At 43.9% G+C, this 57,671-nt stretch carries 54 protein-coding genes (1 of these 54 running past the window's edge); 37 read left to right on the top strand and 17 right to left on the bottom strand.

Annotation, left to right across the window (positions count from 1 at the left end):
- The 12 genes from R8N28_RS12775 to R8N28_RS12720 form a co-directional block, all read left to right on the top strand.
- A protein-coding gene (locus tag R8N28_RS12775; RefSeq protein ID WP_065274669.1) for a heme lyase CcmF/NrfE family subunit crosses the window boundary here: on the top strand, positions 1 to 116 show its 3' end. Its footprint begins 1,792 nt before the window's first position; the window shows 116 of its 1,908 coding nt (coding positions 1,793-1,908); its start codon lies beyond the left edge, outside the window; it ends in the stop codon at positions 114 to 116.
- Complete coding sequence (locus tag R8N28_RS12770) at positions 94 to 627, top strand: DsbE family thiol:disulfide interchange protein (protein ID WP_065274668.1); 534 nt, start codon at positions 94 to 96, stop codon at positions 625 to 627. The genes R8N28_RS12775 and R8N28_RS12770 overlap by 23 nt, the downstream gene beginning before the upstream one ends.
- The gene (gene nrfF, locus R8N28_RS12765; protein WP_025767282.1) at positions 614 to 1,024 is read left to right on the top strand and encodes a heme lyase NrfEFG subunit NrfF; all 411 of its coding nucleotides are present in this window, start codon (positions 614 to 616) and stop codon (positions 1,022 to 1,024) included. Before R8N28_RS12770 ends, nrfF begins: the two co-directional genes overlap by 14 nt.
- Positions 1,025 to 1,170: 146 nt before the next feature.
- Positions 1,171 to 1,347 carry a hypothetical protein gene (locus R8N28_RS12760; RefSeq protein WP_020480909.1) on the top strand — a complete coding sequence of 59 codons (177 nt, stop codon included), beginning with the start codon at positions 1,171 to 1,173 and terminating at the stop codon, positions 1,345 to 1,347.
- Between the two features lie 271 nt (positions 1,348 to 1,618).
- Entirely contained in the window at positions 1,619 to 2,215 is a 597-nt protein-coding gene (locus tag R8N28_RS12755; RefSeq protein ID WP_025767283.1) for a GTP cyclohydrolase II, read from the top strand.
- Positions 2,216 to 2,389: 174 nt separating this feature from the next.
- Positions 2,390 to 3,652, top strand: coding sequence for an imelysin family protein (locus R8N28_RS12750; protein ID WP_047103250.1), 1,263 nt, complete (start codon positions 2,390 to 2,392; stop codon positions 3,650 to 3,652).
- 92 nt (positions 3,653 to 3,744) lie between these two features.
- Positions 3,745 to 5,127, top strand: a complete 1,383-nt coding sequence (locus R8N28_RS12745) for a di-heme oxidoredictase family protein (RefSeq protein WP_065274667.1) — start codon at positions 3,745 to 3,747, stop codon at positions 5,125 to 5,127.
- 10 nt (positions 5,128 to 5,137) lie between these two features.
- The gene (locus tag R8N28_RS12740; protein WP_005376849.1) at positions 5,138 to 6,175 is read left to right on the top strand and encodes an imelysin family protein; all 1,038 of its coding nucleotides are present in this window, start codon (positions 5,138 to 5,140) and stop codon (positions 6,173 to 6,175) included.
- The gene (locus tag R8N28_RS12735) at positions 6,156 to 7,238 is read left to right on the top strand and encodes a DUF1513 domain-containing protein (protein WP_005376850.1); all 1,083 of its coding nucleotides are present in this window, start codon (positions 6,156 to 6,158) and stop codon (positions 7,236 to 7,238) included. Before R8N28_RS12740 ends, R8N28_RS12735 begins: the two co-directional genes overlap by 20 nt.
- 153 nt (positions 7,239 to 7,391) lie before the next feature.
- Positions 7,392 to 8,933 (top strand): L,D-transpeptidase family protein, encoded by a 1,542-nt coding sequence (locus tag R8N28_RS12730; RefSeq protein WP_005376852.1) that lies wholly within the window; start codon positions 7,392 to 7,394, stop codon positions 8,931 to 8,933.
- 166 nt (positions 8,934 to 9,099) lie between these two features.
- Entirely contained in the window at positions 9,100 to 9,648 is a 549-nt protein-coding gene (locus R8N28_RS12725; protein ID WP_031778936.1) for a DUF882 domain-containing protein, read from the top strand.
- 129 nt (positions 9,649 to 9,777) lie between these two features.
- Complete coding sequence (locus R8N28_RS12720) at positions 9,778 to 10,434, top strand: MBL fold metallo-hydrolase (RefSeq protein WP_065274666.1); 657 nt, start codon at positions 9,778 to 9,780, stop codon at positions 10,432 to 10,434.
- An 18-nt stretch (positions 10,435 to 10,452) separates the two neighbouring features.
- Here R8N28_RS12720 and R8N28_RS12715 read toward each other — a convergent pair whose 3' ends face one another.
- Positions 10,453 to 11,118 carry a DUF2982 domain-containing protein gene (locus R8N28_RS12715; protein WP_065274665.1) on the bottom strand — a complete coding sequence of 222 codons (666 nt, stop codon included), beginning with the start codon at positions 11,116 to 11,118 and terminating at the stop codon, positions 10,453 to 10,455.
- 273 nt (positions 11,119 to 11,391) lie between these two features.
- Here R8N28_RS12715 and R8N28_RS12710 point away from each other — a divergent pair, with 273 nt between their 5' ends.
- The 6 genes from R8N28_RS12710 (at position 11,392) to R8N28_RS12685 (ending at position 17,394) form a co-directional block, all read left to right on the top strand.
- Complete coding sequence (locus R8N28_RS12710; protein WP_005376863.1) at positions 11,392 to 11,796, top strand: hypothetical protein; 405 nt, start codon at positions 11,392 to 11,394, stop codon at positions 11,794 to 11,796.
- 414 nt (positions 11,797 to 12,210) lie between these two features.
- Positions 12,211 to 13,302 carry a TRAP transporter substrate-binding protein gene (locus R8N28_RS12705; RefSeq protein WP_017636112.1) on the top strand — a complete coding sequence of 364 codons (1,092 nt, stop codon included), beginning with the start codon at positions 12,211 to 12,213 and terminating at the stop codon, positions 13,300 to 13,302.
- A 115-nt stretch (positions 13,303 to 13,417) separates the two neighbouring features.
- Positions 13,418 to 13,957, top strand: a complete 540-nt coding sequence (locus tag R8N28_RS12700; protein WP_053306570.1) for a TRAP transporter small permease subunit — start codon at positions 13,418 to 13,420, stop codon at positions 13,955 to 13,957.
- 12 nt (positions 13,958 to 13,969) lie between these two features.
- The gene (locus R8N28_RS12695) at positions 13,970 to 15,256 is read left to right on the top strand and encodes a TRAP transporter large permease (protein WP_005376871.1); all 1,287 of its coding nucleotides are present in this window, start codon (positions 13,970 to 13,972) and stop codon (positions 15,254 to 15,256) included.
- 151 nt (positions 15,257 to 15,407) lie between these two features.
- On the top strand, positions 15,408 to 16,763 hold the full coding sequence (locus R8N28_RS12690) for a cache domain-containing protein (RefSeq protein WP_005376873.1): 1,356 nt from the start codon (positions 15,408 to 15,410) through the stop codon (positions 16,761 to 16,763).
- Complete coding sequence (locus R8N28_RS12685) at positions 16,756 to 17,394, top strand: response regulator (RefSeq protein ID WP_017636110.1); 639 nt, start codon at positions 16,756 to 16,758, stop codon at positions 17,392 to 17,394. The genes R8N28_RS12690 and R8N28_RS12685 overlap by 8 nt, the downstream gene beginning before the upstream one ends.
- 40 nt (positions 17,395 to 17,434) lie before the next feature.
- Here R8N28_RS12685 and R8N28_RS12680 read toward each other — a convergent pair whose 3' ends face one another.
- Positions 17,435 to 17,911, bottom strand: coding sequence for a MarR family winged helix-turn-helix transcriptional regulator (locus R8N28_RS12680; protein WP_005376877.1), 477 nt, complete (start codon positions 17,909 to 17,911; stop codon positions 17,435 to 17,437).
- A 387-nt stretch (positions 17,912 to 18,298) separates the two neighbouring features.
- Between R8N28_RS12680 and R8N28_RS12675 the strand changes: the two genes are divergently transcribed.
- The gene (locus R8N28_RS12675; protein ID WP_005376879.1) at positions 18,299 to 19,870 is read left to right on the top strand and encodes a BCCT family transporter; all 1,572 of its coding nucleotides are present in this window, start codon (positions 18,299 to 18,301) and stop codon (positions 19,868 to 19,870) included.
- 231 nt (positions 19,871 to 20,101) lie between these two features.
- Complete coding sequence (locus R8N28_RS12670; RefSeq protein ID WP_005376880.1) at positions 20,102 to 21,985, top strand: methyl-accepting chemotaxis protein; 1,884 nt, start codon at positions 20,102 to 20,104, stop codon at positions 21,983 to 21,985.
- 71 nt (positions 21,986 to 22,056) lie between these two features.
- Here R8N28_RS12670 and R8N28_RS12665 read toward each other — a convergent pair whose 3' ends face one another.
- Both R8N28_RS12665 and R8N28_RS12660 read right to left on the bottom strand, forming a co-directional pair.
- Positions 22,057 to 22,776 carry a 3'-5' exonuclease gene (locus tag R8N28_RS12665; RefSeq protein ID WP_005376881.1) on the bottom strand — a complete coding sequence of 240 codons (720 nt, stop codon included), beginning with the start codon at positions 22,774 to 22,776 and terminating at the stop codon, positions 22,057 to 22,059.
- A gap of 8 nt (positions 22,777 to 22,784) precedes the next feature.
- On the bottom strand, positions 22,785 to 24,674 hold the full coding sequence (locus R8N28_RS12660; RefSeq protein WP_005376882.1) for a DUF294 nucleotidyltransferase-like domain-containing protein: 1,890 nt from the start codon (positions 24,672 to 24,674) through the stop codon (positions 22,785 to 22,787).
- Positions 24,675 to 24,988: 314 nt separating this feature from the next.
- On the opposite strand from R8N28_RS12660, the gene R8N28_RS12655 reads away from it, so the two are divergent.
- Positions 24,989 to 25,630 carry an outer membrane beta-barrel protein gene (locus R8N28_RS12655; RefSeq protein WP_065274664.1) on the top strand — a complete coding sequence of 214 codons (642 nt, stop codon included), beginning with the start codon at positions 24,989 to 24,991 and terminating at the stop codon, positions 25,628 to 25,630.
- 89 nt (positions 25,631 to 25,719) lie between these two features.
- Here the strand turns inward: R8N28_RS12655 and R8N28_RS12650 are convergent, their stop codons facing one another.
- From R8N28_RS12650 to R8N28_RS12640, 3 genes are all read right to left on the bottom strand, one after another.
- Positions 25,720 to 26,910, bottom strand: coding sequence for an amino acid aminotransferase (locus R8N28_RS12650; RefSeq protein ID WP_005376884.1), 1,191 nt, complete (start codon positions 26,908 to 26,910; stop codon positions 25,720 to 25,722).
- A 332-nt stretch (positions 26,911 to 27,242) separates the two neighbouring features.
- Complete coding sequence (locus R8N28_RS12645; RefSeq protein ID WP_005376885.1) at positions 27,243 to 27,542, bottom strand: hypothetical protein; 300 nt, start codon at positions 27,540 to 27,542, stop codon at positions 27,243 to 27,245.
- 245 nt (positions 27,543 to 27,787) lie between these two features.
- Positions 27,788 to 28,018, bottom strand: a complete 231-nt coding sequence (locus R8N28_RS12640; RefSeq protein ID WP_065274663.1) for a hypothetical protein — start codon at positions 28,016 to 28,018, stop codon at positions 27,788 to 27,790.
- Between the two features lie 259 nt (positions 28,019 to 28,277).
- On the opposite strand from R8N28_RS12640, the gene R8N28_RS12635 reads away from it, so the two are divergent.
- Positions 28,278 to 29,669 (top strand): PLP-dependent aminotransferase family protein, encoded by a 1,392-nt coding sequence (locus R8N28_RS12635; RefSeq protein WP_033905636.1) that lies wholly within the window; start codon positions 28,278 to 28,280, stop codon positions 29,667 to 29,669.
- 98 nt (positions 29,670 to 29,767) lie between these two features.
- A complete protein-coding gene (locus R8N28_RS12630) occupies positions 29,768 to 29,992 on the top strand; it encodes a hypothetical protein (protein ID WP_033905633.1) in 225 nt (74 codons plus the stop codon).
- 91 nt (positions 29,993 to 30,083) lie between these two features.
- Here R8N28_RS12630 and asnS read toward each other — a convergent pair whose 3' ends face one another.
- Together asnS and R8N28_RS12620 are read right to left on the bottom strand one after the other, a co-directional pair.
- Positions 30,084 to 31,484 carry an asparagine--tRNA ligase gene (gene asnS / locus R8N28_RS12625; protein WP_054577700.1) on the bottom strand — a complete coding sequence of 467 codons (1,401 nt, stop codon included), beginning with the start codon at positions 31,482 to 31,484 and terminating at the stop codon, positions 30,084 to 30,086.
- Positions 31,485 to 31,673: 189 nt separating this feature from the next.
- Positions 31,674 to 33,299, bottom strand: a complete 1,626-nt coding sequence (locus R8N28_RS12620) for a methyl-accepting chemotaxis protein (protein WP_042522778.1) — start codon at positions 33,297 to 33,299, stop codon at positions 31,674 to 31,676.
- 293 nt (positions 33,300 to 33,592) lie between these two features.
- Here R8N28_RS12620 and queD point away from each other — a divergent pair, with 293 nt between their 5' ends.
- Positions 33,593 to 33,955 carry a 6-carboxytetrahydropterin synthase QueD gene (gene queD / locus R8N28_RS12615; RefSeq protein WP_005376896.1) on the top strand — a complete coding sequence of 121 codons (363 nt, stop codon included), beginning with the start codon at positions 33,593 to 33,595 and terminating at the stop codon, positions 33,953 to 33,955.
- Positions 33,956 to 34,044: 89 nt separating this feature from the next.
- On the opposite strand, the gene R8N28_RS12610 is transcribed toward queD, so the two are convergent.
- From R8N28_RS12610 to R8N28_RS12590, 5 genes are all read right to left on the bottom strand, one after another.
- A complete protein-coding gene (locus tag R8N28_RS12610) occupies positions 34,045 to 34,512 on the bottom strand; it encodes a GNAT family N-acetyltransferase (RefSeq protein WP_025767296.1) in 468 nt (155 codons plus the stop codon).
- A 94-nt stretch (positions 34,513 to 34,606) separates the two neighbouring features.
- Positions 34,607 to 36,322: an EAL domain-containing protein gene (locus tag R8N28_RS12605; protein ID WP_005389236.1), complete on the bottom strand. Its 1,716-nt coding sequence runs from the start codon at positions 36,320 to 36,322 to the stop codon at positions 34,607 to 34,609.
- A gap of 211 nt (positions 36,323 to 36,533) precedes the next feature.
- Positions 36,534 to 37,895 carry an L-serine ammonia-lyase gene (locus R8N28_RS12600; protein ID WP_005376899.1) on the bottom strand — a complete coding sequence of 454 codons (1,362 nt, stop codon included), beginning with the start codon at positions 37,893 to 37,895 and terminating at the stop codon, positions 36,534 to 36,536.
- Between the two features lie 97 nt (positions 37,896 to 37,992).
- On the bottom strand, positions 37,993 to 39,246 hold the full coding sequence (locus R8N28_RS12595; protein WP_005388284.1) for an aromatic amino acid transport family protein: 1,254 nt from the start codon (positions 39,244 to 39,246) through the stop codon (positions 37,993 to 37,995).
- 345 nt (positions 39,247 to 39,591) lie between these two features.
- Complete coding sequence (locus tag R8N28_RS12590) at positions 39,592 to 40,191, bottom strand: CoA pyrophosphatase (RefSeq protein ID WP_005376901.1); 600 nt, start codon at positions 40,189 to 40,191, stop codon at positions 39,592 to 39,594.
- Positions 40,192 to 40,422: 231 nt separating this feature from the next.
- On the opposite strand from R8N28_RS12590, the gene R8N28_RS12585 reads away from it, so the two are divergent.
- Both R8N28_RS12585 and R8N28_RS12580 read left to right on the top strand, forming a co-directional pair.
- A complete protein-coding gene (locus R8N28_RS12585) occupies positions 40,423 to 40,962 on the top strand; it encodes a heme NO-binding domain-containing protein (protein ID WP_005388282.1) in 540 nt (179 codons plus the stop codon).
- A 7-nt stretch (positions 40,963 to 40,969) separates the two neighbouring features.
- On the top strand, positions 40,970 to 42,670 hold the full coding sequence (locus R8N28_RS12580) for an ATP-binding protein (RefSeq protein WP_005376903.1): 1,701 nt from the start codon (positions 40,970 to 40,972) through the stop codon (positions 42,668 to 42,670).
- A gap of 360 nt (positions 42,671 to 43,030) precedes the next feature.
- Here the strand turns inward: R8N28_RS12580 and pabB are convergent, their stop codons facing one another.
- Positions 43,031 to 44,395 carry an aminodeoxychorismate synthase component 1 gene (pabB, locus tag R8N28_RS12575; RefSeq protein WP_065274662.1) on the bottom strand — a complete coding sequence of 455 codons (1,365 nt, stop codon included), beginning with the start codon at positions 44,393 to 44,395 and terminating at the stop codon, positions 43,031 to 43,033.
- Positions 44,396 to 44,665: 270 nt separating this feature from the next.
- Between pabB and R8N28_RS12570 the strand changes: the two genes are divergently transcribed.
- The 8 genes from R8N28_RS12570 (at position 44,666) to R8N28_RS12535 (ending at position 52,555) form a co-directional block, all read left to right on the top strand.
- Positions 44,666 to 46,183 (top strand): fumarate hydratase, encoded by a 1,518-nt coding sequence (locus R8N28_RS12570; RefSeq protein WP_005376905.1) that lies wholly within the window; start codon positions 44,666 to 44,668, stop codon positions 46,181 to 46,183.
- Positions 46,184 to 46,357: 174 nt separating this feature from the next.
- A complete protein-coding gene (locus tag R8N28_RS12565; RefSeq protein ID WP_005376906.1) occupies positions 46,358 to 46,543 on the top strand; it encodes a hypothetical protein in 186 nt (61 codons plus the stop codon).
- Positions 46,544 to 46,799: 256 nt separating this feature from the next.
- The gene (locus R8N28_RS12560; RefSeq protein ID WP_065274661.1) at positions 46,800 to 48,176 is read left to right on the top strand and encodes a YcjX family protein; all 1,377 of its coding nucleotides are present in this window, start codon (positions 46,800 to 46,802) and stop codon (positions 48,174 to 48,176) included.
- Positions 48,173 to 49,213 (top strand): YcjF family protein, encoded by a 1,041-nt coding sequence (locus R8N28_RS12555; protein WP_065274660.1) that lies wholly within the window; start codon positions 48,173 to 48,175, stop codon positions 49,211 to 49,213. Before R8N28_RS12560 ends, R8N28_RS12555 begins: the two co-directional genes overlap by 4 nt.
- A gap of 100 nt (positions 49,214 to 49,313) precedes the next feature.
- The gene (gene tyrR, locus R8N28_RS12550) at positions 49,314 to 50,858 is read left to right on the top strand and encodes a transcriptional regulator TyrR (RefSeq protein ID WP_017820442.1); all 1,545 of its coding nucleotides are present in this window, start codon (positions 49,314 to 49,316) and stop codon (positions 50,856 to 50,858) included.
- A gap of 36 nt (positions 50,859 to 50,894) precedes the next feature.
- On the top strand, positions 50,895 to 51,479 hold the full coding sequence (rimJ, locus tag R8N28_RS12545) for a ribosomal protein S5-alanine N-acetyltransferase (RefSeq protein ID WP_005388271.1): 585 nt from the start codon (positions 50,895 to 50,897) through the stop codon (positions 51,477 to 51,479).
- 1 nt (position 51,480) lies between these two features.
- On the top strand, positions 51,481 to 52,068 hold the full coding sequence (locus R8N28_RS12540; RefSeq protein WP_005376917.1) for an HD domain-containing protein: 588 nt from the start codon (positions 51,481 to 51,483) through the stop codon (positions 52,066 to 52,068).
- Between the two features lie 13 nt (positions 52,069 to 52,081).
- Positions 52,082 to 52,555, top strand: coding sequence for a DUF2947 domain-containing protein (locus R8N28_RS12535; RefSeq protein WP_017636094.1), 474 nt, complete (start codon positions 52,082 to 52,084; stop codon positions 52,553 to 52,555).
- A gap of 43 nt (positions 52,556 to 52,598) precedes the next feature.
- Here R8N28_RS12535 and R8N28_RS12530 read toward each other — a convergent pair whose 3' ends face one another.
- Positions 52,599 to 53,561: an integron integrase gene (locus R8N28_RS12530; protein ID WP_054577706.1), complete on the bottom strand. Its 963-nt coding sequence runs from the start codon at positions 53,559 to 53,561 to the stop codon at positions 52,599 to 52,601.
- Positions 53,562 to 53,797: 236 nt separating this feature from the next.
- On the opposite strand from R8N28_RS12530, the gene R8N28_RS12525 reads away from it, so the two are divergent.
- From R8N28_RS12525 to R8N28_RS12510, 3 genes are all read left to right on the top strand, one after another.
- Positions 53,798 to 54,448, top strand: a complete 651-nt coding sequence (locus tag R8N28_RS12525; RefSeq protein ID WP_029804518.1) for a hypothetical protein — start codon at positions 53,798 to 53,800, stop codon at positions 54,446 to 54,448.
- Between the two features lie 147 nt (positions 54,449 to 54,595).
- Positions 54,596 to 55,315: a hypothetical protein gene (locus tag R8N28_RS12520; protein WP_065274609.1), complete on the top strand. Its 720-nt coding sequence runs from the start codon at positions 54,596 to 54,598 to the stop codon at positions 55,313 to 55,315.
- Between the two features lie 1,238 nt (positions 55,316 to 56,553).
- Positions 56,554 to 56,766 carry a hypothetical protein gene (locus R8N28_RS12510; RefSeq protein ID WP_025553613.1) on the top strand — a complete coding sequence of 71 codons (213 nt, stop codon included), beginning with the start codon at positions 56,554 to 56,556 and terminating at the stop codon, positions 56,764 to 56,766.
- A gap of 752 nt (positions 56,767 to 57,518) precedes the next feature.
- Here R8N28_RS12510 and R8N28_RS12505 read toward each other — a convergent pair.
- Positions 57,519 to 57,671, bottom strand: a 153-nt coding sequence (locus tag R8N28_RS12505) for a type II toxin-antitoxin system RelE/ParE family toxin (protein WP_139374640.1), incomplete at its 5' end; no start/stop codon positions are given.

The raw sequence follows: 57,671 nt of genomic DNA, 5'->3' as shown, positions 1-57,671 counted from the left end.
ACCGCGCAGGTATTTGGTGGATATGGTCTGGCGGGCTACTAGCTGTGTTTGGTGCGCTATTAACAGGCTTAAAGAAAAGGAGAGAGGCTATCAATGCGATCGAGAAATACGCTTAAACTCGCAGGTCTCGTTGTGGCTGTTGCCGTGTTTGCTGTAGTAACTGCGGTGGCTTTGTCTGAGCGACCACATGTTGAATTGTCCCCACAACGAAATTTAGAGACACCTAATTTTCGCTCTACTTCTCTGATCTCTGATGACATGGTTTCTGAGCAGCTGTTCAAAAGCGACGGATATAAATTATTGAATGTTTGGGCATCTTGGTGCGGAGCATGCAAACGAGAGCATGAAGAGTTATTGCAGTTAGCAGAACTCGGTGTGCCTATTATTGGGCTGAATTATAGAGATCAAAAACAAGCCGCTCGTGAATATTTGAGCTCTAAACGAAATCCATATATTGAAGTAATTAGTGACCCTAATGGAAAGCTTGCTGTGGAGCTAGGTGTTATCGGAACGCCGGAAACTTACTTGATTGATCAAAATGGTCGTATATTGATCAAATATCGTGGGGAGCTAACGGCAGATAAATGGAACGATATATTTTCAGGATACTTGAATGTTTCGATTTAATAATCTTCTCCTCACTTTAATCCTATTTATACTATTTTCTCCTTTCACGAGAAGTGCGGATATAGAACAGAATGTTGATCTGTTTGAATTTCATTCTGTTGAAGTGCAACAGCGTGCAACCTCGTTAGCCAAGACCTTACGCTGCCCGCAGTGTCAAAACCAAAACCTTGTCGAGTCTAATGCACAAGCGGCTAAAGACCTGAGGTTGAAAGTGTATACGATGGCCAATGAAGGCAGCTCAGATCAAGAAATAAAGGACTATCTAGTTGCTCGTTATGGGAATATTGTTCTGTATCAACCACCATTAAATTATTCCACGGCGCTGTTGTGGATCTTTCCTGTGCTATTTTTGATCTTTTTTGTCTTATATTCGATCCGAATGGTGAAGCGTAATTAATGTGACCGTTATTCCACTATTAAAAATAAATTGTGCACTTAACAAGCAGAATGTTATCATTTTTCCGAATTTATGAAGTTTCCAGTATAAAGAAAATAAAAATTTTGAGCTGGATAAGTAATAAAAGAACGAAATAGGTGCACGCAGTGGATTCAGTTATATTACAACTTAAAAAAGACTTCTATTCGCAGATTCGTGCATTGCAATCACCGAACCTGCCTCAAGTTACTTCAACGCTCGCCGTGTTGACCGACGAGGAAATCCAAGAACTCGAAGCAGTTTGGATTGAACTCGCCGTTTGGAAGCGCAGTCAGACCCATTAAAAGATAGACCAAACGACCTTCTTGAAACCCCAGACAAAATTTGTCTGGGGTTTTTTATTGTAGTTTTTTTAAATTGTTATAATATAACAATTGTTCAGTTGGAGAGTGTTTCTCTTTTGCTGTCTTGAGTGGATAACTGCCCTCAATTGTGATCTCTATATTGCAAAATGCGGTATCAGTCCCCATAGTTGAAGAGCAACGAGTAAATCCCATGAATGCAATAACGAAAACGCACCAAGCGCATCAAGCAATAAATCGAGTGAGTATAGATATGGCGGAAGTACGTGCCAGAGTAGATTTTAAAGTCGGGGCAAAAAGTAACATTGATGCCGAAATTCTGTCTTTCCATGGTCTGAAGACAGACAAAGAGCATGTTGCTATTATCTTTAAACAAGCGGACCAAACTCAGGACATGCCTTTAGTTCGTATGCACTCTGAGTGTTTGACAGGCGATGTGTTCCACTCTTCACGCTGTGACTGTGGTGAGCAACTAGAAGAGACGATCAATCGCATGGGCGAGTCCGGTGGTATCATCTTGTATCTCCGTCAGGAAGGTCGTGGTATTGGTTTGTACAATAAGATCGATGCATACCGCTTACAAAGCCAGGGCATGAACACGTACGAAGCTAACAACCATTTGGGCTTTGATGATGACCTGCGTGATTTCACAGAAGCAGCACAAATGCTAGAAGCTTTAGGCGTGAATAAGATCCGCCTTGTGACGAACAACCCTAAGAAAATCCGTGAGTTATCTGAGTACGGAATTGAAATTGGCGAGGTTGTCAATACCTCTGCACATATCAAAGATGGCAACGAAAATTATCTGAAGGCAAAAGTCTCTCACGGAAAACATGACCTAAAGGTTTAATCCTAAAGATAAAACTGACAATAAAGTCTGTGAAAAACCTCATTTTTATGAGGTTTTTTTGTATCTGGAGTTGCAAATAAATTGTAAATTTGTATTATCTCGAGACTAAAGTGCAAATAAGAATAATTAGCACTACCAATACGATAATTGAAAAGCTCAACAAGGATGCTTCAGATGAATGCAAAAAAAGTTTTAGTCCAATCTATTGCTGCATCACTCCTCATTGCCAGTGGTTCTACCGTTGCTGCCACTGTAACTAAACAACAAGTAGTCGAACATTACGCGGACGTTGCCCATGCTGTGTTTGCTGATTCAGTAACAACAGCGAAGGCGCTTGACGTAAAAATCGACGAATTTCTAAAATCACCATCAGCGAAAAAGCTTGAAGAAGTAAAACAAGCTTGGCTAGATTCTCGCGTGCCTTACCAACAGTCTGAAGTTTTCCGTTTTGGTAACGCGATTGTTGACGATTGGGAAGGTCAGCTGAACGCATGGCCACTTGATGAAGGTCTGATTGACTACGTAGCAGCTGATTACCAATACGAATTGGGTAACGAGGGCGCGGCTGCCAACATCATCGCAAACACAAGTCTGCAGATTGGCGCTTCTAAACTGGACGTTTCAAAAATTACGCCAGAATTACTAGCAGATTTAAACGAAGTAGGCGGTTCTGAGGCAAACGTTGCATCAGGTTACCACGCGATTGAATTCTTGCTTTGGGGTCAAGACCTAAACGGCACTAACGCGGGTGCAGGTCAACGTGCTTACACTGATTTCGTTGTCGGTTCTGAGTGTACGAATGGTCATTGTGACCGTCGTGGTGAGTACCTAAAAGCAGCCGCTGATCTACTGGTTCAAGACCTTGAGTGGATGGAAAAGCAGTGGTCTGCTGAAGTGAAAGGTAACTACCGTGAAGAGCTACTAAACGAATCTGCTGATAATGGTCTTCGTAAGATGCTATTCGGCATGGGTTCTCTTTCTCTAGGTGAGCTAGCGGGTGAGCGCATGAAGGTGGCACTAGAAGCGAACTCAACTGAAGACGAGCACGATTGTTTCTCAGACAACACGCATAATTCTCACTACTACAATGAGCAAGGCATCTACAACGTTTACACAGGTACATACAAAGGTGTAAACGGCAAAGAGTTATCTGGTCCAAGTATTGCTGATCTTGTTGCTCAAAAAGATAAGAAAGCGGCGAGCGAAATTCAAAAACAGTTTGATACAACACTTAGCCAAGTTGGTGAGCTAGTGACTTCTGCAGAGAAGAACAACCAGCACTTTGACCAACTTATTGCAGCGGGTAACGCACAGGGCAACGCGCTAGTAAACGACACCATCATGTCGTTGGTAGCACAAACCGGTGCGATTGAGCGCGCGGCAAGCATTGTCGGCATCGATAGCCTAAGCCCTGATACTGCTGACCACGAGTTTTAATAAGAAAACCATAATAAATAAGGGCTCTTTGTGAGCCCTTTTGCCGTTTGAGCTCGTTGTTATCACCCTTGTTGTCTATGTAGAGCAATGATATGAAGCCATACCTAATTTCTGCGCTAGCCGCGATCCTTTCTTCTTCTGCCATGGCTTACGATGTTAAGTCCGGTGGCAAAACCAGTGTTAAAAAAGACGGCGCGAATGCCTATTCTCTTCCTGCTGCTAACTTGCCAATGAGCAAACGCCTCGACTTTAGCGTAGGTAACAGCTTTTTCCGTAACCCTTGGGTACAAGCGCCAGCGTCAACGGACGCTCGTGATGGCTTAGGCCCGCTTTTTAACACCAATGGTTGTCAGAATTGTCACATCAAAGACGGTCGTGGTCATCCGCCAGAGAAAGATGATTTACATGCCGTGTCTATGTTAGTGCGCTTAAGCATTCCTGCGATGACGCCAGAACAAAAGAAAGCTTACATCAAAGATGGCGGCATACCTGAGCCGACTTATGGTGGCCAGCTTCAAGATTTCGCTCTGCAAGATCAAACGCCAGAAGGCAAAATCGAAATCACTTACACCGATGTCCCAGTGAAATTTAAAGACGGTACGACGGTGACGCTAAGAAAACCTCATTTGAACATTACCGATCTGGGTTACGGCGATATGCACCCAGATACCGAGTTCTCAGCACGCGTGGCACCACCAATGATCGGCCTTGGTTTGTTGGAGAGTATTCCCGACGAAACGCTACTTGCTTGGGCTGATGAACAAGATGCCGACAAAGACGGTATCTCAGGCAAAGTCAATAAGGTGTGGGATATTGAAAAGGACGACTTCTCGATTGGTCGTTTTGGCTGGAAAGCAGGACAACCGACGCTAATGCAGCAAAATGCAGCAGCATTTAATGGTGATGTGGGTCTTACGAGCCATTTATTCCCAAATGAAAACTGTACCTCGAAACAAAGCATTTGTGACGACATGCCAAATGGCGGCAAACCTGAAGTGAGTGAAAATATTCTCGACTTCGTAGAGTTTTACAGCCAACACTTAGCCGTACCTATTCGCCGTAACATCAATGAGCCTAGCGTGAAACTTGGTCAGCAAATCTTTGCTGCGTCTGGTTGTGAAAGCTGCCATAAAACCAGTGTTAAAACGGCGAAGCGACCAGAGTTACCAGCGCTTTCTGAGCAGCTTATCCATCCATACACCGACATGCTTCTGCACGACATGGGTGAAGGCTTAGCCGATAACCGTCCGGAATACTTAGCAAACGGCCGTGAATGGCGAACGGCACCGTTGTGGGGTATTGGTTATACCGAAGAAGTAAACGGACACACGTACTTTCTACATGATGGCCGCGCTCGTAACCTGATGGAAGCGGTGTTGTGGCACGGCGGCGAAGCTGAAACGGCGAAACAAAATGTTTTAGCTCTGAACAAAAAAGAACGTGATGCTCTCATTGCGTTTCTGAACTCTCTATAAGGAAGCAACCATGAAAAAAACACTGTTAGTGAGTGCGATTGCCGCAACGTTAAGTTTGGTTGGTTGCCAATCGACCATCGGTTCGAGCTCAGCCAAGCCTGAGAGTACAAGTCATATTTCTCAAAGCGTGTACGAGGTTGAGTTTCAATCAGCTCAGACGTTTTTAGCGCAAACCACAGAACTTGAACAGCGCTTCGCGGATTACTGCGCATCAGAGTCGAAAGATGATGCACAAGTAAAACAGCAATGGCATCAAACGATGCTTGCGTGGATGGCATTACAAGGTCAAGAACGTGGCCCTGCTACGGCGTTGGAGCAAAGCTGGAATGTTCAGTTTTGGCCAGATAAAAAGAACACCACTGGTCGTAAAATGTCTGTACTGACGAAATCTGATCAAGCTTGGAGTGCAGAAGGTATCTCCACCCAAAGTGTCACCGTGCAAGGTTTAGGTGCATTGGAATGGCTGCTTTACGATAAAGCGTCGACCTTATCTAGCAATAGCAATACCTGTGTGACAGGCGTAGCGATTGCAGAAAACCTCGATAACAAAGCGCAGATCATCGCGGATTCTTGGGCAGAGAACCCTTGGAAAGCGCTAGAGATGACGGAATGGGAATCTGAGTACATTTCACTGCTCTCGAATCAGCTTGAGTACAGCATGAAGAAGTTGAGCCGACCGCTAGCGAAGATTGGTAAGCCTCGCCCGTATTTTTCAGAATCGTGGCGTTCAGAGACCTCACTTTCAAACTTAAAAGCCAACCTTCAAGGGATGGAAGCGTTGTACTTTGCGAACGGAAATGGTCTAGATGCGCTACTAAGAGAGCAAGGCCATGCAGATCTCGCAGACCGTGTTGTTCATCAGTTTGAAATGGCGTTAGAAACTTGGCCAGAAGATAAGAGCTTGTTTGCTGCACTACAAACAAAAGAAGGCTATCGCATGGTGCTTGCTCAATACAATAAGCTAGAGCAATTGAAGTACCTGATTCACGAAGAAGTGGCAATCGAGCTTGGCGTAGTTATAGGATTTAATGCAACCGATGGTGACTGATCAAACCCGCCGAACTTTGCTGAAAGCCGCTCTATTCGGGGCGGCTACACCTATGATGCCATTTGGTTGTTCTTCAACAAGCTCACGTGAGCCTGCGTTGATCGGCTGCTCTATCATTGGCCGAGATAAATATGCAGCGGTGGTGGCGGATGAGCATGGTATGCCGCTATCTTCATTGCCGATTCCTGAGCGTGGTCACGGTGTGGCAACCAACCAACAAGGCCACGCCGTAGTTTTTGGTCGTCGACCTGGTACTTTCTTCATGGTGTTTGATTATCGCTCAGAGCAGATGATCAAACTGCAACTAGCAACGCCAAATCGCCATTTTTACGGACATGGTGTTTACTCCCATGACGGCACGTTGCTATTTGCCACAGAAGGGGAGAGGGGGACAAGCCGCGGGATCATTGGTGTTTATGATGTACAGAAGCAATATCAAAAGATCGATGAGTTAACAGGCTTTGGCCTTGGCCCTCATGAAGTGATCATGATGCCTGATGGCGCATTGGCGATTGGCGTTGGTGGCGTACACACTAATGGCCGTGAACCTCTCAATCTTGATAGCATGAGACCGAGTCTGAGTTACCTTTCACAAGAAGGGGAGCTATTGGATCAAGTGTCTTTACCGGATCATAAGTTGAGTATTCGCCATTTAGCTCATGATGGTGCGGAAACCGTGCTTTGTGGGCAACAATATCGTGGTGAGCCGGACGAGTATCCAGCCTTGATCGCCATGCACACGCGTGGTGGTGAGATGCAGGATCTACAAGCTGATCCTGAAGAGTGGGCGCGTTTCAATCACTACGTTGCGAGTATTGCAGCAACCGATGAATGGATCTTAGCCACTTCGCCTCCGGGCAGTTGTTATGGTATATGGTCTAAATCTACGGGCAAATTGGTCGAGCTAAGTGCGTTACCAGATGCCTCTGGTGTTGTGGTCTATGGCGATGAGTTCCGAGTCAGTTCTGGGGCGGGAAAAGTGGTAGAGCAAAGACCTGAGGAGTCAAAAAGTACCTTCGCAAGCGGAGTGCAATGGGACAACCATTGGTCGAGAATTATCTAGAAAGATCATTGAGTAATTACTTATAGAGAGTTTTGTTGTCGTTTTCGGCATCAGATTCTTAATTTTAAACCTGCAAGCTGTGAGATATTTGCCATACTTTTTATTATGGCAAGTAGCGCAAGGATCATTTCAGTGTTTGCTAGGGTTTTAATCATGACGGCACTTCTGGTGCCGTTTTGCAGCTTTTCCACCGTCGTTTCTCTCGAAGCTTCAGCGCAAGTCGAGCAAGAGGGAGCGGTACAAAAGCTGTCTGTAGAAAAAATGATCCATTATCCAGAGGTGATTGATCAACTGTATCAAAGCACCAATTACCGTTTGAACTGGGAAAATGAAAGTGATATTGAGCAGTTTCTTTTTCAAGTAAACCTGGTTGCACTTGCGGATGTCACCGATGAATTCGAAAATCAACTTCACCGGATAAACCAAGTAAGGTGGCAGGGAGATAATCTCGACTTCGATTTAGTGATGACAGATTCACTCTTGATGTACCTTAGTTATCTTGAGCAACTCCCCGAAGAAGGGATTAATTGGCTATTTACAGACAAAGCCCATGTTACGTTACCCGCTCCTAGCATCGATACTTTATCGGTTCTGAGTAATGAGATTACGGTTGGCAAACTTGGTCAGTTTTTGGCAAGTCTCCGGTCTCCATTACAAACAGATGATGCTTTCTACTCCGCCTATTCTTCGCTATCGGAACATTCTCAGTACCAATATCCTGCCTATCAACAAACTGGGCTAGCACGTGTTGGCGATATATTAGAAAACAGACCCCTATTGATTGAGCGAATGGAGATCGTAGGCGTAGATGTTTCTTACTTGGATTTAGTCACTGAAGAATATGACGAACAATTAGAGCTTGCGATAAAAGAGTTCCAGCGTATTCATGGTTTGAAAGAAGATGGCGTTATCGGCCCGAATACCATTCGATGGATCAACTTTTCTCCTCAAGAGCGATTGCATCTGCTGGCGTTGAATTCTGAGCGTTCAAGAATTTGGTCGAAAGAAAGGGATAATGTTGTCTTTGTTAACGTGCCTGGATACGAAGTCACGTATTGGCATGATGGTCAACCCTTGTTTGAGTCTAAAGTTGTGGTAGGGAGAGCATCAAGAAAAACGCCCATCATGTCGGTAGCACTGGATTCAGTTATTCTCAACCCAACTTGGAACGTGCCTTGGACTATCATGGTTAAAGACATTATTCCTAAAGTAAAACGTAATCCGATGTATTTGATTAACCATAACATTCAAATCATTCGGTCTTGGACTTCGAACGAAATTATTGACCCTACAACCATCAATTGGGCAACGGTGAATCCGAGAACATTTCCTTATCGTATGCGACAGGCGTCGGGCTTACAAAATGCACTGGGATTGTACAAGTTCAATATGCCTAACCCACAAGCTATTTATTTGCATGACACGCCAAGTAAGAACTTGTTTGAACAGGACAGACGCGCATTCAGCTCAGGATGTGTTCGTGTAGAACATGCAGACCAGTTAGCAGAACTTCTGTTCAAAACTCAGGGGTTGGAAGAACGTTTAGCGAAAAAGCGAGAAAGTTCTCGTCGGTCTAACACGTCAGTTCCTTTGGGAGAGCGCATTCAAGTACACATCATTTATCAAACAGCATGGTTGGAAGAGGGAACGCTTTACTACCGTGATGATATCTATAAGTACGATCACCGCAGTTGAAATCTTTAAGGAAAATTTACAAAACGAAGAATTCTCTTTTCGTTCAATAATTAAGCAATAATTACTGCATCTGAAAATCAAGATGGAGCGTTTTATGCATTTGACGTGACAAATGTGTTTGGTTAATGTCCACGACTTGTCTAGTTGTTGAGCACTGTATTTTGAAATGGTAAGTCGTAACTTTTCCCGCCGAGATTTCCTTAAAATGACCGCTGGTGGTGTGGTGTTGGCGTCTGCCCTGCCATCATTTTCTTGGGCTTCACTCCCTGACGAGCCACGTGCGCTGGCGATGAACAATCTTAATACTGGAGAGATCCTCGAAACATGCTATTTCGATGGAAAACGATACATTAATGATGAACTTCAAAGGCTGAATGAGTTTTGTCGAGACCATCGACGGAATGAGGTTCATCCGATGGATCGACGCTTGTTCGATCAAATAAGCCAAATTCAAAAGTTAATTGGTACAGAAGCAGAGGTGATCGTCATTTCAGGTTACCGTTCTCCTGCCACTAACGCCTCGCTGCGCAACGGGTCTTCTCGTGTAGCGAAAAAGAGCATGCACATGGAAGGAAAGGCCATTGATTTTCGTTTAGACGGCGTGAAGCTTTCAACGGTTCGTGATGCTGCATTAAGCCTAAAAGCCGGTGGCGTGGGTTATTATCCAGGTAGTAACTTTGTTCATATCGATACGGGAGCTGTTCGTTCCTGGTAGTGCTAGTTGAGACAAGGTTTCTAGTCTCAGAACGTCGTCGATTACCCACAGTTCAAAGCTTGAAGTCGCTAGGCCTTAGTGTCATAGTTGCGGCAGTTTTCATGCAAATTTATTCGGTATAGGTTATCTATGGCTCTGAAATACCAAGTTGTTCCAGTAACATCTTTCTCTCAAAACTGTTCTATTGTCTGGTGTGACGAAACCATGAAAGGTATTGTGGTTGACCCAGGCGGCGATGAAAAGCAGCTCGCTATGCTTATCAAAGAGCTGGGTGTTGACGTGGTAAACCTAGTGCTAACACACGGTCACTTGGACCACGTAGGTGGCACGGAACCGCTGTCTGCACTGCTTGGCGGTACAGAGATTGTTGGTCCTCACAAGGCAGATAACTTCTGGTTGCAAGGTTTGGAAGGTCAGAGCCAAATGTTTGGTTTCCCGCTGACAGAAGCGTTTGAACCGCACCAATGGCTAAATGAAGGTGACACTGTCACTTTTGGTAATCAAGTGCTGAACGTATTCCACACACCTGGTCATACACCTGGTCACGTTGTGCTTTACAGTGAAGAAGCGCGTTTAGCGTTTGTGGGTGACGTTTTGTTTAACGGTAGCATTGGTCGAACTGACTTCCCACAAGGTGATTTCAATACGTTGATTCGTTCTATCAAAGAGAAATTGTGGCCTTTAGGCAATGATGTCACGTTTGTCCCTGGTCACGGCCCTCAATCGACTTTCGGTCATGAGCGTAAAACTAACCCGTTCGTTGCTGACGAGATGCCGCTTTACTAAAAGTGCGTGTACTAAGCATTATTCTGGCTCGGCGGCAGCTAAGTATCGCCGAGTCAGTCCCACAAAATCCTCAGCCTCACGATCTAGATCACTTGCTGATATAAATAGATCGTAGCCATAAAAGCCTCTCTGATACTTCATCCGGTTGGCGAGCATCGCTAACAAACCTTTGTACTCAATCCCATCTCTGTTTATATACGGTTTAGGGTCAAGCACTATATCCTCAAACTTATCTTCACACTGATTTTGTTTCGCGCCTAAGTAAAGCAGTGCTCGCTGGCTGAGGAGAATTTCTGTCGCTATACGAGGGCAGATTGAATTTAAGTAGGGCGAGTAGTGTTTTAGACGCATACCGATCCAAGGTAGCGGTTGGTGCCACCCTTCCTGTTGGTAGCTACAAATACCGATTGACTCAATATTTCGCCATCGGACGACCCAACCTCCTTTAAAAAGGTGTTGCTGAAAGTGAGAAGCTGTCAGCGTAAAAGTGACTTGGCTTTTCTTAATCATCAAGATGGCGAAACCAACGATTGCAGACATCAAAATGACCGACAACATGGCTTGCTTCCATCCCGGAGAAATGGCAACCAAAAACAAAGTGATGAGTGCAACAAGCAACAAAAGTATTCTGTTGATAGGGGAGTCGGGTTTGAAATGTGAATTTGTTAGGTGCAGCGTTTCCATGCTTATAACCTCATCGAATACTTGTCCAAAAATAAGTGGGTAGCTTTATGTGCATTGATTTGCATTTAAAATAAAACAAACCTCTGTTTTTATACCCAGTATTCAATAAATCCGTTCATAAAATATCTGATTAAATAGTAGACGTTCTATGCTTTGAGCGCATTTTTCATCGCGTTTCGCCGCTAAAACCTACAAATTGCTTGTGAATTTTGGTATAAAACGCGCTTCAAATTTTCATCCCTGCTGAGATGCAGTGAACTGGAGAAATATTCAATGAGACTTGCTCATAAGCGTAAAGTGCAGATGAAACTGCAAAAACGCATTAAAGCGACAGTAGCAAACTTAGCTGCAGCACCTAAAGCAGTGAAGCCTGTTGCGGAAAAAGCAGTAGCACCTTCTGTTGCTGAAAAAGCTGTTGCGGAGAAAGTAGTAGCTGATAAAAAAGTAGCTGCAGTGAAAACAGTTGATGTTGCCCTTACTCCTAAGCAACAACAAGTATTAGACATCGTTATGGCGAATGCTGAAGGTATTAACCCTAAAGGCATCGGTCTAGCTGCAGGTCAAGAAGATACTAAAGCGGCATCATGGGCTACTGGCGCACTAAAGAAGCTTCTTGAAGAAAACCTAGTTCAAAAAGAGCAGTTAGCAGGTAACAAAGTTATCTACAAAGCAGTTTAATTACCGCTACCGTTCTAGATTGAATACCTCGGCCGATGCCGAGGTATTTTTTTATCTTGGTATTGGAAATAATGCATTAAGTACTGACTTTAACACTGCCAATAAGTGGTTTGTCACATTTTCTTAAATACTATGTAAATTTTTTGGCAGAAAAATACGTACGTATTGTCTTTTATTTTTATTCATAGATAAAAATATAATTTATTGATTTTGCTATTAACAGTCTTTTGTCATGACGGTTGTCCTACGTACTTGTACGTAATACCTTAGGCTAATGCCTTATTGATGAATTACTCGCTTCTGTGTTCATGCCCATTTCGCATTAGACAACATTGTTACATCTTTTATACCGAATACAGCCAATCCTAATGAAATGGATGACAACAATAACCTTGGTGATAAAGGACGTGAACGATGAGTCTAATCCAAAAATCTTTAAAACGAGTGCTCAAAACAACCGCTGTCGCTGCCGCGATGGCACTCGCAGCGACTTCTGTAAACGCTGCTGAAAAAGTCTATCGTTTAAAGCTTGCTGAAACTTGGGGGCCTAATTTCCCAATTTTTGGTGATACCACAAAAAACATGGCCAAAATGGCGGAAGAGATGTCCAACGGACGTTTGCAAATCCGCATTGATTCCGCAAACAAGCATAAAGCGCCTTTTGGGGTGTTTGATATGGTTAAGTCGGGTCAGTATGACATGGGTCACTCAGCGTCTTATTACTGGAAGGGTAAGGTTCCAAACACACTTTACTTCACTTCTATGCCCTTCGGTATGTTGCCAACTGAGCAGTATGCATGGTTTTACTACGGCGGTGGTATGGAGCTGATGGAAAAAGTGTACTCTCCACATAACTTGATGTCTTTCCCTGGCGGTAATACCGATACTCAGATGGGCGGGTGGTTCCAAAAAGAGATCAAGTCCGTCGAGGACTTACAGGGTTTGAAAATGCGTATCCCAGGGTTTGCTGGTGAGATTTTGGCTGAGTTAGGTGCCAAGCCAACGAATATCGCCCCTGGTGAGCTATATACTTCTCTAGAGCGTCGCACAATTGATGCCTTGGAATGGGTTGGTCCATCGCTGGATCTACGTATGGGCTTCCACAAAATCGCGCCTTACTACTACACAGGTTGGCATGAGCCAGCGACTGAGCTTCAGTTCCTCGTTAACAAGCGTACCTGGAATCGTCTACCTGATGACCTAAAAGCGATTTTGCAAGTAGCCATGAAAACGGCCGCTTACGATATGTACACGCAATCGAAACACGAAAGTGGCAAAAACTGGGCATCTATTAAGTCTGAATACCCAAATGTTGAAGTAAAAGATTTCCCACCTGAAGTAGTAGCTGCGTTGCGAGAAGCAAACGATCGTTTGTTGAAAGAACATGCAGAAAAAGATGCTTTGGCGAAAGAGATTCAAGAGTCGCAAGCGAACTATATGAATCAAGTTCGACCATGGTCAGATATTTCGCACCGAGCGTACTTAAACAGTCAAGCTCAACAATAACGTTATGAAGCAGGCGATGCCGAGAGGTTTAGCCTGCTATCGAAGCCCAAGAAAACTTCATAATGAATGCTCCGCACCATAGCGGAGCGCATCTAAACGTTCCACGGAGTTCGGAATGAGAAGTCTTATTTATATTGAGCGATTATTTAACCGCTTTAGCGATTTCCTCGGATGGTTATCCAGCATCCTGTTTATTTTGTTGTTAGCAAACGTTGTGTACGACGTTGTCATGCGTTACGTGTTTAATGATGTGTCTATCGCATTCCAAGAAATGGAATGGCATCTATTCTCTGCCGTGTTCTTGCTTGGTGTGCCTTACGCAATTAAGTCCGGTGGCCATGTTCGCGTCGACATTTTTTATGAACGCTTATCTTACAAAGCACAATCCATCATCGACATCATAGGCACACTATTTTTCTTATTCCCTTTTTGCCTACTGGTAGCTTGGTTTGGTGTTGATTTCGCTAAGGAAAGTTACGCGTTAGGCGAGACGTCTGGTGACCCAGGTGGCTTACCATATCGTTGGATTATCAAAGCGATGATTCCGCTGTCATTTTTCTTTATGGCGGTGAGTGGTATTGGATTGTTACTTCATTCAATCAACAAAATTGTCAACCCTCATCTCATCTATGCCGGTAATAACGGTAAGTCGTAAAAGGAAGTCATTATGATCGGTATAGTGATGTTTTTTGTTGCGCTCTTTGCGCTTCTATTGGGATTTCCCGTTGCCTTTACTTTTGGTGGTATCGCGCTGATTTTTGGTGTTTGGGCTGAAGGCATCGAGATGTTTGCTTTTATGCCATATCGAATTCAGTCCATTATGGAAAATACGGTGCTAATGGCCGTACCGCTGTTCGTTTTTATGGGGCTAGTGCTACAGAAAACGAAGCTTGCTGAACAGCTACTAGAATCAATGGGGCGTTTGTTCGGTGGCGTTCGCGGTGGTATCGCTATTTCTACCGTGTTAGTTGGCGCATTGCTTGCCGCTTCAACGGGTGTGGTAGGCGCATCAGTTGTTGCGATGGGCTTAATATCTCTTCCTGTGATGCTCAAGTACAATTACGACAAAGGTTTAGCGTGTGGGACTATTTGTGCGTCTGGCACGTTGGGCCAAATTATCCCACCTTCTATCGTGTTGATCTTGTTGGGTGATGTACTTGGCGTACCGGTAGGGGACCTATTTCAAGCTGCGATCTGGCCCGGTATTACACTTGTTGGCGCCTATGTGATCTACATTCTCATCTACGCGAAGTTGAACCCTCAAGCCGCACAGGCGATAGAGCGCGATGAGTCGATCAGTCGTAAACAAGAAGTGCTCACCGCACTGAAAGCTGTATTGCCACCGTTAGCATTGATCATCGTGGTATTGGGCTCCATCTTTGCAGGGATTGCAACACCAACAGAGTCAGCGGCACTGGGCGGTGCAGGTGCGATAATTTTATCGCTATTGTATAAACAGTTTAGTTGGTCGATGATTTATGATGCATCAAAAGAGACAGTGAAAGTAACCGCAATGGTCTTTGCGATCTTACTTGGTGCGACCGCCTTCTCAATGGCATTTACCTACACTGGTGGTGATTATTTAGTTGAAGAGTGGATGTTAGAACTGCCGGGTGAAAAGTGGGGATTCCTTATTATTACCATGGTGGTGATTCTGATTTTAGGTTTCTTTATCGACTTCGTTGAAATCTGTTTTATCATCGTGCCAATTATTGCGCCAGTCGCTGAATTGATGGGTATTAATATGACGTGGTTTGCGATTCTTATTGCGATGAACTTGCAGACGTCGTTCCTCACACCGCCATTTGGCTTTAGTTTGTTCTATCTAAAAGGTGTCGCTCCAGCAGGGGTTACTACGCGTGATATCTACAAAGGTGTGATGCCATTTATCGCGATTCAGATTGTTGTGTTGGCGTCTTTGCTGTTTTTCCCAGGTTTTTACGGTATGAGTTAATCACTCGATAATAAAGAGATTTTGTGAACTGAGAGTTTTTACCTTTTGAGACAAGTTGTTAAGCTGTTAATTATGTCTATGCAGACACAATCGATTCGTTTGTACTGCTAAGATAGTAAGCTGTAAAGGCAGCGTTTCATGGAGGGAAGGGATGCCTCTCAAAGCAAAGTTAATTCTGCTGACACTGATACCCGTGGTATTGGTGTCAGCGAGTATCAGCTGGATCTCTATCTATCAAACCAAGACCCTTGGCAAAAGGGAGGTGGAGATCTTTCATCAAAACCTGATCCAATCAAAAGAAGCGGCGCTGAAAGATACGGTCGACGTCGCTTTTGACTCCATTTCTTACATCTACAACGATCCGACTTTAGAAGAGAGTGTTGCCAAAACGCGTGTGAAAGCGATTTTAAATCGTTTGAGTTATGGGTCGGACGGCTATTTTTTTGCTTATGATAAATATGGTACCAACCTTGTACACCCAGTTCTTCCGGAGCTTGTCGGGGAAAACTTACTCTATCTTGAAGACGAAAATGGCGATCGCTTAATCGAAGCTTTATTGTATCAAGCGCAATCAGGTGGAGGCTTTCATCAGTACCTATGGCAAAAGCCATCTACGGGTGAAGTCGTCCCTAAGCTTAGTTACGCTGCATGGCTCGATAAGTGGGAATGGATGATAGGTACTGGGCTGTATATTGAGGATGTAAGCCGAGAAGTCGCCAATATGCGCGCGGCAGTGAACAAAAATATCGAAACGACATTTTTCTCAGTCGTCGTGATCTTAGCGGTGACCGTTGCTGTAATCATTGTTCTCACTTTGGCGATCAATCTGCACGAGCATCGCCTCGCTGATAAGAACCTGAAAGAATTGGCACATAAAACCGTGATGTTCCAAGAAGATGAGAAAAAGCATTTAGCGCGAGAACTGCATGATGGAATCAATCAGTTGTTAGTCTCCAGTAAATGTCATTTAGACTTAATGAGTCATAGACTGGAAGACGAAAAACTCAAATCCCACTTAGATAAATCACAACGATCGCTCGTCACCGCGATAAATGAGGTGCGGCATATTTCTCATCAGCTCCGTCCAAGCGCCCTCGATGATATCGGTTTAGAAGCAGCACTGACGACCTTGCTACAGGATTTTCATTCCCATTCCGGGATTGATATCGAGAGCAATTTCGATACTCAGCAGCACAAACTGACTTCGGAAGTCGCAACGACGCTATATCGCGTCGCTCAGGAGTCTTTGAATAACATTGAAAAACATGCGCGAGCGAAAAAAGTAACGGTTACTTTGCAAAAAATGGGCAATATGCTGCAATTACTCATACGTGACGATGGGGTTGGATTTGTGGTTAACCATGCAGTGCACCAACAAGGGATTGGGTTAAGGAACATGCAAGAGCGTGTAGAGTTCATCGGTGGTGAATTTGAGCTAATGAGTGAGCTTGGCTTGGGAACAGAGATTACTGTGCTGCTTAATTTGGATGAAATAGTTTATGGATAAACCGATTAGTGTAGTGATTGTCGATGATCATCAAGTGGTATTGGATGGCTTCATGGCTCGTTTGGAGTTAGAGTCTGACATCGAAGTGGTGGGTACAGCAAGTAATGGCTTGGAAGCGATAGAGGTCGCAAAACACTTGCAACCGGACGTCATATTGATGGATATCAGCATGCCAATAATGAACGGTATTGAAGCGACTGGTGTAATTAAAGAAGCTCGCCCAGAGAGCAAAATACTTATGTTGACCATGCACGATAATCGCGAGTACATCATGAAGGTCATGCAAGCTGGTGCCGTAGGATATATGCTCAAGGAAATCTCGGCCGAGAAAATGGTGCAAGCAATAAAAACGGTGAACCAAGGCTCGACGTATTTCTGTGAATCCGTCACACAAACACTCTTTACCCAAGAAGTGGTGCCTGCCACGCAAAAAACGAATCCTCTCAGCCGCAGGGAAGAAGCGGTACTTAAATTAGTTGCTCAAGGAAACAGCAGCAAAAAAATCGCCACTTTACTCAATATTAGTTATCGAACGGTAGAGACGCATCGCCATAACATTAAGCACAAGTTGGACTTACATTCGACGGCAGAGTTAGCAAAATATGCGTTTGAAACTGGCTTGACTGAGTAGGAGAGTAGTGCCCGCAAAAAGCGAGCACGTGGGAGCGAAACTAATCGGCTTTGGTAATGCTACCAAGCTCTAGCATTGGAGCAACATCGATGTCCTCTGCATTCATCATCGTCGAGATGCGTTGAACGGAAGATAGTAGAAGGGATTGCTCCCATTCTTCCAATTTTTGGAATCGATTAATGAAGTGCTCTTGCAGCGGCGTTGGTGCTTGTTTTAAGGCTTCTTGGCCCTTGCTCGTAAGTACAGCATGCACTTTACGCTTGTCTTGAACACTGCGCTGACGCTCAACAAACTGGCCTCGTTCTAGTCTATCTAGAATGGTCGTTGCGGTCGCTTGGCTCATGTTAGTGTGGCTAGACAACTGTTTAATCGTCACGTTATCTAAGTCATTGATAGCGCGCATCAAAATCAACTGTGGAGCAGTCAATCCAGACTCTTTGCTCAGCTTTTTAGAATGTAAATCAATAGCGCGGATGATCTGACGAATCGAGACCAATACTTCTTCGTACTTTTCCAATTTATTCATCCAGTCTGTAGGGAACATTTATCGAGGCGACACTAACTTAAATGCGCCCTTATTTAAAGGGGGGAAATCAAAAATTACCCCTACAATTTTACGCCGTGTCCTCAATACCATTTTGTCGCGCCTTTTCGACAAAATAAGAAGAGCTAAAATTATTATAGCAATAAATGTTTGTGGTCTAACTATTGTGGTAGTGATTTGTTCTATCAAAGGCCGTAACCACACAGTGAAAAGTAAGTTATTGGATTTTTTAATAGCAAAAAGATAGACAAAAACGTGTCAAATGATAGGATCTTGCGCCTTCACGGAATGCAAAACGTATCGTGTTCGAAAGATTTTTTTGTTTGGTACGTAAAAACACTACAAAAATAGAGAGGAACGATGACAAAGGGTATAGATAAGTACAGTATCGATAGTACCGACTATACGGTAGGTCAGGACAACGTTCAAAAATGGGGTTTTGATGTTCATAACCCAGTTTTTGGTATTAGTGCAGGTTTAATTGCGCTGTTTCTTGTCGCTGCATTAGTTCTAGATGCACATACCGCAAAGACGGCACTTGATGGGCTGAAGTGGAAAATTATTGGTTCATTCGATTGGTTGTTCATTATTGCAGGTAACATTTTCGTTATTTTCTGTTTGGCGCTTATCGTCTCACCAATGGGTAAGATTCGACTAGGTGGTAAAGACGCTGTTGCCGATTACTCGTTTATGTCATGGCTTGCAATGCTATTTGCAGCTGGTATGGGTATCGGTTTAATGTTCTGGAGTGTTGCAGAACCTGTCGCTTACTTCACCGGTTGGTATGAAACGCCACTTGGTGTTGAGGCAAATACACCAGAAGCCGCGAGATTGGCACTGGGTGCAACGATGTTCCACTGGGGCCTTCACCCATGGGCAATTTACGGTGTTGTAGCACTTTCTTTAGCATTCTTTGCCTACAACAAAGGTTTACCGCTATCTATGCGTTCGATCTTCTACCCACTTCTGGGTGATCGTGCATGGGGTTGGGCTGGCCACATTGTGGACATTCTGGCTGTGCTTGCGACTTTATTTGGTCTTGCTACATCCCTAGGTCTAGGTGCGCAGCAAGCAGCAAGTGGGATTCATCACGTATTTGGTGTTGAGCCAGGCCTAGGTCTGCAAATCGTCGTTATTACCGTGGTGACTTTACTTGCTGTTGTTTCAGTCGTACGCGGCATCGATGGTGGTGTTAAAGTCATTAGTAACATCAACATGGTTGTGGCGTTCTTGCTACTTCTCCTTGTTGGTCTTATCGGTTGGGCGGCGAGCCTAGGTTCGATTCCAACCACACTTATGGCATATGTAGAGAATATCATCCCACTAAGTAACCCGTTTGGTCGTACGGACGAAGCTTGGTTCCAAGGCTGGACAGTGTTCTACTGGGCTTGGTGGATTTCATGGTCGCCATTCGTAGGCATGTTCATCGCGCGTGTTTCTCGTGGTCGTACCGTTCGCGAGTTCATCACAGCAGTTCTACTGGTTCCAACTGCGGTTACCGTTGTTTGGATGTCTGTATTTGGTGGCCTGGCGATCGAGCAAGTTGTTGATAAAGTAGGTGAGCTGGGCACAAATGGCTTGACTGACGTATCACTTGCTATGTTCCAAATGTTTGATGTTCTTCCATTTGGTAGCATGCTTTCTATCATCGCTGTTGTGTTGGTACTTGTGTTCTTCATTACGTCTTCTGACTCTGGTTCACTTGTTATCGACAGTATCACGGCAGGTGGTAAAGTCGATGCACCTGTACTTCAACGTGTCTTCTGGGCATTCATGGAAGGTGCAATTGCGGTTGCTCTGCTATGGATTGGTGGCTCCGAGGCGGTTCAAGCTCTTCAGGCTGGTGCCATTTCTACAGCACTGCCATTTACCTTCATTCTGCTTGCAATGTGTGTGAGCTTATTGATGGGTATGCGAACTGAGCGTCAGTAATTCGGCATTTTATAAAACCGTTTGACTAACAATTAATCAAAAGGCCAGCAATTTGCTGGCTTTTTTTGTGCGGTTTTTATGACGCTCGAGACAAAAAAATGACACATGAAAGTTCATATTTTACAAAGAGTTAATGTGCTATTTTGTTTTTTAAAAATTAGTGAATAGTCGTAAAAAAGTGTGTAATATTCATGCACCTTAACTGTTCTCCCAACTCAAAAAACTATAAATATGAAATTATCATTAAAACAAAAGCTTATAGGCGCAAGCCTTTCTGCTGTTGTTGTGATGGCAACAGCACTTACTTGGTTGTCGGCTGGTCAATTATTTGATCAGACTCGTTCAGGTGTCTATTCACGTGCGCAAAGTCTTAGTACTACTGCGTCAGAGGGAATTTCTGATTGGGTCAATATCCGTAAAGATATTGCCACTGCGTTCAACGACTACTCGACCGAGCAAGACGTTGTTCCTTTCCTACAACAAGCTCGCAAGGCTGGTGGCTTCGATGACATCTTCCTTGGTACACCAAACGGTGATATGTACCGCTCTCATCCGGAGCGTAACCGTGCTGATTATGACCCTCGCACACGTCCTTGGTACAAGGATGCTGATGCCGCGGGTAAGCAAATCATCACAGCCGCATATCAAGACGCAATCACGAATGCACTACTTGTGACCATTGCTGAGCCAGTAATGAAAAATGGTCAGTTTGTTGGTGTTGTTGGTGCGGACGTACTGATCGATCAGCTTATCAGCGATGTGATTAACTTAGATGCAGGTGAAAACGCGCATGCGATGCTAATCGACATGAATGAAGGCACCTTCTTAGCGCATCCAGATAAAAGCTTGACGCTTAAGCCTATCACCAGTGTTCTAAAAGATTTTTCAGAAGAGGCAATTGAGCGCGCCGCCGATGAAGGTCGTATCGAAGATACGGTAATCAAAGGAAAAGAGAAGCTTTACTACTTCAATAAAGTTCCTGGTACGCATTGGATGTTTGCGATTGAAATGGATCGCGCAACAGAAGAAGCAGGTCATGCGGTATTGCTACGAGATCTATTGTTTACTGCTGTGGCGATCACGATTGTGGTTATTCTTGCAGTTTCTTGGCTAGTTGGTTTCTTGTTCCGTGACTTGAACCGCGTATCAAATGCACTGGAAGAAATTGCATCTGGTGAAGGTGACTTAACGCAACGCCTAGAACCACGCAGTGATGATGAAGTAGGTAAACTGGCGGAAAACTTCAACCGTTTTGTTGGCAACATGCACACAATGGTTACTAAGCTTAGCCACGTATCTTCTGCGCTTTCAGAGCAAGCACGCACGACAGCACAGCAAGCTGAGGAGCGTAGTCAGCGTATCTCTTACCAGCAAGATGAAATCAACATGGTGGCGACGGCCGTGAACGAAATGGCAGCAGCGACACAAGAAATTGCAGGTAATGCTGATAGCACGGCAAGTAACTCAGAAGAAGCGGTTCAAGCTTGTTCACACGGTTCAAGCCAAGTAACTCAAACGCAAGGCTCTATTCAGAACTTAGCGCAAGAAGTTCAAGTTGCTACTGATGTGATTCAAGAGCTAGAAGCACACGGAAATAGCATCAATACGATTCTATCAACGATTCAAGGCATTGCAGAGCAAACGAACCTACTTGCACTTAACGCGGCGATCGAAGCGGCACGTGCAGGTGAGCAAGGCCGTGGTTTTGCTGTGGTTGCAGATGAAGTCCGCGTATTGAGCCAACGTACTCATGCTTCAACGCAAGAGATTCAAGAAACTATCGAGATGCTACAAGGCACAACAGCCAAAGCGGTCGGTATTATGGGTGACAGTCGTCGTCTAGCTGATACCAGTGTTGATGATGCCAATGCGGCTGCAGCGAGCTTGACGCAAATCCACACTGCTGTTGAGCGTATCAGTGATATGGCAACGCAGATTGCTTCAGCAGCAGAAGAGCAAGCATCGGTAACCACTGAGATCACTCGTAACACTGAAGGTATTCGTGACGTGTCTAACGAGCTGTCAGTCGAAGCTCATCAAGCAGCAGAACAAGCTGCTCACCTGTCTGAGCTATCACACGAACTTGAACAAGAGATTCAACGCTTTAAGCTGTAATCTTGTCTCAAGCTAAGCAAAAAAAGGAGCCATCTGGCTCCTTTTTTGATCGCTATTAAGCGTGAAGTATATTACAGCCAGAACTCACTGATGGGTTGCTCTTCACTGTAATGATGGGCGATTTGCGCTTGCAGTAGCTCTGCGGTAGCAATTGCATCGGTTAATGCATGGTGAGGCGTATAGTCTGGCAGCCCATAACGGCGTCGAGATTGCGCTAGCCGAACCGATTCTGGTTTTTTCCCTTTTAAACGCTCCCAGAGAGAGCCTGAACGTTTCTGTTGAATCGTTTCTTCAAGGTGCAGCGTATCTAAAACAGGAAACTCAATACCTTCCCCTAAACGGCTTTTGAGCGCTTTATCCAGAAACTCTCTCTCGATACGACGGTAATGAACAACAATGATTTTCCCGCTTAAGCATGGTAGCAGCTCGCTTAAGATATCGCCTAAGTCAGGCGCATCGATCAATTCGCTGTGAGTAATACCGTGTATAATGACTGAATCTTCATCGAGTGCACGCTGTGGACGTACCTTCCAATGACGCGAGTTACGTAGGAAAATTCGCTTCAGGTTAAACGGCACCAAACCAATAGTAATGATGTCATGTTTTTCAGGATTCAAACCCGTCGTTTCGAAATCTAACGCCACGAACTCTACCTCAGATAACGGTGTTTCTGGAGCAGGCGGCTTGTTGCTATAAAACGCAATTAAATTCTCATCCTTCGCCATCTCCAGCTTTTGTTCAAACTTCGTTGGCCACTGAATGGTTGGCTTTTGAAAGAGCTTTTTAATCATGCTAAACCTCACTTAAAGCTCTTGTTCGCTTGGTAGCGGAACTTAAGGAAATTTTGACCATTGCTTAGGATCTGGAATGCATCCTTTAGGTTGCGACGTTCAAACTCAGAGAGGTTTTCCGGTTCGATATTGTTATCAGGCTCAATGCCTAGTTCCACGTCCGTCGCTTGGTGACGAATACGCACCATGGAAATAAACTCTAACGCGTCTTTTAAGTCTTGTGCTCGACCTTTTGGCAAAATGCCAGCGTCAATGATGTCGTCGAGACGCTCAAACGAGTTCTGTGCACGTGAGCCAACTGCCAGAGAGTGAACACGAATTAAGTCGACCAGAGGAGCAGTACCGCGACGTTTGAGGTTGATGGAGTTGTTGTGTCTGCCATCTTTTTCCATCACGAAGTCTTTAAAGAAGCCCAGAGGTGGTGTTCTGTTTAGTGCGTTACGAGCCAAACACGCTAAGAAGCGGTTGTTCTTTCGAGCGCGACGAACAATAAAGCTGGTTAACTGTTCTGCCCATTTTAAGCGGCCATAGACGCCATCCAAATCGAAAAAGATGGAGGCGTTGAGTAGTGCTTTCGGGTTCGGGTTATCAATCCAGTCAGCAAAACACTCTTCCCACTCTGAACGAGTCATGCGCCATAGTGGGTTGGTTGCCATAATATCGCCTGTGCAATATTTGTAGCCACAGGCATCTAACCCATCGCTGACGTATTTTGCTAGGGCTTCGAAGTATTTACCATGTTTCTCCTCTTGATAAGTCTCATCTAGAATGATGGCGTTATCTTGGTCAGTCACCAACAGTTGCTCATCTCGCCCCATTGAGCCAAGTGCAAGGAAACAATAAGGAATTGGCGGTGGGCCAAGCTCTTCTTCTGCCATTTCTAGCAGACGCTGTTTGAAGCTTCGGCCAATGACCGACATCGCGCTACCCACCATGTGAGAGTTGGCATCTTCATTGACAAGACGCACGAAGCTGCTTTTCACTTCTTCGGCAACAACTGCTAAATCTTCGATAGTCTGTTGTTGGAAAATACTACTCACCAACAACAACGAATTCTGAGATTCATAACGAACAATGTCGGTTGTTTCGATAATACCGATTGGTAATTGGTTTTTTACCACTGGTAGGTGGTGTACGTTGTAACGCAGCATCGTTAACATTGCTTCATAGATGTAAGCGTTGTGGTCAAGAGACATGACTTCAGTGGTCATCACACTGGACACATCGTCCTGTGGGGACAAACCTTCAGCTAACACACGGGTACACAAGTCACGGTCAGTAATGATACCAAGTACTGGGGACTGTGGATCGTCTTCGTCACGAACGAAATCTGGGTCGACGATAAGTAAAGCCGATACGTTGTCATTCGCCATTTGCTGCGCGGCTTGTTGGATTGTCTGACCACGATCAATCGTATGAGCCTCGCCAGTCAGCAAGGTTTTCACTTTCGATGTCGTCAGGTCATTGGCGTCTTTGTTTTCTGAAATGGCTTGGCGTAAACGAGCGCTATTTTCAACTTCAACAAAATCCGCAAAGGAATCAAAGTTATCGTAAATTTCTTGGAAAATGTCACCAGGAATACAGTAGAGCAGGGTATCCTCAATGGCTTTTACCGGAAAGCGGACTTTGTTATTGGTGAGCATGCCCATCTGGCCAAATAGGTCACCTTCGTCAAGGCGATTATACAGCTCACCTTTGCGTCGATAAACTTCAACAACACCGCTTCGCACCACGTATAAATCTTGGATATAGTCTCCAAAATGGATGATGGGGGTATCTTCTCGGTAGTACGAGATTTCGACACTCTCTGTCACCTTGTTTAGTGTTTCTTCAGGGAGTTCATTGAACGGGGGATACTTGGCGAGAAAGTTGTAAATCTCGAGAAGTTCTGCATCCATCGAAGGCGCCTTTTAGTTCGCAAATAATAAAGTAATCTTAACTTAGTTTTAAAACAGAGTCTTATCTGAACCGCGATTTTCGTGCTCAGTCATAAGATTCTGACATATCGCACGATAAGGGAGCTTCATTTTTACTACTATATGGTCACCTCAATTGAAAAAGACGTCGCCGATATGTTTTCTTCGTGATGACTGATTAGATCTTTGGCTGTTTCAGATCGTTATCACGTCTTTAGATTAAGCTATTCTTCTTGAGCCAAGTAGCTCAGGCGATGGAATACAGTGTTTAGATAATTCTCATGAAAGGAAGTCGAATGGTGAGAAATTTATTGCTTGTTTCTTTAGCTGCTTTGCCGGCGATATCAAGCGCAGTGGTCATGGACCAAGCAGAAAAATTTGGGTACGAACACATTCATTTGGATGTTGGTGCCGGAACGACAAACGAAGAATGGTTAGATAACTCTAATACGACCACAGTGGGACTCGGTGGTAACTATTTGTTTACTGAGAATTGGTTGTTTAATGTTGATTACTCAGCGCAGTTTTTCCATCCGGATGATTTTACTCTTCGCATTGACCGCCTTTTGTTTGGTGGTGGTTACCGTTATGGAGTTACAGAGCAATTCGATATCTACGGGATATATGGAATAGGCGCAATCAAAGCGAAAGCGACGGACGACAAAACGGATAATACGTTGTCTTCCGATAGCGAATTGATTCAAGCTGTAACTGTTGGGGTGAATTACTTGCTCAGTGAAAAGCTTATTGCGACAGCTGAAGTGGAGTTGAACCGTAGTGATATCGTTGATGAGAACAATTTTAAGATCGGTCTTAACTACCAATGGCATAAAATCATCGGCACTGGTCTTTTTTATCAGTTTAGAGATACTGATTACAGCGGTGAAAGCTCAGATTACGTCAATGAAGTTGGGCTGAGTTTGAAGTTTGTCTACTAGATCGGACGGGTTCGTTTTTGGCGTTAAGTTAAAACAAAAAAGGTCAGCTTATGCTGACCTTTCCTTTTAACAAAGTATGCGACAGTCGATTATAAAACCGCTGCAATGCCTTTACACAGAGGGCCCATATTTGACTTCGTCATACCAGCAACACTGATTCGGCCAGAACCGACAATGTAAATACCGAACTCTTCTTTAAGGCGGTTAACTTGCTCTTTAGAAAGACCAGAGAAAGAGAACATACCATTTTGACGTTCGATGAAACTAAAGTCTGCGTCCACACCTTCTGCTTTTAGTGTCGCTACAAATAGTTCACGCATTTCTTGAATACGGTCACGCATTTCTGCTACTTCAGCTTCCCATTCCGCACGCATTTCGGCGTTGCCAAGAATGTGAGTCACGACAGCACTGCCGTGTGCAGGTGGGTTAGAGTAGATAGAGCGAATAATGGCTTTAACTTGAGAAAATGCGGTTGTTGCGACTTCTTCTGACTCAGCTACTAACGTGAAGGCACCTACGCGTTCATTGTATAGGCCAAAGTTTTTCGAGAAAGAGCTCGCGACTAGGATTTCTTTGTTGTACTTAGCAAAAGTACGAAGACCTGCAGCATCTTCTTCCACACCTTTAGCAAAGCCTTGGTAGGCGAAGTCGAACAGAGGAAGCAATTTCTTCTCTGCGACAAGTTTCGCCAATGTTTCCCATTCTTCAGCCGTAGGATCGATCCCTGTAGGGTTGTGACAGCAGCCGTGTAGAAGCACGATGTCGCCTTCAGATGCAGATTGCAGATCATTTAGCATCGCATCGAAGTCTTTGTCTTTTGTTTCAGCATTGTAGTAGCTGTATTGTGCCGTTTCGATACCAGCAGCAGTAAATACGCCGTTGTGGTTCGCCCATGTTGGGTTGCTGATCCAGATCTTTACATCGCCTAGTTGACGTTTAATGAACTCGCCGGCAACACGTAGTGCACCAGTACCACCCGGAGCTTGAGCTGTTTTAGCGCGTTTTTCGTTTACAATTTCTGCATCAGAGCCGAAAAGCAGTTTTTGCACTGCAATACCGTACTCTGCTGTGCCTTCGATGGTTAGGTAAGATTTGGTTTTTTCAGTTTCAACAAGTGCTGCTTCAGCTTTCTTTACTGTCGCAAGAACGGGAGTTTCGCCTTGCTCGTTTTTGTAAATACCTACGCCAAGGTTAATTTTTTCTGCGCGAGCATCTTTTTTAAACTCTTCAGTAAGGCCAAGAATAGGGTCAGCCGGAGCGGCAACTACTTTTTCAAACATAATCTTCATCCATGTTAATCGAAGGGGTGTGCTAACATTTATACCTTTCAGCAATATTGGTTACAACCGTTACTGAAAAGAAAACCTAAAAAAGTTGCGATTTGAAACAGAATTCTAACATAACTAAAGTTTTTGCCATGAAAACGTTTGGTAGGCACAGAGTTTGAAGGGCATTTATGCCATGGTTGGAGAAGTTTTGCACACATCCCAATCGTTTCAATTCAGTGCTTTGCGTTAACGCGTTTATAGTTGTCTAGTGAGGATTTGTTGAGACAAAAACGCCCCACCAAAGGTGGAGCGTTTACTGTTAGAAGTATGGATATCGGTTGGGGTTACTTCTTCAGATTGATTTCCGACTCAACCGCATTGGTTTCGATGTCAGGGTTAGAAGAAAGTTTTTCAGTCGCCCAGTCGTTCATATGCTTTAAGATCGCTTTTAATGCGTGTTTTTCGGTTGGTACTTCTGTCTTTTCAACTTCAAGTTTTTGCTTCGGATGCGTACCCGTCGCATCTTCTGCAACGTGTAACCAATCTGGATGCCAGTAATAAGGTTGGCCGGAAGGAGAGCTCCAAGAATGTACGCCGTTGGATTCACCTTTGTATTTAATATCTTCTTCGTTGTATTTCGCCATTATTGTTTTCTCTCATAATCCATGAGTTGAGGTGTGCATCACCATTACTATTTAAATGTAACAGATGTAATGAAAATTAATGTGATAACAATCGACTTATTTTGCCCTTTGAACGCGATAGAAGATGCGTACTTCTCATTCAGAAGAATTTACTATTTGGCAGGTTTTAGCTTTATTTGTGTTTAAAGCATACGACGATGGATTCGCCTACCTAATGCTATTCTTGAACGGTGATAGAGCCTAAACTACTCATCATTCAAGTGTTTGAGAATCGCCGCTTTTGCATGCTCTTCTGTCGCTGTTTCTCCATCAGGGACTTCAAGGTCAGCCTTTTTGTGTTCACCCAAAGCATCTTCAGCGATATGCAGCCAATCAGGATGCCAATAATAAGGGGTGGTACTGCCAGGATGGTCCCAACTATGTACACCTTTATGTTTTCCGCGATACAAGAGATCGTCCATTGTAAAAACTTTCATCGCTTCCTCCTGATTTAAAGACCGTAGCTCGAAGTGAGTTTAACGCACTCAGTCCAACGTAAAACCTTGGCTTTTAGGTATTGCAAAGATGTGAGGCAATATGTGTGTAACAGTCAAAGTATGGGATATAAACGCTCACTTCGTGGCTGAAATATCTATTGATAAGCTTGATAAATTACGTTGCTAAATTGAATACTCCCATATCAGAATGCTGGCGCGAAGTATGCTATGGTGCGGCTGTAAGTGAAATGAGGGAAACATGAACCGATACCGTCAACTGGCTGAGCTGTTCAAAACGCAGATTCAGCAAAATACATGGAGAGCAGGGGAAAAGCTGCCATCAGTGCGTGTAACAAGCCGAAACCATTCTGTCAGCGCAGGTACGGTATTACAAGCTTATCAGCTGCTCGAAGCACAAGGTTGGGTCGCAGCGAAACCTCAGTCTGGATACTTTGTGACTGCGGAGTTGGACCGCTTCGAACCGAGTTCTCCAGCCACTTCCGTTTATCGCTCCAGCATCAACGATGAACTTTACGACTACCTCAAAAATCAGGCCTCATCGAATGCGGTGAAGTTTGGCTCCGCGTTTCCAGACCCAGCATTGTTCCCATTAGAAGCGCTAAACCGCAACCTAGCCAGCTCAGGCAGGAAGATGGGGGCAGAGACGTTATTGGATAACTTGCCGCCGGGCTGTGAGTCTCTACGCCGTTTGATTGCTCAACGGTACATCCAACAAGGTATGGTGTTTACCCATGATGATGTTGTCGTTACTTCTGGCGCATTAGAAGCGTTGAATTTGAGCCTTCAGGCCGTGACCCAGCCTGGAGATACTGTTGTAGTTGAATCACCGACGTTTTATGGCGCACTTCAAGCGATTGAACGTTTAGGTCTAAAGGCGATAGAAATAACGGTGGATCCGTTAACTGGACATTCAGTGGATCAAATTGAAGCGACTTTTGCCGACAATGATGTTCGCGCATGTTGGTTAATGACTAACTTTCACAATCCAACAGGAACCTTATTAAGTGACGGGCAGAAGCAACGTATCGTCGAACTGGCTGATAAATACGATGTGTACTTGATCGAAGATGATGTGTATTCAGAGCTTTATTTTTCTGAAAAAAAGCCAAGCTCACTTAAAGCTTTTGATACACAAGAACGCGTGTTGCATTGTGGATCATTTTCAAAAAGCCTTTGCCCTGGCTATAGGCTGGGCTGGGTGGTAAACAAACGCTTCAATGAGCAACTTCAAAAGCTGCAACTTATCTCGACGTTGTCAGGCAGTGCACCAATCCAGCAGGGTATCGCGCATTACTTACAAAACGATAGTTATGATAGCCATCTTAGAAAACTGCGAAAGAATCTTGAGCAGCGGCAATTGGCGTTTATTGAACTGGTTGATAAGTACTTTCCCCAATCGATTCGTTACACGCAACCGGAAGGCGGCTATTTTCTTTGGATAGAACTGCCGAAAACAAAGTGCGGAAAAGCGATTTATCAAAAGTTATTGGAAGCGAACATCACTGTAGCATTTGGTCAGTTGTTTTCTGTCGCTCCAAATTATGAGAACTACCTGAGGCTTAATACATCGTTACCTGTAAATGATGAATTAGAACAAGCCGTGAAGACGGTCGGAGAATTACTTCATTAGCCAACTGTTTACCTGTTTTTTGCTCAAACTGTATCAGTGGACGATACCGAAGCTGTGTTTCAATCATGGGCAGACAACCATTTAGGTTAGGAGCCGTAATGAAAAAGCAGTTGGTAAAGCATGAACTTAGGTTGATGGGTGTTGCTATTTTTAGCGCATTTTTGTTGGTGTTTGCACACTTGATATTGGCGAAATCTTTCTCTCATATGGTTTGGACGGAATACACTGCTGCCGTTATCCCATTTGTGATGTTTGGCTTGTGTGTGGTTGGAGTAAAATACGCAGCGCGAGCAGATGAGGATGACGACGAAGATAACAACTAGAGTGCATACACCGGTTGCTAGAAAATCATTCGTACAAAATAAAAGACCTCCACATGGGAGGTCTTTTTAATTCAATATCACTAAAAAGTGATTAGAAGTTCGCAGAGCGAGGAGTACGTGGGAATGGGATCACGTCACGAACGTTGCCCATACCAGTTACGTAAGATACTAGGCGCTCGAAGCCTAGACCGAAGCCTGCGTGTGGCACTGTACCGTATTTACGTAGGTCGCGGTACCAGCTCATATGTTCAGGATCGATACCCACTTCACGCATACGTGCATCTAGAATGTCTAGGCGCTCTTCACGCTGAGAACCACCGATGATTTCGCCGATGCCCGGTGCTAGAACGTCCATCGCTGCAACTGTTTTACCGTCATCGTTAGCACGCATGTAGAATGCTTTGATGTCTTTCGGGTAGTTCTTAACGATTACAGGTGCTTTGAAGTGTTCTTCAGCAAGGAAACGCTCGTGCTCAGAAGACATATCGATACCCCATTCAACTGGGAATTCGAACTCACGACCTGAATCAAGAAGGATCTGGATTGCGTCAGTGTAGTCAACCTGCGCGAAGTCAGAAGAAACGAACTGCTCTAGACGAGTGATTGCTTCTCTGTCGATGCGTTGAGCGAAGAACTCAAGGTCATCGCGACACTCTGCAAGCACTGCTTTAAACACGTACTTGAGCATGTCTTCAGCCAGTTTCGCTACATCATCCAGTTCTGCGAACGCAACTTCAGGCTCAACCATCCAGAACTCTGCTAGGTGGCGGCTTGTATTTGAGTTTTCAGCACGGAAAGTAGGGCCGAAAGTGTAAACTTTGCTTAGCGCACAAGCGTAAGCTTCTGCGTTTAGCTGACCAGATACGGTTAGGAACGTCTCTTTACCGAAGAAGTCTTCGTTGTAGTCCACTTTACCAGCGTCAGTGCGAGGAAGGTTTTCCATGTCTAGCGTAGATACACGGAACATTTCACCAGCGCCTTCAGCATCTGAAGCCGTGATCAACGGCGCAGATACCCAGAAGTAACCTTGCTCGTGGTAGAAGCGGTGGATTGCTTGAGATAGGCAGTTACGTACACGTGCTACTGCACCGATTACGTTTGTGCGCGGACGTAGGTGCGCAACTTCACGTAGGTACTCGATTGAGTGACGAGTTTTTGCCATTGGGTAAGTTTCAGCATCTTCAACCCAACCAACCACTTTAACGTCAGTGGCAGCAAGTTCGAAGTCTTGACCCTTTGCAGGAGATTCAACAATCTTACCAGTTACTTCAACAGAGCAGCCAGTCGTTAGCTTTAATACTTCGTCTTCGTAATTATTAAGATTATTTGGGACCACGGCCTGAATCGGGTCGAAACAAGAGCCGTCATATATGGCAAGGAAAGAGATTCCAGCTTTGGAATCACGACGTGAACGGATCCAGCCACGAACAGTCACTTCGCTGTCTACTGCTAGCTGACCTTTCAATACGTCTGATACAGGCGCGTAAGTCATGTTTTCAATATTCTCCATTGAGGTAAAAATTCAACTCAACGCTTACTTAAACTACTTGTCTGATAACATTTTTGTTCAAAAAACAAGCTAAGCGCTGAGTTGGGTAGCATTTTACAGATTCAACGAGACATATTACCTGTCAATTCGCTCGCATCAACCTTTATATTCGTTTTGATGGGGAGAATCTCTCTATTTATTCACTCTTTTGTGCTCTGAAAGTGTGAATTGGTTTAGTAATTGCTCTAAACGTTCGGATAGATGCTCTAAATCAACACTAATATCACGCGTGTGCGATGCTGATTGCGATGTGTCGTTAGCATGCAGTGTGATCACATCTATTTTAGATTGAATATGCTGACTTACATCAGATGTGGTTTGCGTCTGGTTTTGGATATCTTCTGCATGTCTGAGCACTTGGCGCATTTCGTCAACAACGTTATGCATTGTGGCTGATAGTGCCTCGACATCGACAGAGCGTTGATGAGCAAACTGGCAGACGGTATCAACAGAAGTTAATGACTCTTCACTTCCTTGCTGGAATTGAGAAATGATATGTTCAATATTACCAGTGGCCTCAGCCGTCCTAGAAGCAAGGTTACGCACTTCTTCCGCGACGACCGCAAAACCGCGCCCTTGCTCTCCGGCTCGGGCGGCTTCAATAGCAGCATTCAACGCGAGCAGATTGGTTTGTTCTGCAATACCCTTAATAACCACAAGAATGGACGACACTTCTTCGGTTCTTTGATTTAGAGAGCTGATTTTTTCCCGTACGGTATCAATGTTACTTACTAGTTGTTTGATGTCTTCACTTACATTGTGTGCTTGGCTTGCACTATGAGTGGCGACATCAACGGTGTGATTGACCAAAACAGTAGCGTTGTTAGTCGAGTCCTCAACCGCAGTTTGTTGCTGCAGCATATCGGTGATATTGCTTTGTACTTCGCTGGTCTCTAGCTGTTGGTTATTGGCAGCTTTATCTGTGGACTGCGCGACAGCAGTTAGTTTACTCGCGGAGTCGGCAAGTGAGTGAGAGGTGTCTTGCACACGTTCTAAGCTTTCGGAGACCGTATCCATGAATGAATTGATGGCAGTAGAAAGTTGGCCCACTTCATCCTGTTGGTGATGCATAAGTCGTTGAGATAGATCTTTGCTATGGCTCACATTCGACATGAATTTCGACGTTCTTTGAATTGGTCGTACAATGATTTTCTGAATCAAACTCATCGTTATGATGAAGCCCACAAATGCGATTACGGCCATTATTCCCATCGCAAACATTGCCTGTTTACTGATCATTGAATTGACATGATTCATGTTGTATTCCAAGCGAATCGCGCCCAACACTTCTCCTGCTGGTGCAACGTGGCAAGAAACGCAGTTGGTGCCACGGTAATTTTCGCTCGATTTCATTGGTAGTGCGACTACTAACCCTTTGCCCCAATCGGCTGAGATTGGTTCAATCACCAGTTCACCATTCAACGCTCGTTGATCAATATCATCGACAGGCTGCTGGTTTTGTTGCCCAGGTCCGTAAAGTTTGGTCACAGTATCAGCTCGCAACACGCGAACTGCTTCAATGCCTTCTTGGGCCAGGGCCTTTTGACGTAAGGTTTCTTTTTGCGACATGGTGCCCGTAAGCATCATCATATTTAGGCTATCGAAATAATTACTAGCCTTATCATGGAGTTGTTCACTAAGAACATCATTGATTAAGGTTTTTTGTTGATGGTATTGGTAAGCCGTAGAGGCAGCTAGAACGCAGCTGAAGACAGCAATTAACGCCAGTAAGAGCTTAAAAGTGATAGTTGAGCGCATAAATTTATAAGTGTAATTGGAACGAACTGCACAATATTAATGTGCACAAATGCGCACTGCGAACAACGAAATGAATGATTGTGACCCCACACATGTTGGGGATATGTAATTGTGATATGAGTGCTGTGTAATCAAATGTTTGGCTCGTGACAGAAATACGGCGCTTTGGTGTGAGTGATAGCAAAGAGGCCAGGAACCAGCGGAAGTTTTTGCTACGCTTGTATGGGGTAACGCTTGTCTCTTGGCAGCGAATTCCTTAGTATTGCCTGTCTTTTTAAAGCCTGAGAATCAAGATGAAAACAGAATTATACAAAGAGTTTATGTTCGAAGCAGCACACCATTTGCCACACGTACCAGAAGGTCACAAGTGTGGTCGTTTGCACGGACACTCTTTCCTTGTTCGTCTTTATGTAGAAGGTGAAGTTGATCCACATACAGGTTGGGTAGTGGATTTTGCAGAGATCAAAGCTGCATTTAAACCAATTTACAATCGCTTAGACCATTACTACCTAAACGACATTGAAGGGTTAGAGAACCCGACTAGCGAAGTGTTAGCAAAATGGATTTGGCAGCAGCTTAAGCCAAGCTTACCACTGCTAAGTAAAGTCGAAATCAAAGAAACGTGCACAGCGGGTTGTATTTACAAAGGCGAATAAGTCACTTTCTATTGAGCATTAAACAAAGGCAAGCGAGAAGCTTGCCTTTGTTGTGTCTGAATGGCCCAATTTTGATTATGCTTCACCAGCTAGCTTAATGGGTGTCGTAGAATCCATTCTTTTTCATTATCACCCAATGTTGTTTCCTCTGTATTAATGAATCCGCACGCATCAAGAAAACTGATAGCGTATTGCTGACTTTGTGGGACAGTGGCGCAAAGAGAGGTGCTTTTAGGGTTAATGGTATACGCATAAAGGAACAGTTTACGCAATGCCTCACTCCCAACCCTTTGACGTTGGAAACGTTGATCAATCATCAAGTATTTAAGCTCCAGTTCGTATCGTTTAGCAAACGGCGCATGTTGGGAGAAACCTTTATCGATAACAAGATAGCCTACTAATAGGTCATCAGAATAAATCGTAAAGAACGCCTCTGACTTACTGCGTTTTTGGTAAGCCATTTCAAACGGTGTAAAAAATCCTTTTTGCTCTTCTTGCACATCCAATTGCATCAAACTTGAAAAATCTTTCAGTTTGGTGGGTTTAATCGCAATCATCGCTCAATCACAAATTGGCGGCATACCGTTATGCCACCACGAGTTTTTATAGAGTATTAAATCTATTTTAAGTAACTAACCGAGTGAAGAAAAGCTAGCAATGAAGAGGGTAATAATAACCTTGGTGAATATAGGCGCCCAATGTTGTGAGTAAGTGAGCACTGTCTGCCGTTTCTACGCCTTCAACAATGACCGTGCAGCGATACGTATTGCCCATAGCAATTAACTGACGCAAGGTTTCTATCTTTTTATCATCAGATTTTAGGCCAATAACAAATTCTCGGTCGATTTTGAGGTAGTCAGGATTCAGCTTGCTGATAAGCGCCACATTATTATTGCCGGTGCCAAAGTCATCAATACTGATTTTACAATCCAGTGCTTTTAGTTTCGCGACATTGCCATAAATCTCAGAGGTATAATACATCGATGCATTTTCTGTGATTTCGATTGTCAGCAAACGGCAATCCCGATTAGATAGCTCTCTATATAGGATTGAAAAGTTACGCCCTCGCAGCAAAGAAGGACAAACGTTAATGCTGATAGGGATGGGCAACGCTTTTTGTTTGGTGTAGATGGAATCAATCACCAGTAAGGTATGAGTTAGCAGCAATCCATTGCGGATCAGTGTTTCAATAAACCGTTGCGTATTTTTTACCTTAAACCGGGAGAGGGCTTCGTAGTGCACAATCTTTTGTGCCGAAGTGTTATAAATCGGCTCCAGTTTTATTTTGAATTGTCGAATTGCGCACAAGTAAGCCATAAAGGCTTGTAGGGAGCGGTGACGCAGTATAATGAGAAAAAGTAAGCTCAGTAGAATGATACTTTGAAACGGTCCAGAGATGTAATACACCTCTTTATAGCCACTATTCTTTACGTGATAATTGAAAAAGCGTTCATTGGTGTTACCAATCTCTAACGACGTTCCGGTATTCGTTGATAGCTTCATACCAGAAAGAAAAAAACGTGAAATATGATTTTCAACATTGTCGGATAAGTTAATGTTTTTAACACGAACCAAAACAGTTGCGTTATTTAAGTCAAATGATTGGGTGGTGTAATTGTTATTGTTACTCCACTCTTCAAAGGCTTTTTTGCTGACAGGGACAACGGTTTCTGGAGTGACTAAGCATCGAATATTGAAACGATCTAGCATCATGCTCGATTCCACCAACTTCACATTATCAAATAGCGACTTCAGTTCGCTTTCATTAGCAAAGCAACTCCTGCGGGAAAGGCTCTCTGCAATTTCGAAGGCGTTATCCAGATAATTATGTTTAACGATGCTGTTTATCGCGTAGTAACAGATAGCAAAGAAAATGGTCGCAGTGATCAACACAACCCACATTGCTTCTGAATAGATCTTTTTATTACGCAGGCAAATACGAAGCGCTTTGCGAAGACTATTGGTTGTGTATTGATTGATCTTCTGTTGATGTTCGATGCCATTCTGGTGGTTGTTTTGCATAGTAAAAGGGATGAAGTATCCGGTCCGGTGAATGTTTTCGATAATGTTTTTGTTAGTGGTTAAATGTTCTTCCGTGAGCTTGCGAAATTTCTTTCTTAGAGCGGCCACCGCGTTTTTAAAGCCATTTTCAGGCAGTGTCATTTTGTATTGTTGAGTGATTTTGCTTTCTATTAACCGCTGACTAATCGGCGTATTTAAACTGCCGTATGTGGCGATAGTTGACAGAATGGCGTACTCATTTGGGTTGACAGGAATGGAGTGGTGGAGTGACTGATTGAGCTCTAGAGATATTTCGTTTTCGGACAAGCAAACGCAGATTTGGTTTCCAATTTCAAACCTAATCATGTGTTGATGTGCTCCAAGTTTAATTTTTGGCTACGTTATCAATAAAGCTAGGGAAGAGATGTGATTTTTTACTGAGATATCCATAATATTTGGATATATTCAACGTTTTAGGTTTTTTTTACTTGTCCTGATAACGTATTCTCCTAGGTTTTTTGGGTATAAAAAAACCCGAGCATAAACTCGGGTTTTGATTGGTATTCAGAAAGGCGTGTTAGCAAATCACTTTGATTGCTAGACCACCTTGAGATGTTTCGCGGTATTTCGCGTTCATGTCTTTACCTGTTTCTAGCATGGTTTCGATAACCTTATCTAGAGAAACAGTTGGAGCTGAAGAGCGACGTAGTGCCATGCGAGTAGAGTTGATTGCTTTTACTGCCGCAATACCGTTACGCTCAATACATGGAACCTGAACCTGACCTGCAACTGGGTCACACGTTAGACCTAAGTTGTGCTCCATCGCGATTTCTGCTGCCATACATACTTGCTCTGGGCTACCACCCATAAGCTCAGCAAGGCCTGCTGCTGCCATAGAACATGCCACGCCAACTTCACCCTGACAGCCAACCTCTGCACCAGAGATAGACGCGTTACGCTTGTAAAGACCTCCGATTGCGCCAGAAGCTGCAAAGTAACGGATGTAATCTTTTTCAGTCACAGTTTGGATGAACTTATCGTAGTAAGCCAGTACCGCAGGGATGATGCCACACGCACCGTTAGTTGGTGCTGTGACAACGCGGCCACCTGCTGCGTTCTCTTCGTTTACTGCGAAAGCAAACATGTTTACCCAATCAACAACAGACATTGGGTCGTTTGTCGTCTTTTCTGAAGTAAGTAGCTGCTGGCGAAGTGCTGCTGCACGACGAGGCACGCGTAGTGGACCAGGCAAAATACCTTCTTCATTCATACCGCGATCCATACACTCGCGCATTGTGCGCCAGATGTTTGCGAAATAAGTACGAGTTTCTTCATCTGAATGAAGCGCATGCTCATTCTTCATGGTTAGTGCGCTGATGGACAATCCACTTTCGTGGCATTGGTTAACCAGTTCCTCTGCCGTTGTAAACGGGTAAGGTACTTTTACTGGGTTCTCAGCTTCTTTACCGAAATTTTCTTCATCAACGATGAAACCACCGCCGATAGAGTAGTAAGTTTTTGAGTACGCTTTTTCGTCATCAATCCAAGCGTGGATCTGCATGCCGTTTTCGTGTAGCTCTAGGTTTGTTTTGTGGAAGTTCATTCCACCTTCACGTGGGAACGATACTGTGTGACAGTGCATGCCAACAGGAAGGCGTTCAGTTTCTTCTACACGAGCGATAAAGCCCGGGATAGAATCGATATCAACTTTCTCAGGAGTGTTGCCTGCAAGACCCATGATGATAGCAATATCTGTGTGGTGACCTTTCCCTGTCAGTGATAGTGATCCATAAACGTCAACGGTGATTTTAGTGATGTCGCGCAGTTTTCCCATTGCACGAAGATCATCAATAAACTCTTTACCCGCTTTCATTGGGCCTACAGTGTGTGAGCTTGAAGGTCCAACACCGATTTTATAGATATCAAAAACACTAATCATATCGATTACCTCAGAAGAAAGCCTCCCAAGGGGAGTTGGGAGGCTTAATTTTATCGTTATATTTTTGGATTAATCATACTGCACTGGGCAGAGATGATTAAAGAGCGCCGTAGATTACAGAACTAATTGCAGCAAGACCACAGATTGCTGTGAAAATTTGCACAGGTGCTGAAGTTTTGTACTTAGCCATCGCAGGAACTTTTTGCATTGCGAAGATTGGCATCAAGAATAGGATTGCCGCAATCATCGGTGCACCCATTGTTTCAATCATACCTAGGATGCTTGGGTTAACGATAGCAACGATCCAAGTTGTGATTACAATGAAGATTAGAGACATCTTCTCGATCTTGCTTACTGGTGATTTTGAACGAGATTTCACTAGACCAACTAGACCTTCGTGCGCACCTAAGAAGTGGCCAAAGTAGCTAGAGGTGATCGCTGCGAAAGCAACCAATGGACCCATGTAAGAGATCAGTGGAGATTCATGCACGTTTGCTAGGTAAGAAAGAACAGAGATGTTTTGCTCTTGCGCTGTTGCTAGTTGCTCTGGAGACAGAGAAAGTACAACAGAGAAAACGAAGAACATAACAAAGCCCATCAGCATCATTGCTGCGCCACCAGTGATAGCGTCAGTTTTCTTAACTGCGTCATCACCATATACACGACGTTGCTCTTTAGAGAACTGAGAAATGATTGGGCTGTGGTTGAAAGAGAACACAATAACAGGGATTGCTAGCCAAACGATAGCTGGCATTGCACCCCAGTCAGGTGACACTTCCATCATTGAAGTGTTCCAACCAGGAATTAGGTATACAGACAGTGCTAGTAGGATGAACACGAGAGGGTAAACCATTGCTGAAGTTGCTTTCAGCATAAGCTCTTTACCGAATACTACGCCTGCTGTCATTGCAGCAATAAGTGCACCAGAAAGTAGCCAGCGAGGAATAGATTCCATGCCCATTTGGTTAACTAGGAAAGAGTCAACTGTGTTTGTGATACCAACACCGTAGATAAGTACGATTGGGTAGATAGCGAAGAAGTAAGCGAACGTAATAAGGTTTGCGCCAGTCTTACCAAAGTGCTCTTCTACTGTGTCGGTGATGTCCGCTTCAGGGTTTTTCGCAGAAAGAACGAAACGAGCTAAAGATTTGTGTGCGAACCAAGTCATTGGTGCTGCGATTAGGGCTAGGATTACTAATGGCCAGAAGCCACCTGCACCTGCTTTAATAGGAAGGAACAGTACACCTGCACCTACTGCCGTACCAAAAAGGGACAGACACCAGGTAAAGTCTTTGTAAGAAAACTTACTAGACGATTGTGCGGTAGAAACCGCAGAAGTAGTTGTATTCATTTTTTAGTTACTCATTTTGGGAACAGGAAATAAGTCGGGAGTAATTTTGCAAGATTTTACACTAGGAAAATTAGATCTAAATCATTTATTGCTTACGCTTATTGAATGATATGTCAAAAACCTGCTTTTTATCACGAAAATGATGTGCTACTCGTGATTTCTGCTAATGAGTAAAATTAGAAAAACTTATCAATAGGGCTGTTTGTATAAATTTATTTCACCGCAAGCGTTTGCGGTGAAAATGGAAAATTAATCTAATGTGAATGAATGTTTATGAAGCAACGTTTTATTAATATTGATGCGCATAATGATCGCGCCTATAAAAGCACCGATATCAACAACTGTTTAATGTGAAATAATATGTTTTTGCATTGATTCGATAATTTGTGCCGTCATGCCCCAGATGAAATGCTGTCTATATGGGATAGCAAATACACGATGACTGCTTCTTTTTAGGTCAAATTTGGTGCTATACAATTTTTTGGGGTTCAGAATATGGTTGGCAGGAACCTCAAAAACTGACTCTACTTCATTTGGGTCAATATGCGTTTTATATTCCGGAGAAACAAAAGCCAAAAAAGGCGTCACATTAAACTGACTAATCGTTGGTAGTGTAGGCAGTTGACCAAACACATGAATATGCTCATCTTCTATCCCAACTTCTTCTTTGGTTTCCCTTAAAGCGGTATTCACGAGCTGAATATCTTCCTGCTCATATTTGCCACCGGGAAAGCTGATTTGTCCCGGATGATGGCGTAAGTGGGCTGCGCGCTTAGTCAGAATGACTTGTAACCCGTCATCGCGTTCCACAAAACCGATTAAGACTGCCGCATCTCTCAGGGACTTTTCTTTCATCCATTTCAGTCGTGCAAGGGACTCTTTGTGGTAGCCCGTTGGAAGCCGAAATTGAAAGTTCTGTAGTAAATGAGTTTTGTCGATAACCAAACTGAGTCCTTATTTATCGTGCCTAACCATTATTTATTATACTCAAAGACGACAAAGCGTATGTCGTTATCGTTACTGGTTACCAAATAAAACATTCGCATTAAAGCACTCGCCAGCACTTTCCCTCTTTGTGTTGTGTGTCTCACTCTGCTTGAACATATTAATTTGAAACTTATAAGGTTATACACCATTCTTTATTTTAGGACGTCACTATAGGGCAAGTATTGGCCAATGAAAGGGATTATTTTCACCGAGTTCATGGAGTTAGTAGAAGAGAAATTCGGTCTTGATGTGTTAGACCAAGTTCTCGACCTTTCTAACGATGAAGGTGTTTACACCGCTGTTGGTAGTTACGATCACAAAGATTTGGTTAAGTTGATCGTGAATCTCAGTAAAGTATCTGGTGTTCCCCCCGAGCAACTGCAAGAAGTGTTTGGAGAGTGCGTCTTTTTGAATTTACTTCGCTCCATTCCTAGTCACGCCAGTTTGCAACAGTGTGAAACGACGTTTCAATTTGTTCGCCATGTTGAAGACTTTATTCATGTCGAAGTTAAGAAGCTCTATCCTGATGCTAACCCTCCGCAATTTGATTTCATTAGTGAAAACCAATCCCAATTGGTATTTGACTACCACAGCGCAAGATGTATGTCTCACGTATGCTTAGGATTGATAAAAGGCTGTGCTGCACATTTTGGTGAGGTAGTTCATATCAAACATCAAAACCAGTCAGAAGATGGCAGCAAAGTACGTTTTTGGTTAGAGGCTCAATAAGAACAATATGACGGGAAGTTCCTCATTAGAAAGGAAACTCAAACGAGAAGTTGCATCAAGAAAAGCAGCTGAGCAGCTGTTGGAACAGAAAAGCTTAGAGTTATATGAATCCAACCAGCAACTCAGTGTTGCATTGAAAAAGCTAGAGCTGAAATCTAAAAAGGATCTGCGTAAGTTTGAGTTTGAAGAGCAAATTGATGCGACGTTGATTAAGTTCGGTCGTACTTTTTTATCGAGCACGTTCGATGAAGCAATGATAGCGAGCTTTATTGAGCAGCTCACTTCTAACTCGATCATTTCTGCGGCTTACTTGTTTCTTGACGCTACAAAGCTGAGCTCATTACGTCGTCATCACTTTGGTCACTTACAGCTTCGTCATAACAACGAGATTTTCACCACTCCTAATTGGCAGGGAGAGAATTTGCATTTGCCAGTTATCATTGATGGGGAAACGGTTGGGGAGTTGATTTTCTCTGTGTTGCAAGATCAAATCGATCAGTCTTTTATTTCCAAACAGATGGAGCTCGTGTCTGACTTAGTTCATGGTGTTATTGGTCGACACTTAAGTTTAGAGCGAGAGGTCGAGCTGAGAAAGCGGGCTGAGGAATCAGAAAAAGCGACGAAGGAGTTTGTCGCCATGATTAACCATGAGCTGCGAACTCCTCTCAATGGCGTATTGGGTAGTGCGGAGTTATTGAGTCGAACCCAATTAGAAGAAGAGCAGCGTCAATACTTGAGCAATTTGACTCAATCAGGGGACTTATTGAGAGTTATCATTAATGATCTTCTTGATTTCAGTAAGATGAATGCCGGTATGATGGAAATCATACATAAAGTTTTTGCCTGGGAGGAGCTTGAAAAAGCCATCATGGGTGTATTTGCAGCTAAGGCTGCGGAAAAACGCATCCATTTCTCTATCGACAAAAAGCTGGGGATCCCTGAATTTTTAGTCGGTGACTTAGAGCGCATTACACAAATTTTGGTTAACTTGGTGGGAAACGCGATTAAGTTTACTCACTTGGGTGGTGTCGTGTTACGTGTGGAATGGCTTAACGGCACGGCTTATTTTGAGGTTGAAGACACTGGTATTGGCATCCCAATAAAAGCACAGCCGTCACTCTTTGACCCATTTGTCCAAGTTGATCGCTCGGCGAAACGCAGCTTTGAAGGCTCAGGTTTAGGTCTCGCGATTTGTAAAAACCTCGTGGATTTGATGCAAGGTCAAATTAGCTTTGAGAGTGAAGAGCGCAAAGGCACAACTTTTAAAGTTGCTATTCCTCTTGAGGAAGGGCAAGCACAAGGCACAGCAGAGGGGGAATTGGTCACCATAGAGCGAAGCGATTTAGCAGGACGCTCAATATTAGTGGTTGATGACATCAGAATGAATCAAGTCATTGTTACTCAAATGCTGAAAAAACTCGACATTACACCTGATTTAAAAGCCAACGGCAAAGAAGCATTAGAAGCGGTGAAAAGTAAAGACTACGAACTGATATTCATGGACTGCCGAATGCCAGAAATGGATGGTTATGAGGCGACGATGTATCTGAGAGAGCGTGGCTTTACTCATCCTATTATTGCATTAACCGCTGGCACTACCATCGAAGAGCGTCAAAAGTGCATTGATTCAGGCATGGACGACATCCTCACTAAGCCGTACACCGCAACCGATATCGAACAGATTATGTGTAAGTGGCTTGAGCAGTAGACGCTGCCTCTTAAAAAGTATGTTTGTTGGCCAACGGCTAAAAGCTAAAGTACATGCAAATAAAACACACAAAAAAACGCACCACACTGGATAATGCCGATCATTTAACGATGTTTTTTGGGTCATTCTAGCGAGCCTTGGCGAGACTGAGAATCTAGTAGCAGCACGATGAGCGGGTAATGAAACAAATTTGACCACAAAGTGCTCGAATAGAAGAACCTGTATCACGCTCCTTCGTCGCTGTGCAGGGTGATGAGATACAGAAATATGCCACTCGCTGTTAAACGAGCGGCATTATCCGTTCTGGAGGCGGATTGTTTTCGTCAATAGCATTAAAGCGGCGTTGTGTGCTGTTGAAACCTACGATTGCAGCGCTGGCAAAATCTTTGAAAGCTTATCCAACGTTTCTTGATACTCAGAGGCGCAATCGCTATCTGCCACGACGCCGCCGCCAGCCCAAGCGTAAAGTTTGTTTTTTTCCGCTACAAGAGTTCGGATAGTAATGCTGGTGTCCATACGACCATGGCGTGAAATGTAGCCAATACTGCCGCAATACGCGCTGCGTCGATGCGGCTCCAGTTCTTCAATGATCTGCATTGCGCGAACTTTAGGTGCTCCCGTAATTGAACCGCCTGGAAAACACGCTCGCAGCAAATCCGCAGGAGCGTATTGTTCATCCAAACTTGCACGAATGGTGCTCACCAAATGATGCACGGCAGGGAAGCTTTCAATATCGAACAACTTTGGCACGTGAACGCTACCCGGTGATGCAACCCGACCAATATCATTACGCAGCAAATCGACAATCATCAGGTTTTCTGCCTGATCTTTTTCCGCTGTCTGCAAGTCATGGGCATTAGCATTATCTTGCTTTGGATCTTCGCTGCGTGGGCGAGTACCTTTGATTGGTTTTGTTTCAATGACGCGATCTTTGAGCTCTAAAAAGCGCTCTGGAGAGATACTCAAAATCGAAGACTCAGGCATACGGATAAACGCTGAGAATGGCGCTTGGTTGGCGGACTCCAATTTCAGATACGCTTGCCACTCACTGCCTTGATACGGCGCGTTAAAGCGCTGCGCCAAATTGATCTGATAACAGTCACCGCTCAACAAGTATTCTTGCACCTGGTCAAAGCGAGTGGCGTAGCTCTCTTTCGTCATGTTTGACTGCCAAGCACCAGACAAAGCGAAGTCAATGGTTTGTTCTGCTTTTTGCTCGTTTAACCACTGCCAAGCTTGCTCGATATTCTGACCAACTAGGCATGCTTTTTTAAGCTTGTGGTCAACAACAACGGCCCATTCATACAGACCTACGGCCATATCCGGCGTGTTGAGATCTTTTTCTGCCACTTCTGGCATCGTTTCTACGCGGCGACCTAAATCGTAACTGAAGTAACCGAGCGCACCGCCGACAAAAGGCAAATCCAATTCTTTATTTAACTCTACGTGAGGAAGCCACTGTTCTTGCAACTGATGAAGCAGCGCAAATGGGTCATCTTGAGTTGAATAGGCATTCGATGGTGTTTCAACTAGTGTGTTGTCGGCAGTGGTTTCTAACGTTGCAATTGGGTTGGCAACCAATACATCGAAGCGACTATCGATATGCGTTTTTGATGCAGAACGCAGCAACATCGCCCAAGGTAGGTGTTGAATGCGAGAAAAAAGGTGAAGAGCAAACTCTGGTGCGTATTCCAACGCTTTAAAATCAATGAATTGATTGTCCATGTTGTTCATTTGTGTAATTTGTGACAAAGAGATCGTTCACTGCATGGCATGTCATGGGCAGCAAGAGTATCATATTCCTCTGTATAGCCAAACTCCCTCTATTCATAGGGTTTTGAGATGGTTTACAAGTAGGCAACTTCAGCATTTCGTGTGTCGATATCAGCCGTTCGACAATTGTTTATAAAAAACGAAGCTCAAAAGAGCAATAAGCTCAACAAACACGATTGAAGCTAAGCCAATAATGGAAGCATAACTATAACGAGGCATGTAATGACGGTAATACGCAAGCAGGATGTGATCAGCAGTGTCGCTGATGCGCTACAGTATATTTCTTACTACCACCCGCTAGACTTTGTTCAAGCTCTTGAAAAAGCCTATCACCGCGAAGAGAGCCAAGCCGCTAAAGACGCGATTGCTCAGATCTTAATTAACTCCCGAATGTCCGCAGAAGGTCACCGTCCAATTTGTCAGGATACTGGTATTGTGACGTGTTTCGTCAACATCGGTATGGGCGTGCAATGGGATTCGACCGACATGACGGTTCAGCAGATGGTAGATGAAGGTGTTCGACAAGCGTACACGAACCCTGATAACCCGTTGCGTGCGTCAGTACTTATGGACCCTGCTGGTAAACGTATTAATACCAAAGACAACACGCCTGCCGTCGTACATATCAACATGGTTCCGGGCGATAAAGTTGAAATTCAGATCGCTGCGAAGGGCGGCGGTAGCGAAAACAAAACTAAGATGGTGATGCTAAACCCATCTGACGATATTGCTGAGTGGGTAGAAAAAACGCTACCAACAATGGGGGCGGGCTGGTGTCCTCCTGGCATGCTTGGCATTGGTATCGGCGGTACGGCTGAAAAAGCAGCGGTATTGGCAAAAGAATCTCTAATGGAACACATCGATATTCAAGAGCTTATTGACCGTGGCCCACAAAACGCAGAAGAAGAGCTTCGTTTGGATATCTTCAATCGCGTGAACAAACTTGGTATCGGTGCGCAAGGTCTTGGCGGTTTGACGACTGTTGTCGACGTTAAAATCAAAACTGCGCCAACGCACGCGGCTTCTAAGCCTGTTTGTTTGATCCCGAACTGTGCGGCGACTCGTCACGTACACTTCACGCTTGATGGTAGCGGCCCAGCAGAGCTAACACCACCTAAACTAGAAGATTGGCCAGATATCACTTGGGAAGCGGGCGAAAATACGCGTCGCGTAAACTTAGACACAATTACTAAAGAAGAAGTACAAGAGTGGAAGACAGGCGAAACGGTTCTTCTATCAGGTAAAATTCTGACTGGTCGTGATGCTGCGCATAAACGTATTCAAGGCATGCTAGATAACGGTGAAGGTCTACCTGAAGGCGTAGATCTAAACGGTAAGTTCATTTACTACGTAGGCCCTGTCGATGCAGTTGGTGATGAAGTCGTTGGTCCTGCTGGCCCAACAACATCTACGCGTATGGATAAATTCACCGACATGATGCTAGAAAAGACCGGCATCATGGGCATGATCGGTAAAGCTGAGCGTGGCCCTGCAACGGTTGAATCTATCAAGAATCACAAAGCGGTTTACCTAATGGCTGTCGGTGGCGCTGCGTACTTGGTGGCGAAAGCGATCAAGAAAGCTCGCGTTGTCGCATTTGAAGATTTAGGTATGGAAGCGATTTACGAATTTGAAGTTGAAGATATGCCAGTAACAGTGGCTGTCGACTCAAATGGTGTTAACGCGCACCAAATTGGTCCAGACACTTGGAAAGTGAAAATTCAAGAGATGGAAGCATAAGGCAAAGGGCAATCTTGCTGCGTCTCAGCAGAGAGAATGTGACAAGGTGCTGATTTACCTAGCAAACAATTGACAAAAGTGCAGCGAAACCTGCACTTTTTGTCTATATAATTAAGGATATAAACCTTTAGGCATAGCAATCAAACGTTATGCGAACAATAATTAGGAGACGGCATGCCTCGTTTTATTCAGATTCTACAAATTATTCTTGCTGTAGTGATAGGTGGCTTTGTTGGCTATGACTTGATTCTTCACGGTATCAGCATCTTTGATGAAAAGTACGTGACCATCACATGTGTGTTGTGGCTGATTTTAGAAATCGCTCTATTTGTTATCTATAAGTTGATCGAAGACGACTAGGCTTAAAGAAAGCGGGTTCCTGTTTAACATAGTAATCAGCGCATATAGAGTTACTAATGCTGTAGATTAAGTAAGCCTCTGAACCACTCAGGGGCTTTTCTTTTTTTAATACAGCATCAAGCCGGATGTTTTGTTCATCTTTTATTAAGGTATATAAAGTTAAACTCATAGAATTCGGGATAGAACAGTATTCATAGATCGAAATTCGAAGTCGCTGACAACGTTGTTTTAAAGTGGAGTAAGATAAAGAAGCGTAATGAAGAGAATAAAGAAAGAAGTTAATGACTTTATCAACAGAGGTATGGACTCTAATGTTCGAATTGCTGTCACCGGACTTTCTCGTGCCGGTAAGACGGCATTCATCACGTCATTAGTGAATCAGCTTCTTCATACTGCAACCCATGACAATTTGCCTCTTTTGACTGCGGCTAGAGATAAGCGCCTTATTGGGGCGAAGCGTGAGCCTCAATCGAATATGATGGTGCCACGCTTTGCTTACGATGAGGCGATGAGCCAAATTCATGCCACTCCACCTCAGTGGCCAGTACCGACACGTGATGTGAGTGAGATTCGCTTAGCGCTCAAGTACAAACCAAATAAAACTACGAAAAAGCTGTTGAGTAAAACCGCAATTTTAAATGTTGATATTATCGACTATCCAGGAGAGTGGTTGCTCGACCTGCCTTTATTGGACATGGACTTTGCAACGTGGTCGCAAACTCAGTTTGATGCACTTAAAGGCCAGCGTGGCGATTTAGCCAAAGCTTGGCTTTCTGAACTGGAGAAAGTGGATCTCTTTGCAGAAGTGAATGAGAAACTACTTGAGAAAGTTGCACACACATACACCGAGTACCTTCATGCCTGTAAAGACGCTGGCCTTCATTGGGTTCAGCCTGGCCGCTTTGTATTACCTGGTGAGCTAGCAGGCGCGCCGGTGCTACAGTTTTTTCCGTGTCGTGTTGATTCGGAAAGCAAAGCGTCCAAGGGCAGTAACTTAGCGATGTTAGAAGCCCGTTTTCAGGAATACCAACAGAAAGTCGTGAAAGCGTTTTATAAGCATCATTTTGCGACCTTCGATCGCCAGATTGTACTGGTGGATTGTTTGCAGCCTCTCAATGCCGGTGATGAAGCGTTTTACGACATGCGCCAAGCGCTAGAACAGATCATGCATAGCTTCCGCTATGGTCGTAGTAGCTTTTTGCGTCGTTTGTTCTCACCAAAAATCGACAAAGTGTTGTTTGCTGCTACAAAAGCGGATCATATCACGCCCGATCAGCACCCAAATTTGGTGTCTCTGCTCCAACAAATGGTGCATCCAGCATGGCAAACGGCAGCCTACGAGAATATTGAGATGAGCTGCATGAGTATCGCTTCCATCCAAGCAACCACGACGGGGTTTATTTCCTCTGGAGATAAGACCATCCCGGCGTTACAAGGAACAACATTGGGTGGTGAGCCGATGACTATGTTTCCCGGAGAGGTGCCGAAAAAGCTACCAAATGCAGCGTATTGGCAAAACAACGGGTTTGATTTTACGTCGTTTCGTCCGATGCCCTCACCGAATGATGAGCCAGTGAAGCACATACGCTTAGACAAAGCATTGGATTACCTGATTGGAGATAAATTGAAATGAGTGAGTTGAAGCAAAAACAAGTTTTCTCTGAAAAGGTAATGGAAAAAGAGCAGCAATCGAATCAACCGGAATTGACGGCGCAGCAAACATTCGGCGAAAAAGAAACATTTGTACCTGTTGAAGTTAAAGAAGCGCACCAGGAGACCGAACAGGAATTGCAACTCGAGCATGTCATTCGTCCAAAATCGGGCAGAAAATGGCTCGCGACTGGCGCATTTGCAACTTTTGCTGGTCTGGTTGGCTGGCAAGCGGTGGACTCGGTTATAACCGCAATTCAGGCTTCTGATTGGCTAGCCTTAAGCTGGACGGGGTTTATTGCTGCGATCGCTTCGCTTGGTTTAGGAGCTATGGGTAAAGAGCTTTGGAAACTGCGAAAACTACGAAATCATTTTAGTGTTCAAGAAGAAGCAGAAGCACTTGTTAATAGTGAGAGCGTTGGGAAAGGGAAAGCCTTTTGCGAAACCGTAGCAGAACAAAGTGGTGTGATGGCAGAGAATCCGGGCTTTGATCGTTGGCAGAACAGTATTAACCCTGCTCATAGTGACGCTGAAATTCTTGATATGTATGACTCGATGGTGGTGAGCCAACAAGACAAGTTGGCAACGAAAATCGTATCACAGCACGCAACCGAGTGTGCGGCCCTAGTCGCCGTGAGCCCTCTGGCTGCCGCTGATATGTTGCTGGTGGCTTGGCGAAATTTCAAAATGATCGACAACCTCTCCAAGGTATATGGGGTAGAGCTAGGTTATGCATCTCGCATCAAGTTACTAAGAGCGGTATTTGTCAATATGGCGGCGGCTGGTGCCAGTGAGATCGCTATTGATGCCAGTATGGATTTGATGTCGATGGATCTTGCTGGCAAAGTTTCTGCTCGTGCGGGGCAGGGACTAGGTGTTGGTATTCTAACGGCACGTTTGGGCTTGAAAGCGATGACCTTATTGCGTCCACTACCCTGGTATCCTGACCGTCAGGTTAAGTTGGGCACCATACGCAAGGCTGTGGCGGCGAAAGTTGCATCAATTACGATGAAACCGTAACGAATATCAACTTTGATGGATAGGATTGCTTGACGCCATTCCAAGCATGATAGAAACTACTGTCAACTTTTCCTGACAGTTGTGAATTGGGATATTTTAAGTGCGTCTTGAAGTCTTATGTGAAGATCGACTCGGCTTGACCCGAGAACTGCTCGATATTTTAGCGTCTAAAAGCATCGACTTGCGTGGTATCGAAATCGATATTAGCGGTATTATCTATTTGAATTGCCCGGATATTGATTTTGATACGTTTAGTGAGCTGATGGCTGAAATCCGCCGTATTCCGGGGGTGAAAGACGTACGTAAAATCCAGTTTATGCCGATGGAGCGCCACAATACGGAGCTGCTCTCGTTAGTTGATAACTTGCCCGATCCGGTTTTTGCCATTGATCTTAAAGGTGCCGTAGACATGGCAAACATGTCTGCACTTTCATTGCTTGGCCTTCACAAGCAAGAAGTGATTGGTACTCAAATCGGTGCTTTGTTACCAAGTGTTCGTTTCTCTCGTTGGTCTGAAGGTGTTAATGGTCGAACGCGGGAAAACCTTGTGATTGATGGCTTGGACTATGTTCTAGAGTTGATGCCCGTTTATATCCGAGACGAAGCGCAAAACTCGACTCTAGCGAGTACTCTAATGACGATTCGCTCTAGTCAGCAAGTTGCCAGAATTGAAGAAGCGCTACCGCTGCATAATCCTCTGGGTTTTGAACACTTTGTTGGTATATCGAACCGTCATAAAGCACTAATGAACCAAGCTAAGAAGCTGTCTGTGCTTGACCAACCATTGTTGATTGAGGGCGAAACGGGGACCGGTAAAGAAATGCTTGCTAAAGCTTGCCACAGCCGTTCTAGCCGCGCGAGCAAGCCATTCCTAGTTTTGAGTTGTGCTTCGATGCCTGACGATGTAGCAGAAACCGAACTTTTTGGTCATGCGCCGGGTTCATTCAATCATGAACAAGGCCACAAAGGCATCTTTGAGCAAGCAAATGGCGGCACGGTATTTCTTGATGAAATCGGTGAAATGAGTTCGCACCTTCAAATCAAGCTGTTACGTTTTCTACAGGATGGTAATTTCCGTCGTGTCGGTGCAGAAGATGAGATGCATGTCGATGTTCGTATCATCGCTTCAACAAAACATAACCTTGCCGAGCTTTCTGAAGCAGGAATGTTCCGTGAAGATTTGTATTATCGTCTCAACGTACTTACGCTCAGCATTCCTCCGTTACGTAAGCGCTCAAACGACGTTGCACCATTGCTTGAGTTGTTTGTGGCGAAACATGCTCAACAGCTTGGGATTGATAAGCCAGAGTTTGATGATGGTCTAGTTGATGCCCTTGCAAATTATCAGTGGCCAGGAAACATGCGCCAGCTGGATAACATGGTTCTTCGAGCGCTCACGGAAATGGATGGTGATATACTAAACGCGGATCACTTCAATTTACCTCAGCCTCAGTCAGTCGGCGCTGGTAGTGCAACGCTTAACATCGACGGTTCTTTGGATGAGATCATGCGTGATTATGAATCTCAAGTTCTGGAACGTTTGTATCAGTCATTCCCATCAAGCCGCAAGCTTGCTAAGCGCTTGAATGTATCGCATACCTCAATCGCTAATAAACTGCGTGATTACGGTATACGTAAGAATTAATCGAATTGAACGAAAAGACGGAATTAATCATTTGTAATGGAAGATAACAGCTCATCTATCGCCGTTCATAAGTTGGACGGTGACTTGCTTCTTCGTACCGCTGAAATCGGTGACGCAGATATGATTGCCGAATATTTTCAAGCGAACCGAGAATACCTGAAACCGTTTGAACCGAAACGTGAAGAGGCTTTTTTCTCAGTGAACGGTTGGTTGCAAAAGCTTATCAAGCTCAATGAGCTGCATCGAATGGGATTGGGGTATTATTGCCTTTTAGTCAGAGCCTCTTCGGGTGAAATGCTAGGTACGATATCCTTTAGTAGTTTGAGTCGTTTCCCTTTTTATTCTTGTAACGTCGGATATTCTCTCGCTGAAAAAGCGCAAGGGCATGGTTATATGCGTCGTGGATTAACCATGGCTTGCGACTACATGTTTAATGTCCAGAAACTGCATCGTATTCAAGCTGGCTACATGCCTCACAATAAACGTAGTGAATCTGTGCTAGAGCATGTAGGGTTCAACCGAGAAGGGTATGCAAAAGATTACCTTTTGATTAATGGTGAGTGGCAAGACCACGTCCTAACGTCGCTTATTAATCCGAATTGGCAGCCAGAAGGGCGATAGTATGGAACGATTGGAAAAGCAGTTAGCACTTGTAATCGAGCTCGATAAACTCAAAAGCATTTTGCGCCGAACTCGAGTTAAAAGTGCTGAAGGGCGCCTCGAAAATAGTGGTGAGCATAGTTGGCATGTCGCACTGATGGCAATATTGATGGAAGAGCATGCGAATGCACCTGTTGATATTTGCCGAGTGATGAAAATGTTATTGATACATGACGTAGTAGAGATCGACGCGGGCGATACCTTTGTTTATGATACTGCTGCGTCTCAAGAGCAAGCAGAAAAAGAAATTAGAGCCGCAGAGCGCTTGTTTGGTATGTTACCCAGCGATCAGGAGCAAGAGCTATTGGCGCTTTGGCATGAATTTGAAGCCGCGCAGACCGATGATGCTAAGTATGCAAAAGCACTCGATCGGTTAATTCCAATGCTCTTGAACTACCATAATAATGGTCAGAGTTGGAAGGAACATGGTGTCTCACGCGAACAAGCACTTACCATTAATAAACGAATTGAATTTGGCTCTGTTACCTTATGGGACAAAGCGAAAGAGTTGATTGAAGAAGCCACAGAGAAAGGTTGGCTGAAATCGTAATAAAGGAGACTGAATGTCTTATTTGCCTTTGGACGAATACCAAAGAAAATGGATTTTTACGCATCAGTCGATGCCTGTGCCAGAAGAAGATTTGGCTTTTATTAAGCCGATGAGCCAAGCCCGCTCAGCACAATTTTGGAAAGAAAATATCAGTGCTCAAAGCCCTGATATGGATAGACTTAGTTCCCAAGACTGGCCAATGAATGAGGCGAATTGGTCTGAAACTGTGGATTGGATGGCTGCGTGGGAGTCGGATGATCCTGACATGCCAGCGGAAGCTGAGGCACATATCGATTGGCAAGACGATGTAACCGTTTACTTTTGCTACGAGAAGTACAATGTCATCGAAACGAAATGGTCTATTTTTAAAAAGCACTGGAAGAACTTTCTCTTTTATGACGATGGTCCGATACTAATAGGACGTCGCCGTTCGCAAGCACTTTGGTTTGATTCAAAAGGCAATGTGAAACTCGGTGTTCGTCAATAAAGAGTTATAAAACAAAGCCACCTTTCGAGGTGGCTTTGTTTTTCTAAAGGCTGGATAATGGACTCAACACACCACCAGCCCCGCGCTCGATAACGTGAGTATAGATCTGCGTGGTTTTTACATCAGTATGCCCTAATTGTTCCTGAACAGTTCTAATGTCTGCGCCAGATTCCAATAAGTGCGTGGCAAAACTGTGTCTTAGTGTGTGGCAAGTTACAGTTTTCTCAATGCTTGCGTCGCTTGCCGCGCGCTTTACTGCTCTTTGTATTGCGCTTTCATTGATATGATGCCTTCTCAATTCACCAGTGTCTCGATCTGCGCTTAACTTTGTTGATGGAAACAAAAAGTGCCAGTTAAAATCTAGCTCCGCTTTTGGGTATTTACGTCGTAAACCTTCAGAGATGTATACCCCCGCATAACCAGGCATGTGTCTATCTTTAAAATAGTAATCTCTTGCTAAATTAACCTGAGCTTTAAGCGGCTCATGTAGCTCTTTTGCTAACGTTACGGTACGATTTTTACCTCCTTTTCCTTGCCAAACACGAACTGCGCCATAATCATAATCGATGTCCTGAACTCTTAAGCGCAAACACTCCATGACTCGAAGCCCTGAGCCATAAAGCAGCTGAATATGGAGTTTATACCTCGGGTCGATATGTTGAACGAATCTTCGGATCTCCTCCCTGGTTAACACAACGGGAAGTTTCTTTTCGGTCAAGGATTTCTGAAATCTCATATCAAGTGATAGTGGGGTTTTAAAATAATCACGATATAAAAATGATATTGAGTTCAGCGCCAAAGCTTGCGTTTTTACCGCAACTTTTTCTTCTACCGCTAAGTAACTCAGAAATTGAATGACATCATCTTCTGCTAGTGTTGATGGGTGGGCGAGCTGGTGAAAAGTGATAAAACGTTTTATCCAAAATAGATAACTTTCGATAGTTTTATTCGCATAATGACGAGTAAGCATGTGCTCTTTTACACTAAGTAAAAACTGACTTTTCATGATAAATTAACCTGTTTATTTATACAGCTCCGTTAATGTATCACCACTTTTGAAATTAGCGTGCTGTGCGCCGCCTAATTGCGCGCGCCACCACACATATTCATACTGTTTTTCTATTTGTTTCATGCATATAAGTGCTACGATTGATAGCGCTTTTGATAAGAAAGAAGGCGGTAGCCTGCCAGAAAAACGGCAAGTCGCCGTATAGAAAGCGTTAAGTTTCATTTGAGGAAAGTATGCATAATAAAATAGGTAGTATTACAGGTGTAGCAGGTTTTATTATTTCCCTGATCTCACTCTATTTTTCTTATCAGGCAACTTTAGATCGTAAAGAGAACCTAAGAGTTTCTTTAAATGCTCAAAGGTTTGGTTATGAAACTGAAATTAAAGCTCCTGTAGCGGATATTATTCCTCCACTACTGAAAACAAATTGGGATGTCGTTGTTACAAATAATAGCGACCGTAAAACCACTATCTTAGAAAGTGATGTGTACTTACTTGGCGATAAAGGGCGGAAAGAGTACTCAGGGTTGTTCCAAGGCTTGTATCAAGAGAATGGTAATAAAGTTAGTTTTCCAATTTCTTTAGAGTCTGGCGACTATCTAAAATTAAGAGCGGTAATCGGTTATGAAGTTGCTCCTAAAGCTTATGCAGAACTTAAACAAGTAGATGGCTTCATTAATAACTCATTTCACATCGACGATATGCATCAATTTTTGTGTAACCACAAAATCGACTTTCGTGACAATGATGCTCTTTGTCAGCAGGGAATTATTAGTATCTCGGATAATTCATCGGACAAATTGTATATTATGCAGCTATCAACATCGCGAGATAATGTTTTTGAAACCGCTGGTTTTTGGTACAAAGTAACTACGACGTACTAAAAACTTAACAAACTGTTTAAGAGTGATTCGCAACGCGTGGCATTTTTACTATGCGTTGCGTTTAGTGTTTAAGGTGGTATGCGGTAGCTTCGGTATTGCGTTGCTCACACCTTAACAGGGCGTTAAGCGACAAGCGGTGGTATAAGTATGTTTAGTAAAAAATTTCTTGATAAAGATCGTTCAGTTCAAGAGCGATGGTTTCGTTTGAAGTTCCACAGTCGCTTTGGTTCAAAGATCCGATACTTGTTTATGCTTCGCCTGCATTACAAATTGAATCGAGAATTTAAGGTCAAAGATAAGGCGATAAATAACGCGATTGACATAACCGTGCGTGAATATCGAAAAATTGACGAAAGCTTGTTTCCTGCGACTAAGCAGTTTTTTAATATTGGTTTGTTTTTCTTGCTCGCCGAAAGAGACATTCAAGCTTTGAAAGCTGATGCTTTCTCACATCCTAATGAAACTAAAAGAAACATTGCTCTCAGAACTCTCATTCTTACTATATATGAGTGGGACATGGGGAAAGTTACTGGGCGTAAAATGCACTTTATCTATGAAGCAACTGGATTATCAGAAACATCCAAGTCTCAAGTTGTAAGTGCACTAAAAGAGCTAAAGAAAGCACGTAAACTTATAGAATCGCAGTTCTCTGAAACACGCCATAACACCATTGCTCATAGAGAGAAAGAAGCAATCAAACAATACGAAATTATCTCTGAACTTGATGTTATGAAGTTTTCGGAAGCATTGACACAATTCTATAAGGCGTCCGATGCGCTATTAACATCTTTGATTGTTGCAATGTTGGAAATTGGCTCACCCAAGAATTTGCTACATCAAGCGATCAACTCCAAGAAAGTCGCTTAACAAAGCGTTTAAGACGGATTCCCAACGCTTGGCATTTTCGGTTTGATTCAGCTTTAGTGTTTACGGCACAATGGTTTAGGTCAGGTGGTAGCGTTGCTCACCACTTAACGCGGCGTTATACGCTATATGAAGAAAGCCTAAAAATTCAGGTCAAAATTGCAGTTTTCAGCGTTGATTTCTGGTCTTTGGGCGTCGAAGTTTTCCTGTTTCAATCCTAGTTTTCTTTGGTTCTTTGTTCACTTTCGGCCTGTTGTTGGCGGGTGATTTTCTTCTTTGGTGCTGATTTTTCAGGGTCATTCTAGGCTGCGTTTTTTGCTGAAACTCAGCTCAGTGAGTTTGTCTTTCTAAAAGCCGATTTACTCGCTGAAAGGGCGCTTTCTTTGGCGTGGTGAGTTCACGTGGTTTCAGTGAGTTTGTTGAAAGTCCTCATTGTGAAATTGTCTTTCCAAAAGTGCTTTTTGGTGTTGCAGGTCCGTTTTCTGCGGCGCGGTTTGTTCCAAGTGGTTTCAGTGACAATCCGCTTTGAGTCTAAGCCTGACTTAAGTGCATCAAAGCACATAAAAATCATGGTTTCAAAGTGGGGCTTGGCATAAAATCTTGGCTTAAACGTTCGTGCGTATAACAAACTGTTTAAGAGTGATTCGCAACGCGTGGCATTTTTATCATGCGTTGGTTTTAGTGTTTAAGGTGGTATGCGGGAGCTTCGGTATTGCGTTGCTCACACCTTAACAGGGCGTTAGTTGCCAACGAGAAAAACGCAGCTAAAACAAAATATTTAGGGCTAAGGTTCGTGTGTTTTTGGCTCGGTTTTCGTATTTCAGTTTCTAGTTATTTGGGTTTGTAAAATCGTGCGTTGGTTTCTTTTATGGTTGTATTCTCTATTTCAGAAACCGATTTATATGTTGAAAGTTAGCTCTGTAACATTGTTTGTCCAAAGGCGCTTATTGGTGTTGTGAGTCCGTTTTCTACGGCGCTGCTTATTCCAAGTGGTTTCAGTGACAGGCGCTTTGAAACTGCGCCTGATTTGAGTTTTCCAAAACACGTAAAGCTAGTGTTGGCAAAGCGGTAATTAACTTCAAATCAAAGCTTTAGGTTTGGCAACTAACAAGGCATTCAAGAGGGATTCACAACGCTTGGCAGTTTTGGTTTGAATTGGCTTAAGTGTTTACGGCAGAATGGTTTAGTTTAGGTGGTGGCGTTGTTCACCCCTTAATGCGGCGTTATGTTCTTGGAGGTTTATGGAAAACTTCAAAATTAGCAGAATCCACACAAAATTAGGCATTTTCCGACTATCTGGAATCCTCAACAATGAAAGTGGTATTAAAAATATCAGCTATATTTCTGCTGAATATATGGGTACTGATGGCTGGTGCGAACTTAATTTACAGTCGGAGCATACTCAAAACTTACTGAGAGACATTCAAATTGAAGTGTTGCAGCACTTAGCTTGAGCAGTCTGTTGCATCGTTCAGACCTGGTTTTGTAAATATCAGTGGTTTCAAATAGCTACGAACATAACAATCAATTTAAGAGGGATTCACAACGCTTGGCATTTTTGCTTCTACTTCAAATTTAGTGTTTATGGCACAATGCTTTAGGTTTGGGTGGAGGCGTTGTTCACCCCTTAATTGGGCGTTAGTACGGGTTTAGCATCAAAGGTCATCAGTTTTGGTGTTTATCTGTTTTGGCGTTCGTCTTTACACCTTTCAGTTTGTACCTTTCACGTTCTTTCCGGTGGCACTATATGCGGAGTGTTTGCTTTGATTTCACCGTTTACGGTTTCTAACTCTTAGCCTATTTCTTTGACGCTTCTTCTCTTTGGTGGTTTTTACTAAGTCAGAATTGCCTTTCTTTGGTGTTGCCGTCCAAGTGCGAGGATCGAATCCTTTTCTAATTTGAAGCCAGTAAAAGTAGGGAAGTTCAGGGCGTTTTTCTTCTAGCCAACTTTTGTCTCTTAATCGAGTTTAGGTTTTGTAGCTGCCCGTCTCACTTCAGTGTTCAAAGCCTTTCATATCATCTAATTTTTCAATATCTTGGAGCGCATGAATAGAAGTAGCGCATGTACTAACAAATTGCTTAAGAGTGATTCGTAACGCGTGGCATTTTCACTTTGCGGTGGCTTATGTGTTTAAGGCGCCGTGCGGTAGCTTTTGTATTGCGTTACTCACACCTTAGCAAGGCGTTAGTTCCCCAGAGGAAGCAATCAATCCGTAGGGAATTTTTGTTTCTGGTGTAGTACACGCATAACTCGGATGATATCGCCCTCAACCCAGTAAGATACAATCATCGAAATCTCAGGAATAATGAGCAATCGTCCGCGGATGCCATCTCGTTGTACACCCATTAAAGGTTGTTC

The organism is Vibrio sp. Vb1554 (genome assembly GCF_033344235.1).
Note: the sequence above shows the minus strand (reverse complement) of the source record. Positions and strands in the feature narration are given on the sequence as shown.

Excerpts from the sequence above, each read along its gene's own strand:
- R8N28_RS12770 (WP_065274668.1), top strand. The coding sequence starts at position 94 with ATGCGATCGAGAAATACGCTTAAACTCGCAGGTCTCGTTGTGGCTGTT.
- nrfF (WP_025767282.1), top strand. The coding sequence starts at position 614 with ATGTTTCGATTTAATAATCTTCTCCTCACTTTAATCCTATTTATACTA.
- R8N28_RS12755 (WP_025767283.1), top strand. The coding sequence starts at position 1,619 with ATGGCGGAAGTACGTGCCAGAGTAGATTTTAAAGTCGGGGCAAAAAGT.
- R8N28_RS12750 (WP_047103250.1), top strand. The coding sequence starts at position 2,390 with ATGAATGCAAAAAAAGTTTTAGTCCAATCTATTGCTGCATCACTCCTC.
- R8N28_RS12745 (WP_065274667.1), top strand. The coding sequence starts at position 3,745 with ATGAAGCCATACCTAATTTCTGCGCTAGCCGCGATCCTTTCTTCTTCT.
- R8N28_RS12740 (WP_005376849.1), top strand. The coding sequence starts at position 5,138 with ATGAAAAAAACACTGTTAGTGAGTGCGATTGCCGCAACGTTAAGTTTG.
- R8N28_RS12735 (WP_005376850.1), top strand. The coding sequence starts at position 6,156 with ATGCAACCGATGGTGACTGATCAAACCCGCCGAACTTTGCTGAAAGCC.
- R8N28_RS12730 (WP_005376852.1), top strand. The coding sequence starts at position 7,392 with ATGACGGCACTTCTGGTGCCGTTTTGCAGCTTTTCCACCGTCGTTTCT.
- R8N28_RS12725 (WP_031778936.1), top strand. The coding sequence starts at position 9,100 with ATGGTAAGTCGTAACTTTTCCCGCCGAGATTTCCTTAAAATGACCGCT.
- R8N28_RS12720 (WP_065274666.1), top strand. The coding sequence starts at position 9,778 with ATGGCTCTGAAATACCAAGTTGTTCCAGTAACATCTTTCTCTCAAAAC.
- R8N28_RS12715 (WP_065274665.1), bottom strand. The coding sequence starts at position 11,118 with ATGGAAACGCTGCACCTAACAAATTCACATTTCAAACCCGACTCCCCT.
- R8N28_RS12710 (WP_005376863.1), top strand. The coding sequence starts at position 11,392 with ATGAGACTTGCTCATAAGCGTAAAGTGCAGATGAAACTGCAAAAACGC.
- R8N28_RS12705 (WP_017636112.1), top strand. The coding sequence starts at position 12,211 with ATGAGTCTAATCCAAAAATCTTTAAAACGAGTGCTCAAAACAACCGCT.
- R8N28_RS12700 (WP_053306570.1), top strand. The coding sequence starts at position 13,418 with ATGAGAAGTCTTATTTATATTGAGCGATTATTTAACCGCTTTAGCGAT.
- R8N28_RS12695 (WP_005376871.1), top strand. The coding sequence starts at position 13,970 with ATGATCGGTATAGTGATGTTTTTTGTTGCGCTCTTTGCGCTTCTATTG.
- R8N28_RS12690 (WP_005376873.1), top strand. The coding sequence starts at position 15,408 with ATGCCTCTCAAAGCAAAGTTAATTCTGCTGACACTGATACCCGTGGTA.
- R8N28_RS12685 (WP_017636110.1), top strand. The coding sequence starts at position 16,756 with ATGGATAAACCGATTAGTGTAGTGATTGTCGATGATCATCAAGTGGTA.
- R8N28_RS12675 (WP_005376879.1), top strand. The coding sequence starts at position 18,299 with ATGACAAAGGGTATAGATAAGTACAGTATCGATAGTACCGACTATACG.
- R8N28_RS12670 (WP_005376880.1), top strand. The coding sequence starts at position 20,102 with ATGAAATTATCATTAAAACAAAAGCTTATAGGCGCAAGCCTTTCTGCT.
- R8N28_RS12665 (WP_005376881.1), bottom strand. The coding sequence starts at position 22,776 with ATGATTAAAAAGCTCTTTCAAAAGCCAACCATTCAGTGGCCAACGAAG.
- R8N28_RS12660 (WP_005376882.1), bottom strand. The coding sequence starts at position 24,674 with ATGGATGCAGAACTTCTCGAGATTTACAACTTTCTCGCCAAGTATCCC.
- R8N28_RS12655 (WP_065274664.1), top strand. The coding sequence starts at position 24,989 with ATGGTGAGAAATTTATTGCTTGTTTCTTTAGCTGCTTTGCCGGCGATA.
- R8N28_RS12650 (WP_005376884.1), bottom strand. The coding sequence starts at position 26,910 with ATGTTTGAAAAAGTAGTTGCCGCTCCGGCTGACCCTATTCTTGGCCTT.
- R8N28_RS12645 (WP_005376885.1), bottom strand. The coding sequence starts at position 27,542 with ATGGCGAAATACAACGAAGAAGATATTAAATACAAAGGTGAATCCAAC.
- R8N28_RS12640 (WP_065274663.1), bottom strand. The coding sequence starts at position 28,018 with ATGAAAGTTTTTACAATGGACGATCTCTTGTATCGCGGAAAACATAAA.
- R8N28_RS12635 (WP_033905636.1), top strand. The coding sequence starts at position 28,278 with ATGAACCGATACCGTCAACTGGCTGAGCTGTTCAAAACGCAGATTCAG.
- R8N28_RS12630 (WP_033905633.1), top strand. The coding sequence starts at position 29,768 with ATGAAAAAGCAGTTGGTAAAGCATGAACTTAGGTTGATGGGTGTTGCT.
- asnS (WP_054577700.1), bottom strand. The coding sequence starts at position 31,484 with ATGACTTACGCGCCTGTATCAGACGTATTGAAAGGTCAGCTAGCAGTA.
- R8N28_RS12620 (WP_042522778.1), bottom strand. The coding sequence starts at position 33,299 with ATGCGCTCAACTATCACTTTTAAGCTCTTACTGGCGTTAATTGCTGTC.
- queD (WP_005376896.1), top strand. The coding sequence starts at position 33,593 with ATGAAAACAGAATTATACAAAGAGTTTATGTTCGAAGCAGCACACCAT.
- R8N28_RS12610 (WP_025767296.1), bottom strand. The coding sequence starts at position 34,512 with ATGATTGCGATTAAACCCACCAAACTGAAAGATTTTTCAAGTTTGATG.
- R8N28_RS12605 (WP_005389236.1), bottom strand. The coding sequence starts at position 36,322 with ATGATTAGGTTTGAAATTGGAAACCAAATCTGCGTTTGCTTGTCCGAA.
- R8N28_RS12600 (WP_005376899.1), bottom strand. The coding sequence starts at position 37,895 with ATGATTAGTGTTTTTGATATCTATAAAATCGGTGTTGGACCTTCAAGC.
- R8N28_RS12595 (WP_005388284.1), bottom strand. The coding sequence starts at position 39,246 with ATGAATACAACTACTTCTGCGGTTTCTACCGCACAATCGTCTAGTAAG.
- R8N28_RS12585 (WP_005388282.1), top strand. The coding sequence starts at position 40,423 with ATGAAAGGGATTATTTTCACCGAGTTCATGGAGTTAGTAGAAGAGAAA.
- R8N28_RS12580 (WP_005376903.1), top strand. The coding sequence starts at position 40,970 with ATGACGGGAAGTTCCTCATTAGAAAGGAAACTCAAACGAGAAGTTGCA.
- pabB (WP_065274662.1), bottom strand. The coding sequence starts at position 44,395 with ATGGACAATCAATTCATTGATTTTAAAGCGTTGGAATACGCACCAGAG.
- R8N28_RS12570 (WP_005376905.1), top strand. The coding sequence starts at position 44,666 with ATGACGGTAATACGCAAGCAGGATGTGATCAGCAGTGTCGCTGATGCG.
- R8N28_RS12565 (WP_005376906.1), top strand. The coding sequence starts at position 46,358 with ATGCCTCGTTTTATTCAGATTCTACAAATTATTCTTGCTGTAGTGATA.
- R8N28_RS12560 (WP_065274661.1), top strand. The coding sequence starts at position 46,800 with ATGAAGAGAATAAAGAAAGAAGTTAATGACTTTATCAACAGAGGTATG.
- R8N28_RS12555 (WP_065274660.1), top strand. The coding sequence starts at position 48,173 with ATGAGTGAGTTGAAGCAAAAACAAGTTTTCTCTGAAAAGGTAATGGAA.
- rimJ (WP_005388271.1), top strand. The coding sequence starts at position 50,895 with ATGGAAGATAACAGCTCATCTATCGCCGTTCATAAGTTGGACGGTGAC.
- R8N28_RS12540 (WP_005376917.1), top strand. The coding sequence starts at position 51,481 with ATGGAACGATTGGAAAAGCAGTTAGCACTTGTAATCGAGCTCGATAAA.
- R8N28_RS12535 (WP_017636094.1), top strand. The coding sequence starts at position 52,082 with ATGTCTTATTTGCCTTTGGACGAATACCAAAGAAAATGGATTTTTACG.
- R8N28_RS12530 (WP_054577706.1), bottom strand. The coding sequence starts at position 53,561 with ATGAAAAGTCAGTTTTTACTTAGTGTAAAAGAGCACATGCTTACTCGT.
- R8N28_RS12525 (WP_029804518.1), top strand. The coding sequence starts at position 53,798 with ATGCATAATAAAATAGGTAGTATTACAGGTGTAGCAGGTTTTATTATT.
- R8N28_RS12520 (WP_065274609.1), top strand. The coding sequence starts at position 54,596 with ATGTTTAGTAAAAAATTTCTTGATAAAGATCGTTCAGTTCAAGAGCGA.
- R8N28_RS12510 (WP_025553613.1), top strand. The coding sequence starts at position 56,554 with ATGGAAAACTTCAAAATTAGCAGAATCCACACAAAATTAGGCATTTTC.